Here is a 57,671-nt window from a genome sequence, read left to right as displayed (position 1 = left end):
ATTGTTATAAATTACCCTGAAAGAGGCTGCTATAAATCTCTAAAAACCGCTATGACAACGCCGAGATAACGAAGTGTGTCATTTTCTCCAATAGGGATTTTAGAGAAAGATTGATTGTCGGGAATCAGTTGTTTTTTATTAATATCAATCCGTTTTACTGTAAAAGCCGCTTTATTTATAGAAACAATCGCAATTTTATTTTGGGTTAAATCTACATCAGAACGCACGATCAAAATATCCTTTTCCAACAATGTCGGGGACATGGAATTTCCTTTGACTCTCACCAAATATGTAGAATCAGGATGCGATAAATATCTTTCGTCCAAACTCAATTTCTGTTCGATGAAATCATCTGCAGGCGAAGGAAATCCGGCTTGGATTTCATCGCGGTAATAATTTACATAAATTTTGTTTCCTTCTGTTTTGAAAGGAATAAATTCGAGTTCGTCGTCTAAAGAAAATTTTTTTTTCATTTCTTATTACAATGTTTTTCCACAAGAGTTTTTGGATTTTCTATGTCATATTGAGCATTCCATTCATCTTGGTATTCATATCCTGATTTCAAGGCTTCTTCCCAAAATTTACAAGCCATTTCTTTATCTCCTTGTCGGAAATAGGTATTGGCTTTTCCATTAATTGCATATAAATATTTAGGGTCGATAGAAAGCGTCTTATTGTAATACTGCAAAGCTTTGTCGTATTTGCCAAGCCTTTGATAGGTATTCGCTAAATTATTAAATACATTCTTATCTTCTTTTATAGAAACAGATTGGAGCAAATAGGCTTCCGATTCCTCTGTCCTTTTCTGATGATAAAGATTAAAACCAATATTTCCTAAAATCATCGGTTCTAAAAATTTGTCCTTTTTACTATATTCAAATTTATAAGCATTTTGCAATGCTTTTTCATAATATTTATATTGAATCTCTAGATTTTCTGGAGTGTACTCATCTATCATATAGCCTAATTCATGTAGAATATATGGGTTTTCGGGGTTGATTTCTTCTGCTTTTTTGAGGAATTGTTGGGCCTTTTCTGTTTGTCCTATTTTGTAATAATTTTTACATAAATTCAAATAAACCATAGAATTAGAAAGCGTATCAGAGATGACTTCCAGATATTGTTCATAACTTAAAATCGCAACTTCATAATCATCGTAAACATTTGAAGCTACCAATGCCTTTAAATAAATTACATCCTCTTTTTTATTGCTCATATTAATTAAGGAATCAAGTTTTTCAAATCCTTTTTCTTTAGAAATGCCTTTGAAATAATTATAAACTTGTTGTTCCGTTTGAGAATATAGTACTCCCGAAAAAAGAACAAAAGCAAAGCACATTAATTTAAAATCTTTCATAAAACTTCTAATAACTGGTTCCAATTGGTTGTATATTTAGGCGAGAGGCGGTCTTGTTTCATCTTCCATGTTTTTTTCAAATCCTGTGAGCCCAATTTTACTTTTTTCTCGCCCATTTTTCGGTTTAATTTATCCATGGTTTTCATCAGCTTGAAATGTCTTGCATCTTCATTTACAAAAAGATTTAACTGAAAATCTTCCTGCGGCACCAAATCTAAAACGACAACACCCGCTTTTTTGTAGCGGTAACCTTCTTGAAAAATCGATTGGAGTGCAATGTTGGCGTATTGTGACAAAGTAATATCTGAGTTTGTCGGGTAAGGCAGAGAGACGACGATTCCGTTTCTATATTGATTTTGGTCCTTTTTGTGGGTATTGGTTTTGATGAAAACCATGATGGCGTTGCAATAGGATCTTTGTTTTCTCAATTTCTCTCCACATGATGAAGAAAAAGTAGAAATTCGTTCTTTCACATCTTGAAAATCTTTCACGCTTCGCTCAAAAGTACGCGTAGTCGCGATGCTTTTTTTCTGGGAAATTTCATCCAAAGTCAAAGTTGAGGTTCCTTGCAGCTCCTGTTTTAGACGCAGGGCAACGATTGAAAACTCTCGGCGCACAAAATCATCCGGTAATTGTGTAAATTCATATGCATTATTAATTCCTTTATAAATTAATTTTTTAGAAATCTGCCGTCCAATTCCCCAGACGTCTTCAATTTTAATCCATTTCAAAGCTTTGATTCTTTTTTCTTCAGAGTCAATTACATAGCAACCGGATGTTTTCTCAGGAAATTTACGGGCGATTTTATTCGCAACTTTACTCAATGCTTTTGTCGGCGCAAACCCTACGCTGATGGGCATTCCTGTATATTTTTTAACTTTTTCGCGCATTTCAATTCCTGAAGAATAAAAATCACAATCTTCAAACCCTTTAAAATGAAGAAATGCTTCATCTATGGAATATATCTCTAAATCAGGCGTAAAAGTATTGAGGATGTTCATCACGCGGTTACTCATGCTTCCATACAAGGGATAGTTGGAGGAAAAAACATGGATATTGTTTTTTTTGAATTCTTCCTCATATTTATAAGCGGGAGCTGCCATCGGAACAAAAGGTTTTGCTTCGTCACTTCGGGAAATTACACAGCCGTCATTATTGGACAAAATTGCCACAGGCTCTCCTTCCAGCAAAGGATTGAACACCCTTTCACAAGAAGCGTAAAAATTATTACAATCTACCAAAGCATACATTTCACAAAGTTAGCTACAAGCTTTGTTAAATTGCTGAATTTATTCAATATGAAATTAAATTTTTCAGGAATGAATCAGAACTAATTCTCCTCAGCAGCTTTCTCTGCTTCTTTCCTCAGGTTTTCCTTTCTGATACGTTCTTCTTCAGGTAGGCGGCTTTCCAATCGATTTCTGATTTCAACCAGCATCGGCTCATATATATCCGGATTGAGGACGTAGTATTCATAACTCTTTTCGAAGTCTTGGATTTTCACGCTGTGTTGTTTGAGCAAATGCGCATTTATTTTAGCATAATCCAAAGGTTTACTTCCTATTTCAGCCAAGTAAGAAGATTGCTGATGAAGGTAAATGTCAATCAGAATCTCAGTCATCTTTTCTTCGCTCACGAGATTTTTGGGTTTCTCTACAATATGGCTGCAGGAAAAGAGAAAAATTACAGAAAAAAGAAAAAAGAAATTTCTCATAAGGTTCCAAATATACTTCGAATTCGCAACATAAGAATTCCAAAAACGGCTTCTCCCATTATGTTGGCACTGATTTTAGATTCGCCCGCAACGCGGTTTGTAAAGATAATCGGAACTTCAATAATTTTAAAGCCTTTCTTCCAAGATTTGTATTTCATTTCAATTTGAAATCCATACCCTTTGAATTTTATACGATTTAAATCCAATTTTTCCAAAACAATTCGTTTGTAACCTACAAATCCTGCCGTGGCATCATTTACCGGAAGTCCCGTAACAAAACGTGCATATTTCGAAGCGATGAATGAAAGCAAAACTCTTGTCATGGGCCAATTGACCACATTTACACCATGTGAATAACGTGAACCTACGGAAACGTCATTTCCGTTTTCTAAAGCTTGTAATAATTTGGGAAGGTCTTCGGGGTTGTGTGACAAGTCTGCATCCATTTCAAAAATGTACTGATAGCTTCTGTCTAAAGCCCATTTGAAACCATGTGTATAAGCTTTCCCCAATCCATCTTTTTCAATTCGGGTTTCTAAAAATAATTTTGGAAATTCTTTTTGTAATTCTCTCACTATAAAACCCGTTCCGTCAGGGGAACTGTCATCCACAATCAAAATGTGAAAGTCAGCGGGGAGTGCAAAAACTTTGCGGATTATATTTTCTACGTTTTCCAACTCGTTGTAAGTTGGGATGATGACCAAACGCTCAGACATCGGGCTTCTAAATTAAGTGGCTAATATAATCATTCCTATACTGCACTTTTGTATTTTTGCAAAGATTATGATTGTTTTAACTACAACAATTTTTACGGAACGACCAATAGAAAACCTCAATTGGGTAATTGGTGTTTTGGTTTTGACTATGCTTGTATTGGTCATCAGCAAAGTACTTTTTACCAACCATTTTTATGCAATAGGCAATTTGGAACAATTTGTAGATGTGAATGACAATCAGCAGATTTTTTCGTTGATTAATCAATTTTTATTTGCAATTTTGTTGGGAAGTCTTTGTGTTCCTTATCTGACGCAGGATTATGACTATATATTTTATCTGCCCATCACCAAAGCATTGATGGTAGGTTTGGCTTTGATTTTATTTTTTTGGCTTAAATTTTTTTTTGCTTTATTGGGTGCCTATGCCTTCAAAGTTACACACAATAACACATTTAATTTCCGGGTTTCGAGCTATTACAGATTTTATTCTGTAGCGGTTTTATGGTTATCGGTTCTGATTTTTTATTTTTCAAATTTACCCAAATTACCAATTTTTATTGCCTGCATCAGCATTCTGATAATTGTAAGAGCCTGGCAGTTCGTTTACAGAACCAAAAATCAGCAGGAACAAATTAGCAAGAATTGGTATTATAATATTTTGTATCTTTGTGCACTTGAAATTTTACCCTTATTAGTATTGTATAAATTTCTAACCATTTGGTAATTAAATGACTAAAATGAAAGTAAAATCCATCCTTGTTTCCCAACCCCAGCCTACAACTGACTCTTCTCCTTACCATGAATTGAGCAAAAGAACTAAAATCAAAGTTGATTTTCGTTCTTTTATCAAAGTTGAAGGCGTTGATGCACGCGATGTAAGGTCTCAGAAAGTTGACTTTTCTAAATATACCGCTGTCATTTTTACCAGTAGAAATGTGATTGACCATTATTTTAGATTGGCAGAAGAAATGAGATTTCAGGTGCCTGATGACATGAAATATTTTTGTCAATCAGAGGCAATAGCCTTTTATCTTCAGAAATACATCGTTTACCGAAAAAGAAAAATATACATCGGAGAAAAAGATATCAATGATTTGGCTCCTTATTTGAAAAAGCATAAAGATGAGAAGTTCTTACTTCCTTCCTCTGATGTTTTAAATCCGGATGTTCCAGAATTTTTAAATGAGATGAATCTGAACTGGGAAAGAGGAATTCTTTGCCGTACAGTTTCAAGTGATTTGTCTGATTTGACAGAAGTTAAATATGACATTTTAGTTTTCTTTACACCGTCTGGAATTAAATCTTTATTTGAAAACTTCCCGACGTTCAAACAAGACAATACACGTATTGCCGTATTTGGAAAAACAACAGTACAAGCCGCTAAGGAATTAGGTTTAAGAATAGACATAGAGGTTCCAACTCCGGAAACGCCTTCTATGACCATGGCACTTGAAAAGTACGTGAAGGAAGTCAATAAAAAATAATTTTATCTGATTTAATTGGGGTTGTAGCTGAATATTTATAAATTTAGGCGATGAAAAACCTATGGGTTTTAAAACCTAAACCTGATTCATCTTTCGTTGACTTGCTCATGAAAGAAGTCACTTTGCCGTACCCCTTGGCTACGATTTTGGCGGAGAGAGGAGTCAATACGTTTGAAAAAGCCAAAAATTTCTTTCGTCCCAGCCTTGAAAATCTTTATGATCCTTATCTGATGAAAGATATGGACAAAGCCGTGGAAAGAACTCTCAAAGCAATTGATTCCCAAGAAAACATCATGGTTTATGGCGATTATGATGTAGATGGAACCACTGCTGTTGCGATGATGTACGACTTCCTGAAATCAGTTTACGACAATGTTTCGTATTACATTCCAGACAGATACAGTGAAGGCTACGGAATTTCAAATCAGGGAATTGATTATGCGGACGACAATAATTTTTCCTTAATTATTGCATTGGATTGTGGAATTAAAGCAATTGACAAAGTTGATTATGCCAATGGAAAAAATATAGATTTTATCATTTGCGACCACCATTTGGCCGGAGAGATTTTACCGGATGCAGTTGCGGTTTTAGATCCGAAAAGGATTGATTGTAATTATCCTTTTAAAGAATTAAGTGGCTGTGGAGTTGGATTTAAATTAATTCAGGCTTTAGCCGAAAAATTAAACATCGAAAAAGAAATTGTTTTTGAATACCTTGATTTGGCGGTTGTCAGCATTGCAGCAGACATCGTCCCCATCATCGATGAAAACAGGACTTTAGCTCATTTCGGATTGGAAAAATTGAGAACCTTACCACGAATCGGATTGGCAAGTTTGGTGGGAGAAGAGCAGAGAAAACGAGCTGATATTTCTTCCATCGTATTTTCAATTGCGCCTAAAATTAATGCTACAGGAAGATTGGAACATGCTTCACAATCTGTTGAATTGTTAATTTCTCAAAATCCTGAAAAAATCAAACAATTTGCTTCGGATATTTCTACTCTTAATGATGCCCGAAAAGAAAAAGATGGCAACGTTACACTAGAAGCCATTCAACAAATCAAAGATAATCAAGAAGAAGAAAATTTCTCCACGGTAGTTTACAATCCAAACTGGCACAAAGGAGTCTTGGGGATTGTAGCATCAAGATTGACAGACAGTTATTACCGTCCTACTTTAGTTTTGACCGATGGAAATGACGAAGAAATCACGGGTTCGGCACGCTCGGTCAAAGATTTTGATTTGTATGAAATCGTAGATGGATGTTCAGATTTATTGACTAAATATGGCGGACATAAATTTGCAGCGGGGCTTTCTCTCAAAAAAGAAAATTTTCCTTTGCTCAAAGCAAGATTTGAAGAATTGGTCAAAGAAAAAATCAAACCAAATCAACGCAAACCGAGCATAGAAATCGATGCTGAAATTCAATTTTCTGAAATTGATGACCGATTCCGAAGATTGTTGAAACAATTTGCACCTTTCGGACCGGAAAATATGACGCCTTTATTTCTGACCAAAAACCTCATCGGTGGAAAAATAAAAGAAATGGGAAAAGAGGGTGAGCATTTGAGAATTTCTCTTTATGATGAATCTTCAAAGTCAGAGCTATCTGCTGTTGCATTTGGCATGGGGAATCTGAAACATGACTTTGAATACCGGAAATTCGATGCGATTTATTCCATCGAAGAAAATCACTGGAAAGGAGTTAATTATTTACAGTTGAACATCAGGGATGTTCGGTTTAGGGATTAATTCCCCTCCACTACCAAAACCATTTCGCCTTTTAAGTTTCGGGTTTCAGAAATTTTATGTAATTCCGACAAAGTTCCGCGAAGCGTTTCTTCGAATTTTTTTGTGATTTCTCTCGATAAGCTTGCTTTTCTTTCGGAGCCGAATATTTCTGCCAAATCCTTTAAAGTCCGTGTGATTTTATGAGGAGATTCGTAGAAAACCAAAGTTCGTTTTTCTTCTTTTAATTCATTTAATTTCGATTGGCGGCCTTTTTTTACCGGAAGAAAACCTACAAAAATAAATTCATTTGAAATCAATCCCGAAACCGTCAAAGCCGGAACAAAAGCCGTCGCGCCCGGTAAGGCAATTACTTCAATTCCATTTTCCACACAAGCCCGAACCAACAAAAATCCCGGATCTGAAATTCCCGGCGAACCCGCATCTGTAATCAAAGAAAAGGTTTTTCCCTCATTCAATTGTTTGATGATTTCTTCGGTTACCTGATGTTCATTGTGCGCATGATAACTGCGCATTTGTGTTGAAATTTCGTAATGTTTCAGAAGAATTCCGCTGTTGCGTGTGTCTTCAGCAAGAATTATATCAGATTCATTCAAAGTTTCAATCGCTCTGAAAGTCATGTCTTTCAGATTTCCAATCGGTGTGGGCACTAAATAAAGTATTCCGGACATCTCGCAAAATTAGTTCGAAATATTTATAATTTGTTTAAATTTAAAAAATAGTCCTTGTCATTTCGAGGTACTAGAAATCTATTAAAAAAATAGAATTAGATTCTTCCTTCGTCAGAAATCGGAGATTCGGCGAAGCCAATGACACATTTAAAAATAATTTTCAATCATAATATTTTCTACATTAGCTACTTAATTCACAACACACATGAAAAAATTTTACTTCGGAATTCTTTTTTCCTTATTTATAATTAATTCCAATCTAAACGCACAAGAAGTTCTTCCCAAAGGTTTAACCGCTGAAGAACAAGGTCTGATCACGAGTTTCCAATTCAAAGGAACGCAAATAACACCCGCTCCTGAATTGCCTGTCAGAACGGCGGCGCAATGGGAAGAGGTGGAATATGTAGTGATTCGCTGGACAAATGAATTTCAAAATATCCAAAGACAGATTGTCGCTGCTGCCATTCAGGAATGTAAGGTTTTGATTGCTACACAAAATCAAACTTCAGTTCAAAATTATTTGACTTCTAATGGAATCGATTTGACGAATGTTGAATTTTTGAATGCACCAAGCAATAGTATTTGGATTCGGGATTATGCCGGAAACACGGTTTACACGAATGATGTGGGCGAGCGCGCTTTAGTCGATTGGATTTACAACCGTCCTCGTCCACAGGATAATTTATTGCCTTCTTATCATGCAGATTATTTGGACATACCGCTTTATGTGACTGATAATTCGCCAAATGATTTGGTCAATACAGGTGGAAATTTCATGTCGGATGGAATGGGAAATGCATTTGCTTCGAAATTAATTCTGGATGAAAATGCTGCTGGAAATCCTTATGGCGTAAGCGTTAAATCGGAAGAACAAATTGATTTAATTCTAAAAAATTATATGGGAATTGATTCATATAGAAAAATGGAAACGCTGCCTTATGATGGAATTCACCATATCGATATGCACATGAAATTGCTCGATGAAGAAACGATTTTGGTGAGTCAATATCCTGAAGGCGTAGCAGATGGCCCTCAAATCGAAGAAAATATCGAATACATCACCAATACTTTTCAAACACCTTTCGGAAATGATTATGAAATTCATTGGATTCCCGCACCGCCAAGTCCGAATGGAAGCCATCCTGATAACGGCGCACCATACAGAACTTACACAAATGCGGTTATCATAAACAAAACGATTCTCGTGCCTACTTATCGACCGGAAGTAGATGCGGAAGCATTGCAGATTTGGGAAGATTTGATGCCTGGATATAAAATTGTGGGAATCGATGTGGACAATACCGAAAATTTGATTGCATTGAGCGGCGCGATTCATTGCATCACGCATACGATTGGTGTTGCTAATCCGTTGTGGATTACACATGAAAAATTAAGAAATGTGACTACCACTTCCAATATTCCTGTGGAAGCACAAATCAAACACATTTCAGGTGTGGAAGAAGCGAAGGTTTTTTGGAAAGAATCAGATGAAACTGTATTTCAGGAAGCAACGATGACCAATACTTCAGGAGATATATGGACGACAAATCTTACTATTCCGACTGATGCGGAAGAAATCAATTATTACATCTGGGCTGAAGCGAATTCAGGGAAATCAATTTCAAGACCGTTGCCTGCGCCGGAAGGCTTTTGGACGTTCAATGTGACACAAATGTCAACGGAAGAATTTGCGGCAAATAACATCCAGGGTCCTTATCCAAATCCTGCAAAAGACAAAGTTCATTTCAATTTGAAAAACATTTCGGGACAAGTAAATGTTTCGATTTACAATGTTTTGGGGGAGAATTTATTTAATCAAAAGATAGACAATGGAAATGGTCAGATTACTTTGAATTTGAATTCGTCTTGGAGCGGAATTTATCTGGTAATTTTTGAAGGAGAATTTGGGAAAGTGACGAAGAAGTTGGTGGTGAAGTAGGTTATTTTATAATAATTGTAAAACAGTAAAATGGAATGTCTTTTAATTGGAGGAGCACAATCAGTAGGAAAAAGTGAGACGATTTATCTTCTTACAAATAATCTTATTAATCTAGGATACCAAGTTGTTGCAGGATCTTATCCAGCAACTTTTTCAGATTTTCGAATTGTTTTGGAAGGATTAAATCGTTATGGCAGAAATGTTCGAATAATTATTAATTCACCTACCGATACTGTAGATATTATTAATGATTTTAAGAATTTCTTTGATAGCAACGGGAATTATGACATTTTTATTTCATCAGTAAGAGATGGAGGTTTTTGGCCACGCAGAGAATTTTTTAAAATAATGAACATTGCTGTCCCAAAAGATTTTATTTTAGAAATTCCACTTGGAAAAATTACTCGCCGAGGGTCTAATCGACCTACTGCTATTAATTGGCATCAGCGTCAAAGTTTAAATCTCGTAAATTATATACTAACCAACAATCCGTTTAATTTATAAATAATTTAATCTTCTTATTTAATCTTCTCCGACATCTCCAGCATTCGATTAATCGATTTCAAAGCTTTCACGCGTAATTCTTCGTCGATATGGATTTCGGGTAATTCATATTTCATACAGAGATAAAGTTTTTCCATCGTGTTGCGTTTCATGTAAAAACATTCGCTGCAGTTACAGCTTTCGTCCTGTGTCAGCGCCGGAATGAGTTTTTTATTGGGCGCTAATTTCTGCATTTCGTGGATGATTCCTTCTTCGGTTGCGATGATGAATTCTTGCGATTCGTCTTCCACCACAAAATCCAACAAACGTGAAGTAGAACCGATGAAATGCGCCATTCGCAAAACAGGCTCTTCCGATTCCGGATGCGCAATCAGTTTCGCATTTGGATTTTCAGCCATTTGCTGTGCTATTCTTTCGAGCGAAAATGCTTCGTGCACCATACAAGCACCGTCCCACAAAATCATCTGGCGTCCGGTTACCTGATTCAAATATCTTCCTAAATTTTTATCGGGCGCAAAAATTATTTTTTGCTCAGGCGGCAAAGCATTGATGATGTGTTCCGCATTGGAAGAAGTCACGATGATGTCACTTTCCGCCTTTACACCGGCGTCACAATTTATATAACTCACGACAATCGAACCCGGATATTGTGCACGAAATGCGCGTAAACCTTCTCCCGTACAGGAATCCGCCAAAGAACATCCGGCCAAAACATCCGGCAAAACCACTTTTTTGGTGGGATTGAGGATTTTTGCAGCTTCTGCCATAAAATGAACTCCACAAAAAACAATCATATCTGCATTGGTTTTCGCCGCCGCACGTGCCAACTGTAAACTGTCTCCCAAAAAATCGGAAATATCCTGAATGTCTCCGGTCTGATAATAATGCGCCAAAATGACGGCATTTTTTTCTTTGCGAAGTCGATTGATTTCCACAATTAAATCCATTCCTTTCGGAATTTCCATGTCCATGTATCCTTTAATGGGAAGCGTTGCCGCTGCTTTTTCTAATGTTTGCATTTTTAATTCTTATGGGTAATTGGTTGTTGGTTCTGATTTCTGCAATTTTTATTCCGAATGTTTTGGATTAATTCTAAATGAAATCCCAATCATTATTGAATTCCCAATTTCTTCTTCAAATCATTTGACAAGGCATCTTTATGAACTAAAAAACAAATAGATTTCATACGCATGTAAGCTGCAGACATATAAATGTCTCCGCCATTTGCAAGATTGGTTCCCCAAGAGTTTTTTACGTCGAAATATTGGTTTCCGATTTGGTCTTTCAAAATTCCGGTGATTTGCATCAAATGGTCGTCAACGGTTGTATAGTTTTCAAAATTCTTTTGGCGGTCTTCTGCAGTTGCCCATTTTTCCGGTAATAAAACTTTGAAGTAATCTTCTTTTTGTCCTTCCAAAGGAAGAATGGCCATTCCATTTTTTGCGCTGAAAGTCGGTTCGCTCACGTCTGTACTGAATGAAATGGTAAATCCTTTATGCAATGCGTCAGCCATCAACTGCATGTATTCGTCCAAAGGTAAATTGTAAAATGAGCCGTTGGAGAAATTATCAGGAATACTCAAAACAAAAGGTTTGTAATAGGGAACATTTGTAAAAGATGAAAATGAAACGTAATCGTCAGGATTGATTTTTAGGTGAGCTGCAAACTGCTGAGGCGTGTATTGTTTCCCTTCATAAGTAAATGATTGGGGTTCTTTTCCCATATATTTTTCGAGAGTGGTGTCGAATTCCTGCATCCAGTTTTCTTTGAGGAAAGCATTGGGATATTTGACAATGTTTTCTACATATCCGGTCAATTGGTTGACCATGACGGAATGGTCATAACTGCTGATGTCACCCACAAATCCAGTATAATTTTCAAAAGGAACTATTCCGTCTGTTCGTACTGCGTTGATCACATCATGTGCCAATCCTCCTTCGGAAAATTGCGCTTTTCCCTGACGGTAAACGTAGTTATATGCTTTTTTTGGATAGGTATTCTTAACGATGTACATTTCTGAAAGATCAATGGACTTTCCGTTGATACGTTTTACTTCTGATTCGAGGAAGGAAACGGTGGAGAAACTCCAGCAGGTTCCGGTTTGTCCCTGGTCGGTGACTTGCGTGTGGTCGTTGTTGACTAATGGTGTAAATTGGTACTCGCCTATTTTTTGTGCGAAAGAAAATGCAGATAATAAGACACCTGCTATGATGGTTAATTTTCTCATGTTGAAATTAAATTTAAAAATTAAGTAAAATTACATTAATTCCAAAAAGAAAAACGAATTTACTCTATGAAAACGAAATTCTGCGCGAGGGATAGTAGTGAAAACCCCACAGCGAGGAACGAGCGAGGAGTTGTAGCGGATAGCCCGACCGCGGGCATGCCTCACCAAAGGCAGGAACGGGGCGCGCCCATTCAATAATTAAGCTGATGAATTGGATATTGGCTGAAACCATAAGTTGGACGTGGATTTGTGTGTGGATTGCGCATTGTATATATTTGCTGACTGGTTAAAATCAGTAAAAAAATCAATGAAAGTATTCAAATTTGGGGGGGCGTCCGTGAAAGACGCAAACAGCGTAAAAAATCTTGCAGAAGTTTTAAAAACAGCAGGTTACAAAAACACATTTTTGGTGATTTCCGCCATGGGAAAAACCACTAACGCTTTGGAAGAGGTCGTAAAGTTATATTTTGAAAAGGCTGACTTTACTTCTAAAGTAATTTCAATTCAACAACAACACATCGCAATTGCGGAAGAATTGTTTGAGAATTCTGAAGAAATAAAGAAGGAGATCTATATTTTTTTCGAAGATTTGAATGCTTTTTTGAGACGAAATAAATCACCGAATTATGATTTTGTTTATGATCAGGTGGTTTGTTGCGGCGAATTAATTTCTACAAAAATTGTAAGCGCCTATTTAAATTCAATCGAGGTAAAAAACACTTGGTTGGATGTGCGCGATTTTATCAAAACCGATGATACGTACCGTGAAGGAAAAGTCAACTGGGAATTGACCGAAGAGAATTTTTCCAGATTGCAAAAGAATGAATTTTATGTAACGCAAGGATTTTTGGGTTCGGATGCGAATTTCTTTACGACAACTTTGGGAAGAGAAGGTTCGGATTACACGGCGGCAATCATCGCTTATTGTTTAAATGCAGAAGGAATGACCATCTGGAAAGATGTGCCTGGTGTTTTGAATGCAGATCCGCGTTATTTCAAAGACACACAATTGCTGAATAAAATCTCTTACGAAGAAGCAATCGAATTGGCTTATTACGGCGCGTCCGTAATCCATCCGAAAACGATGCAGCCACTTCGTTCAAAAGAGATTCCGTTTTATGTAAAATCATTCATCAATCCAAAGGAAAACGGAACCCAAATCGGGAAAGGGCAATTACTAGAACCTTTCATTCCATGTTTTATAATCAAGAAAGAACAGCATTTGATTACGCTGACAACGCTTGATTTTTCATTTATAACTGAAGATAAAATCAGTGCGATCTTTAATCTTTTGCATGATTTGAAAATCAAGGTAAATATGATGCAGAATTCTGCCATTACTCTTTCTCTTTGTGTGGAAGATAAATACACTCAGCTGGATTTGTTTCTGGAGGAAATTAAAAATTTGTATAAGGTTGATTTGGAAAAAAATGTATCTTTATACACATTGCGACATTTTGATGAGAAATCTGAAGCAACCATTCATTCCGGCCAGGAATTGCTCAGACAAATCATCAAAAATACGCTGCAAATTATAGTGAAAGAATAATGGCGTTAGTAAGCACCAAAGATATATACAACGTTTCGGGACTCAAGAAATTGGGGATTTTAGGTTTGCCAATTGCATGGGGTTTTAAAAACATAAGCGGATTGGAAAAGCTAAATGATCTCTACAAAAGAGGTCTGGGGAAAGAAGCGCCCGAATTTCTTCAATATCTTTTGGATGATTTGGAAATAAATTACGAATTGCACGAGGAAGACGTAAAACGCATCCCGAAAGAAGGTCCGTTTGTCATCGTTTCCAATCATCCGCTCGGTGCGCTGGACGGGATTTTGATGATGCACATCATCAGCAAAGTTCGCCCCGATTTCAAAGTGATGGGCAATTTTCTGCTACACAGAATAAAACCATTGGAACCGATGGTCATTCCCGTAAATCCCTTTGAATCAAGAAAAGAAGCTTACAATAGCAGCAGTGGAATGAGAGCTGCATTGAAACATATCAAAGCAGGTGGCTGCTTAGGAATATTTCCTGCGGGAGAAGTTTCTGCGAAAGATGAAGAAGGAAATATCGTTGACCGCGAATGGCAGGAATCGGCAATGAAACTCATAAAAAAGCTGGAAGTTCCCGTGATTCCGATGTATTTTCGAGCGAGAAACAGTCCGTTTTTTTACAGAATGGCAAAGCTTCATCCCAATTTACAAACGGCTTTGCTGCCATCTGAAATGGCGAGGCCACGCGTAAAACCGATTCAGATAAGGATTGGGAAACCCATTTTAGCGAAGCATCAGCAGGATTTTGAAGACATAATTTCTTTTACAGAATTCATGCGCAAAAAAACTTATTCGCTTTCTACTTATTACACCCAAAAAAAATCGTCTTTGATGGATACGCTGAAAATTCCTTCAACAATTGCCATCAATACAACCAATAAAAAACCCAAACCGATCGTTCCGGAAACATCTCCGTTATTGATTTTGGAAGAAATAAATGCGCTTCGCAAAGTCGAAGATGCATTGCTTTTTACCAATAATAATTACGAATGTTATTTCAGCAAAGCGCAGGAAATTCCAAATATTTTGCGTGAGATAGGGCGTTTACGCGAATTGACTTTTCGGGAAATCGGCGAAGGAACCAATCAGGAAATCGACCTCGACCGCTATGATGTTCATTACCACCATTTATTTTTATGGGACAATGAAGCCGGACGACTTGTGGGTGCATACCGCATGGCACTTGGAAAAGAGGTTTACGAACAGTTTGGAATTGATGGATTTTACATCAATGAATTGTTTCATTTCGAACCGGAAATTCATCCGTTTTTCAAAAAATGCATCGAGATGGGACGCGCATTTGTAGTTTCAGATTACCAGCAAAAACCCATGCCTTTGTTCCTTTTGTGGCGAGGAATCGTTCATTTGACTCTTAGAAATCCGGAACAGAAATATATCATTGGGAGTGTCAGCATCAGCAATCAATTTTCTGAATTTTCAAAATCTTTGATGATTGAATTTATGAAGTCGCATTACTACGACCCTTATGTGGCTCAGTATGTACGTGCTAAAAATGAATTCAAATTGAAATTAAAAGACGAAGACAAAGAATTTTTCTTTGATGAAGCGGAAGCGGATTTGAACAAATTTGACAAATTGATTGATGAACTGGAACCTAACGTTTTGCGTCTTCCGGTTTTAATTAAAAAATACATCAAACAAAATGCACGTTTGATAGGATTTAATGTAGATCCGAAATTCAACGATGCGATTGATGGATTGATGTATATCAGAATCAGCGATTTACCCGAAAACACCGTGAAACCTGTTTTGGAAGAATTGCAGGCTGAGCTCAATAAAAAACTTGGACATTGATTTCATTTCACAAACCATTAAGAAGTTAAGTTCATTAAGATTTTAACCTAAATTTTGCTTTTCAAATTCTTTTGAGGAATCATTTTTGAATTAACTTTAATCCGAACAAATTAAAATTTTCAAATATGAAACGTAAAGCTACAGCCGTTTGGAACGGAACCGTAAAAGATGGAAGCGGAAATCTAACCACAGCAAGCACCACATTAAACAAGACACAATATTCATTCAACAGTCGTTTTGCGGAAGGCGTTGGGACTAATCCTGAAGAATTATTAGCCGCTGCACATGCAGGTTGTTTCACGATGAAATTGAGTGCAGATTTGACTGAAGCCGGCTTCAATCCTGATGAATTGGTGACGGATGCGACTGTAACTTTAGGCGATGGGAAAATCACAAAATCAGAATTAGTCTTGAGAGCCAGCGTCCCGGGAATTTCTGAATTTCAATTTCAGGAAATTGCCCAAAGCGCAAAAGAAAATTGTCCTGTTAGCAAAGCATTTAGCTTTGAAATTACATTGGAAGCGCAGTTACAGTAAGAAATGAGATTTAACTTTGACAAAGTTCAGGACTTTGTCAAAGTTATTTTATCAAAACAATTTCCTCTTTTTAGGTCTGGTATTTTCATTGGAAAATTCCAACATGTAAACGACGGCACAGCCTGCTACATAAGCCCAAATATCATTCATATCAAACGTTGTCCCCATAACTGTTGAAACTAACTTATTGTCTTGTAAACCTAGTTTTTCTACCAAATTAAATGCTTGGGAAATTTCAATCAAAATTGCAAAAATCCCTATGCAAATGATGGTTTTAGCTTTATCGAAGTTGAGAAAGGTTTGAATGAAACAGTAAATCAGAATTACGACTAAAACATCACCAATGCTTCCTCTGATGGTTGGATTCTTCACGAAAAGTGCAATAATGATTTCAACAATCAAAATCGCCAGGAAAATCAAACCGTATTTTTTATCGAATCGAAACATTCTCAAAGGTAGTTAAACCTGATAAAAAATAGAATAGAATATGGAAAATAGACTGTTAATGAAGTAATTTAATCAAAAGTTCCGGCTCGTTAGTTGTAATGAAATCGGCTTCTTGTTCGATAAGCCAATTCATATCGGCCTCTTCGTTGACCGTCCACGCATTGATAGTCATCCCTAAATCATGTGCCTCTTCAATCCAATTTGGATTTTTTTGATAAACTGAATAATGGTAATCGAGCCCGTTGTAGCCAGCTGTTTTTGCTTGTTCAGGGGTTTTGTCACCTTCCAGATAGGCAACGTTTGCATCAGGATTTAATTCTGCAATCAGCTTTCCCGCTTCAAAATCAAATGTGATGTAATCGACCTGATGTTCGAGCTTTAGTTTTTTTACCCATTCAACTGATTTACGTGCGGCTTCCAAGGTCATTTCCGGTTGTTTTGATTTTTTGACTTCCAAAACCAAACGCATTTGTGGAAGTTTTTTTCCGGCTTTTAAATATTCTTCCAACGTCGGGATTTTCTCGCCATTGGGAAGTTTGTGCTTTCTCAATTCTTTGAGGTTCGTTTCAGAAATAATTAATCCATCTACATCATCATCGTGGTGGACGATAATTTCTCCGTCTTTGGTAATGCGCACGTCAAACTCACTCGCAAAACAACCAATTCGTGCGGCTTCCTCCAATGCAGCGATTGAATTCTCAGGAAGATTTTGTGCTTTGAATGCTCCGCGATGGGCAATTACTTTGGTTTGCGAAAATGCAAGAACTGATAAGGTCATCAACAAAAGATTTAAAACGAATTTCATTTCTACAAAGATAAATTTACTACAAATTAAACTTCAAAAAATTTATAAAGTGGTAAGGTGAGCGTTAATTTTAACTAAAAAATCCTCTTGATTTCGCAAGAGGATTTAAGAGTACAAAAAGTATGAGGATTCACTTCAAAGTTTTCAAGATTTATTTCTTAATCAATTTTGTTGTGAATTTCTTTAAGAAAAAAGACTGCTTTTGAGGGCAGTCTTTGATAATATTTTTGATTATAAAGGTGTTATGCTATAAGTTAAGTTTGTAAAATCAACACTTACCAAATAATTACCTGCCGTTACCGGAATATCTGCGCCATTTTCAGATTCTAAGGTTCCGTCAGCGCCTGTGTCTCCGTAAGACAATGCCCAAGCGTTGTTAAACCTGAATTTGATATTTCCATTGGTAAATTCAACTTCTGCATCCCAAGTATTTGTCGCTCCATTGTACTGGAGCTGCACATCAGGTCCGTTCCATCCGTTAGGTGTTGCGTCACCGACAATGCCCCATGAATATTCTTCAAATTCATAAGTCAAAGCGTTCATGTCCACATTAAATTTATAGGTTCCGGCAGTCATAGGAATATCATCTCCGTTAGACACTAAAGTTCCAGCTGCTCCACCGTAATTCTCATCCCATGAATTGTCTTTTCTTATTTTTATATCGCCGTCTGTAAGTGTCGCATAAGCTACATATTTGCCATCATCAATTCCATTTAAATCTGTCTTCCAGAAAGGAACATCGGGTCCCTCCCATCCATTCGGCACAGCTGACCCTACCATACCCCAAGGGGTGCTTAAATCTATCAATGGCTCATAAGGTGTTACATTTAAAGAAATTGGTTCTGAATAGATAAAACCAGAAGAACCAGCAACTCCTAAGTAAGCTTTTACACGAATAAACAAATTACCTTCTACATCAAAAGGTAGTCCAGAGGAAAGTGAAACTGCATTCAGTCTGCCCACAGTCAAACTTGTAGATGTTCCCGTTAAAGCAGTTATAACATTTGTAGTCTCTGAGAAATCTTCCGATGAAGAAGCCTGAACATCATACTTAACAGGGCTATTCACTCCAAAATCAGCTTCTTCCCACTCCATTGTGAAAGCTTCGTTTCCTGCATTTTCTTGCAATAATTCATACGAGGATCCTTCTGAAGGAGATGTAATGGACGGTTTTAGGGCATCATTAAGATTTGTTTTTGTAAAATCATCATCTGAACAAGATGTAATCAATCCTGAGATAAAGATGAAACTCAATATATAATTAAATATTTTCATAACAATTAATGTTTAATGATTAATAACCAGGATTTTGAGTCAGATTTGGATTTGCTGCCAAGTCTGAAACAGGAATTGGAAACAAATTATATCTGGCATCAGTTGAAGTACCTTGAGGATTTTGTCCTTTCCAAGGCCATAAATAACTTCCGCCTGTAAATTGACCAAAACGAATTAAATCGGTTCTACGGGTTGCTTCCCAGTACAACTCTCTTCCTCTTTCGTCCAAGATGAACTGATCGTTGATTTGTCCGGCAGAAACGGTTGCTGCATTGGCACGCGTTCTTAACATATTTACATAAGTCGCATCTGCACCTCCTGTTTTCAGTTTCGCTTCTGTCCACATTAAATAAACATCTCCTAATCTGAACAACGGATAATCTACGCTTGACTGGAATGTGTTGTTTTCACCATTAGCTCCTGGTGTACCATCTGAATCAATATTTTTAAATTTAAATACACCATAGCCCTGTTTGTACTGACCAATTTCGTTGATTTCTAAAGTTTGTCCATCGGTAAAGAAAATCCCATTTCCTGCTGAATAAGCTTTTCCTCTTGTATCGTTTACGTTATTTACGTTTCCGTCTGGAGCAAAAAGATAAACCAGGTTTTTGGTTGTGCGTATTCCTCCCCATCCACCACCTGGCACACCTAATTCTGCCGGACTTGCATCTCCACCTATAGAAGCATTGATGATGAAAGTTGTGCCTCCATCGGTTTGCGTGTAGTTAGCATCATAAGGAATCGCAAATATTATTTCATTTTTTGCCTCTCCAACATGATTATCAGAACGGAATAAATTCTCATAATTATTTGCCAATGAATATCCGGCATTCATAATTTTCTCACAATAGACAACTGTTTCAGCATATTTTGGCTGACCGATGTAAACTTCTGCGTTCAGGTACATTTTTGCGAGCAAAGCCCAGACACCTCCTTTGTCAACACGTCCGTAAGGGGCAGAACGTGCATCAAGCATTTCTGATTCGATCGCCAACAATTCAGATTCTACAAATTCAAATAATTGCGTACGGGTATATTGTGGCGGATAAAAACTTCCGACGGGGTCATTTTCAGTTTTGAATGGAACATTTCCAAATAAATCCAAAGCATGGTAATAACCTAATGCTCTCAACCAACGTGCTTCTGCACGGTATTGATAAACAACCGCTCTTTGTTCTGGAGTTAATCCGATGGCATCCAAACGACCATCATGAGAGTCTCTCAGAAACTGATTTGCCAATTCTACTTCGTATAAAAAACGGCTGTAACCGGCGTTTACGAATTCACTTGAACTCGACCAGGTTTGGAAATTGAAAGTCTGAAGCGTTCCGTCATTCCAAGCGATTTTGGTTTCATCGGTTGGCAATTGCTGCATCTGCCAGTAAGCACGCAGGTATTGTCCAAAGCCTTCATTAATTCCACCTAAATCTCCCTGACCTGTTCCGCCTTGCTGTCCAGACAAAGCCAGACCTGCATATACTTTTGCGATACCTGATGTGTAATCATCAAAGCTTTGGTATGCATTTTCCCCGATGATTTCGTCCGGGTCTTCCACCGCTACGTCCAGATCATCGATACATGAATAAGTAAAGATCAAACCTGAAAGCAATAAAAACAATATGGGTTTTATATTTTTCATTTTAAATTGATTTAAATAATTAAAAGTTTACGTTTACACCCAATGAGAAAATTCTCGGACGAGGATAGAAATTATTATCGATTCCCATTGTAGCCTGTCTTGGGTCTGCATTTGTCTGAATGATTTCAGGATCTAAACCATCATAATCTGTAATTACAAATACATTCTGAACTGTTCCGTTGAAACGAATATCAGTTTTTCCAAAAACTTTATGGAAAGTATAACCTAAAGTCAAGTAATCCATTCTAAGGAAAGATGCATTTTGAACATAGTAATCAGAGAAATATTCATTGGTAATAAATCCAGTATCTAAAGCATCAGATTGTACGTTTGAAAGGAAGCCGTTTGTTCCGATCAGCCCCGCATAAGTTCCGATGTCAGAAGCAACGTTGTTATAGTTATAGTTTCCTAAACTTGCTCTCATAGAGAATCCAAAATCCCAATTTTTATAAGTCAGATTTGAATTTAATCCTAAAGTCCAGTCAGGACGTCCGGAGTGGAAAGCTCTTAAATCTTCTTCATTGATGATTCCATCACCATTTCTATCTACATAAGCCCCCTGAATTGGAGAACCGTTTTGATCATAAACTTGCTCATAAACATAGAAAGACCCGGCCGGAGCACCTACCATAATTACCTGAACGTTGTTTCCTATACCTCCTGAAATTCCTCCGGTGGTATAAAAATCCTGATTGCCCCCACCTGAAATGCTGGTTACTACGTTTTCGTTATAAGTTGCATTTGCATTCAAAGTCCAGGTCAAATCTGTTGTGCGTATGATATCTCCGCCTAAAGCTAATTCAACCCCTTGATTTTCCATCGAACCGATGTTAGTCGTAATTTGATTATTTAAGTTTGGAAGCGGTGCTGCAACTGTCTGCAACATGTCGTCTGTGATTTTTTTGTAAAAATCAACTGACCCCCACATTCTGTTATTAAAGAACCCAAAATCTAAACCGATGTTCCAGGTGGTTTGTTCTTCCCATTTCAAATAAGGATCATAAATGTTAGGACGAAGAATCGGCACAAAATTATCATTACCCATCGGATAATAAGCATATTGGTTGGTTGAAGACATATAAATCGGAAGGTAAGGATATGGATTTCCTCCTAAATTCTCTTGACCAGTTATACCCCAACCCAATCTCAATTTCAAATTGGAAACGGTTTTTGAATCTTTAAGGAAATTTTCATCTGCGACATTCCAAGCGGCAGCCAATGATGGAAACCATCCCCAACGTGTGTCTTTAGAAAAACGTGATGAGCCATCTCTTCTTATTGTTGCTGTCAGTAAATATTTTTCGTTGAATGTGTAATTTAATCTACCAAAGAAGCCAATCAATACACGAGTGTTGATGTCATAATAAGTTTCAGGGTTTTCTTTTGTTCTTCTAAAATTTTGATTAATTTCATAATTGTCATAATCAAAACTTTGGTAAGAGTAACCTGCAGTTACATCAATTTTACTTTTTATAGAAGGAATTTCTTTATTATAATTCAAATAGAAATCGAACAAATTATTTCTTCTGATTTGTTTATAATCTTTGTTAATTCCACCAGCTGCATAACTCAAAGCAGCAGAATCTGAAACTAAGTTTTTACCATTTGAATCAGAATAATCATATCCTAAATTCAAAGTTGCTGTCAAATCTTCAAATCCATGAACTTTGTAATCGAATTTGATATTACCAACACTTCTTCTTACGTAAGCTAAATCTTGTTTCATCATTAGCATAGCTAATGGGTTACGATTGGAATTTACATTTGGGACCCCATTCAACAACCATTCCCAATAGCCTCCAAATCTATCACTGTCAGCATAAACCGACTGAGTAGGATCCATACGGATTGCATTTCCAATCGCTCCTGCATCAGCAAATCTGTTTTCTTCGTACGAACCCCTTGCGTTAATGTCAATTGTCAAGTGATTGTCAAATAAACTTGGCGTTAAGCTAATTGAAGCCGTAGTTCTTTCGAAATTACCTGTTTTCAAAATCCCGTCTTGATTGGTGTAGCCCAATGAAATTCGGAAAGGTAAATTGTCTGTAATCATTCCTGTAATACCTAAATTATTATCGTATCCTAAGGCAGTTTTGAAAATTTCATCCTGCCAGTTGGTATTTGAATTTCCTAAAAGTGCCTGAACACTTTCAGAACCTCTCTGCATGACAGCATTTCTGAATTCATCTGCAGAAAGAACATCTACCTGATTCATTCTTTCAGAAACTGAAACGGTACTGTTGAAGTTAATTCCTAATTTTTTTCCTTTTTTACCTCTTTTTGTTGTAATGATAATTACACCGTTAGAAGCGCGCGCACCATAGATTGCAGTAGCTGATGCGTCTTTTAAAACACTGATGGATTCTATATCACTAGGATTAATATAGTTCAACGGGTTGGAAGAACCTGCTACAGTCGTGCCATTGTCCATAGGAACACCATCAACTACAAATAAAGGATCGCTGGACGCGTTTATTGAAGAGCCTCCACGAATTCTAATTTGAGACCCTGTGCCGGGCGCTCCTCCAGCTGTATTGATTTGCAATCCGGCTACTTTACCTGTCAACAATTGCTCAGGTGCAGTATTTAAACCTTGGTTGAAATCTTTTTCCGTTACCGCAACCATCGAACCTGTTGCATCTTTATGCGTTGTAGTTCCATAACCGATTACAACCACATCGTCTAGCTGATAAGTTGAACCTGTACGCATCACAACATTTACCGATGATTCATTGTTGTAATTTACAATTACATCATCGTATCCATCTAATGAAAATACGAGCCTGTCTCCTTTATGTGCCTGAATGGTAAAATTTCCATCCATGTCGGCAAAAGTTTCTTCCAACGTGCTTTCATTTGTAACCGTTACATCAGATAAAGAAAATCCTGTTCCCTGCTCTGATATTACACCATTCACTGTAGTTTGTGCAGCGAGCCAGATTGGCACAACCAGCATACAAACCATCATTAATTTTTTAAATATTTTCATACCTCAGATATTTGTAAAAAATTGTTATATTTTTACTTCTCGGTGTTAAAATTATGTAAATAGATTTTACATTAGTGTATAAAAGACACTACGAAAAGTCACGAAAACGTTTTCGTGTTGATAAGTTTTAAGATTTCTTTAATAAATCGAATTATTTCTTAACTACAGCTATACTAATTAAATAAAATCCGCTTTGAGAAAAAATGTTACACTAAAACAAATCGCTAAAGAATTAAATGTGTCAGTTTCTACCGTATCAAAAGCCCTTCGGGACAACGAAGAAATCGGGCTGGAAACCCGGGAAAAAATTCAGGCATTTGCCAAAATGTACAATTACAAACCCAACAGTATCGCACTGAGTCTCAGAAACAAATCTTCTCAAACCATCGCCATTATCATTCCGCAAATTGTCAATCATTTCTTTACCAAAGTAATCCAAGGAATTGAAAGTGTTGCCAATGAACGTAATTATAACGTCATCATCGCAGTTTCTAATGATTCTTTTTCCAAAGAGGTCATCAACATGCAGACACTTGTCAATGGAAGCATTGACGGATTTATCCTTTCGGTTGCCAAGGAAACGCTCAAACTCAAAGATTACCATCATTTTACAGAAACGATTTCACAAGGCGTTCCTATCGTATTGTTTGACAGACAAGTAGATGAAATCAACTGTGACAAAGTAATCATAGATGACGAAAAAGGTGCTCAAAAAGCGACTGAAAAACTGATTGAAACAGGCTGCAAAAAGATTGTTTTTGTTACTACGGAAGATTTCGTTTCAGTAGGAAATCTGAGGAAGAAAGGCTACCGAAATGCTTTGGAAAAAAATAATTTAAGCGTAGATGAAACACTCATTATCAAAGTAAAAGATGTATTAAAATCCGACGAAATCGAATCATTTATTTTTAATGAATTGGAAAAATTGACGCAGTATCATCCGGATATTGACGGATTAATAGGCGTGAATGAGTTTTATACCATCACGGCTGCCAATTTCTTCAAGAAAAAAGAAATTAAAATTCCTGATGAAGTTTCCATCATTGCTTTCTCAGATGGGGTTTTACCTAAATATTCTTATCCGAGTCTTACAGCGGTAAGCCAGCACGGCGACAAAATCGGTGAAACGGCAGCGCGTCTTTTAATCGACAAACTCGAAGGAATCACACAAGAAGATTACCACCAAACCATTGTCATTGAAACGGATTTGATTGAACGTGATTCAACAAAGTAAAATAAAAGTTAAAATAACATTCTTACAGGTTAGCAATCAATTTATCTTTTATATTTGCCAAATCGAAACTTATATTTTTACTTCTCACCCTTTTATAAGTTTTGATAAGCTGCGCGCTTATCGTATTGTTAAACAATAAATTACGATAATGAAAAAGCGTAAATTAGGATTTCTCGAAATTTGGAATCTCAGTTTTGGGTATCTTGGTGTACAAATGGGATTTGCCCTTCAAAATGCAAATGCCAGCCGGATTCTAAGCAATTTTGGTGCAGACATTCATCAGTTATCATGGTTTTGGATTGTAGCTCCTTTGATGGGACTGATTGTGCAACCCATAATCGGACATTACTCTGATAATACCTGGTCAAAATTCGGACGAAGAAAACCTTATTTTCTCTTGGGAGCATTACTAGCTTCCATTGGATTGATTTTGATGCCGCAAGCCGATGCGTTTACTGCAATTCTTCCTGCACTCTGGATGGGGGCGGGATTCCTGATGATTATGGATGCCTCCTTTAACATTGCGATGGAACCGATGCGCGCATTTGTGGCAGATATGCTGCCGTCAGACCAGCGGACTTTGGGCTATTCATTGCAAACCGTTTTGATTGGATTGGGCGCTGTGATTGGTTCTTGGCTGCCTTATGTTTTGAGCAATTGGTTCAATGTTCCAAATGAGGCTGCCGTTGGTGAAGTTCCTTTGCATTTGATTTTGTCATTTTGCATTGGCGCGATTGCAATTATTGTAACGGTCTTAATTACAATATTTACCAATAAAGAATATTCGCCGCAAGAATTAGAAGCATTTGACAAAGCAGAGGGAAAACTTTCGGTAGTAGAAGAAAAAACAAATCTTACCCAAATTTTCAAAGATTTTGGACAAATGCCAAAAACTATGAAACAGCTCGGGGTAGTTCAATTTTTTACTTGGTTTGCCCTGTTCGGCATGTGGGTTTTTTCTACGCCGGCGATTGCACACCACGTGTATGGTTTGCCTTTAAATGACAGCCATTCGGCAACTTACCAAAAAGCCGGAGACTGGGTCGGAATCATATTTGGCGTTTACAATGCGGTTTCGGCTGCATATGCATTTTTCCTGCCGGCAATTGCCAAAAGATTAGGAAGAAAAAGAACGCATACAATTTCATTAATCGCAGGAGGTTTGGGATTGATTTCTATTTATTTCATTCATAATCCAAATTATTTAATCATCTCCATGATTGGTGTTGGAATTGCTTGGGCCAGTATTTTATCAATGCCTTACGCGATTTTGGCAGGTTCAATTCCTGCAAGAAAAATGGGTGTTTATATGGGGATTTTCAATTTCTTCATTTGTATGCCACAGATTGTAAATGCAATCATCGGCGGTCCCATTGTGAAATATTTCTACGGTGGAAATCCGATTTATGCCTTAATGACAAGCGGGATTGCGTTAATTATTGCGGCTCTTTTTGTGGCTAGGGTAAATGATGTGGATGAACCTGTTAAAACCAATTAAATGATTACAACTTATATATTTGACCTTGACGGTGTAATTGTCGATACCGCGAAATACCATTATCTCGCGTGGAAAAAATTAGCAGATGAATTAGAGATTGATTTCACGCATGAACACAATGAATTGTTGAAAGGCGTAAGCCGGGTTCGTTCGCTGGAAATCATTTTGAAATTAGGGAAAAAAGAAATTTTAACTTCAGATTTTGAACGTTTTTTAATTCAGAAAAATGAAGATTATTTGAAATACATCGACAAAATGGATGCTTCTGAAATCCTGCCTGATGTTTTGGGGAAATTAAAATTTATCAAATCAATCAACGGAAAAATTGTCCTCGGCTCTGCAAGTAAAAATGCAAAACCGATTTTGCAAAAAGTTGGATTGATTGAATTTTTCGATGCAATTGTAGATGGAAATGACGTTTCTAAAGCCAAACCCGATCCTGAAGTTTTCCTCATTGGCGCACAAAAAGTAAACGTAAATCCGCTCGAATGCGTCGTTTTTGAAGATGCAGTTGCCGGAATTCAAGCTGCAAATATTGCAGGGATGTTGAGCATCGGAATCGGTGACAAAGCAACTTTGAATGAAGCTGATTATATTTTTACAGATTTCACTCAAATCACAAACGAGTTTTTACAAAATTTAGAAAATAATTAAAAGAATATAGAACGTCTATTTTCTACAATATAAAATAAAATGAATCAAAATTATATCATACCGGACGAATGGTCAATCATCGAAGAAGGATTTGACAGAGAACGCGTTATGTCGTCTGAAAGTCTTTTCAGCATTGGAAACGGAGCAATGGGACAACGTGCCAATTTTGAAGAAACCTATACCGGAGAAACTTTTCAGGGAAGCTACATCGCGGGCGTTTATTATCCCGACAAAACCAAAGTAGGCTGGTGGAAAAATGGTTATCCTGAATATTTTGCCAAAGTTTTAAATGCTCCGAATTGGATTGGAATTGACGTTGAAATCAATGGTGAAATTCTGGATTTGAGTCAAATTGAAATTTCCAATTTCCGCCGTGAACTCAATATGAAAGAAGGCTGGCTCGGAAGAAATTTCAATGCAAAACTAAAAAATGGTATCGAAATCGAAGTAAATATCATTCGTTTTCTTTCTTTGGATTTGGATGAATTGGGAGCAATTAAATATGAAATTAAGCCCATTAATAACTCAGCCAAAATAATTTTTAAACCTTATGTACATTCGGGTGTGACGAACCGCGATGCGAATTGGGAAGAAACTTTTTGGGAACCAATTATTTCAGGAATTGAGCAAGGATTTGCATTCGTTCAGGCAAGAACTTTCAAAACAGGTTTCAACGTTGTGACGTTCATGGAAAATACTGTTTTTATAAATGATGAAAAGCAAGAAATTATTTCCTCTGAAAATTCACAAACTGAAACCAAAATTCAGTTTAAACATGAAGTCGAAGTCAATCCAAATGAAACTACTTCTTTGGTGAAATTTGGCGGATATACGGTTTCAACGAATCATTCAGAAAATGAATTGGTCAACGCAGCCAAAAATGTTTTGGTTCAAGCCAATGAATTAGGATTCGAAAAATTATTCCAAAATCAAAAAGAAGCTTGGGCGAAAATCTGGGAAATGGCAGATATTTCGATTGAAGGCGACGTAAAAGCACAGCAAGGAATTCGTTTTAATATTTTCCAGTTAAACCAAACTTATTTAGGAAAAGATGCTAGGTTAAACATTGGCCCTAAAGGATTTACAGGCGAAAAATACGGAGGGTCAACATATTGGGATACAGAAGCTTATTGTTTGCCTTTTTACATGGCGACGAAAAATCAGGAAGTTGCAAGAAATCTTTTGGCTTACCGATACAACCATTTGGAAAAAGCTATTGAAAACGGTCAGAAATTAGGCTTTAAAAATGGTGCGGCTTTGTATCCGATGGTGACGATGAACGGAGAAGAATGCCACAATGAATGGGAAATTACTTTCGAAGAAATCCACCGAAACGGAGCGATTGCTTTTGCGATTTTCAATTATGTTCGTTTCACAGGCGATTTCAGTTATGTGCCGGAAAAAGGCTTGGAAGTTTTGATTGGAATTGCTAGATTTTGGCACCAACGCGCGAATTTCTCCAAAGATAAAAATCAATTCGTAATTCTCGGCGTTACGGGGCCTAACGAGTATGAAAATAATATTAATAATAATTTCTATACTAATTATTTAGCAAAATGGTGTATAGATTATACGGTTGAATTAATTGAGAAAATTGAAAATGAATTCCATTCAGATTTCAATCAAATTTTTGACAAAACTAATTTGTCAAAATCTGAAATTTCAGAATGGAAAAATGTAGCGGACAATATGTATTTTCCGTATTCGGAAGAGCATGGCGTTTACTTACAACAAGATGGATTTTTGGACAAAGATTTGACGCCCGTTGCGAAATTGGACAAAGCCGAACGTCCACTTAACCAGAAATGGTCTTGGGACAGGATTTTGCGTTCGCCTTACATCAAACAAGCTGATACGTTGCAAGGATTTTATTTCTTCGAAGATAATTTTACTTATGAAGAATTGGAAAAACATTTCAATTTTTACGAGCCATTAACTGTTCATGAATCTTCGCTTTCCCCTTGCGTACACAGCATTCAGGCTGCGAAATTGGGCAGAATGGAACAAGCATACGAATTTTATCTACGCACTTCCCGATTGGATTTGGATGATTATAACAAAGAAGTTGAAGAAGGTTTGCACATCACTTCCATGGCTGGAACCTGGATGAGTATCGTCGAAGGTTTTGGCGGAATGCGTGTAAAGGGTGACCAATTGCATTTCACTCCACAGATTCCAAAAGAATGGAAATCTTATTCATTTAATGTAAATTTCAGGAATAAAATACTGAAAGTGAATGTTTCACACGAGGGAACTGAATTTAATCTCGAAGGAAATGAAAATCTGGAAGTAATTGTAAATGGAAAATCAACCGAAGTTAAACCACTTATTAAAACAATTTAAAATGATAAATAAAATTCTGAATTTAAGTTTAATTCTATTAGTTACCTTTTCATTTGGCCAGCAGCTGAAATCTCCCAATGGAAATTTCACGATGGAATTTGCTTTATCAAATGATGGAACGCCAACTTACCAATTGATTTACAAAGGAAAACAAGTCATCAAAACCAGTAAATTGGGTTTTGAATTAAAATCCAAAAACATGGATTTGGAATTTGACTCCCAGAAAAGTGTGGAAGCTGAAAAAGCAAAAGCACTTACAAACCTTCAATCCGGATTTAAAATTAGCGATGTGAAAAATGCGACTTTTGATGAAAGCTGGAGACCGGTTTGGGGTGAAGTTTCCCAAATCAGAAATCACTATAACGAAATGGCGGTAACGCTTCATCATGAAAAAACGGACAGAAAAATTGTCATTCGTTTCCGTTTATTTGATGATGGATTAGGATTCAGATATGAATTTCCTGAACAGAAAAACCTGACTTATTTTGTCATAAAAGAAGAAAAAACACAGTTTGCGATGACTGGTGACCACACAGCTTGGTGGCTTCCGGGTGATTACGATACGCAGGAATATGATTACACCGAATCAAAATTGTCAGAAATAAGAGGGTTATTTGACACGGCTGTAACTAGCAATGCATCTCAGAAACAGTTCTCAAAAACCGGTGTGCAAACAGCTCTAATGATGAAATCTACGGACGGAATTTATATAAATTTACACGAAGCCGCCTTGATTAATTATTCATGTTTAAGTCTAGAATTGGATGATAAAAATCTAATTTTCAACGCACACCTTACACCCGATGCTTTAGGTGACAAAGGTTACATTCAGGCACCAACGACTACGCCTTGGAGAACGATTATTGTAAGCGATGATGCACGTGATATTTTGGCTTCGAAAATGACTTATAACTTAAATGAACCTTCAAAAATCGATGATACTTCATGGATCAAACCTGTGAAATATGTAGGTGTTTGGTGGGAAATGATCACAGGAAAAAGCCATTGGGCTTACACAACTGATTTTTCAACGGTTCAATTAGGTGTAACTGATTATTCGAAAGCGAAGCAAAGTCCTATTCACGGAGCTAATAATAAACACGTAAGAGACTATATTGATTTCGCTGCAAAACATGGTTTTCATGCGGTTTTAGTTGAAGGTTGGAATGAAGGATGGGAAGACTGGTTTGGAAATCACAAAGATTATGTATTTGATTTTGTAACGCCTTATCCGGATTTTGATGTAAAAGATTTAAATGCTTATGCGAAATCTAAAGGTGTTGAATTAATTATGCACCACGAAACTTCGAGTTCTGTTCGTAATTATGAGCGTCACATGGACAAAGCTTACCAATTTATGAAAGACAATGGATACAACGCTGTAAAAAGCGGTTACGTGGGTGACATCGTTCCTTTGGGTGATTTTCATTACAGCCAAAATACAGTAAATCATTATCAATTTGCTATTGAAAAAGCAGCCGAATATCAAATCATGGTTAATGCGCACGAAGCAGTTCGCCCGACAGGTGTGGCACGTACTTGGCCGAATTTAATAGGAAATGAATCTGCGCGCGGAACTGAATTTCAGGCATTTGGCGGCTCAAAACCAAATCACACTACCATTTTACCTTTTACAAGATTAATCGGCGGACCGATGGATTACACGCCGGGCATTTTTGAAATGCACATCGAAAAAGTAAATCCCGATAATAAATCACACGGAAACTTCACTATTGCAAACCAGTTAGGATTGTATTTGACGATGTACAGCCCTTTGCAGATGGCAGCGGATTTGATTGAAAATTACGATCGTTTTCCGGATGCTTTTCAATTTATCAAAGACGTTCCGGTCGATTGGCAGGACAGCAAATATCTGGAAGCTGAGCCTGGGAAATATTTGACTGTTGCAAGAAAAGATAAAAACTCAAGCAATTGGTTTGTAGGAAATTCAAATGGTGTAGACAAACGTTCAACTAAAATTAAATTAGACTTTTTGGACAAAGGGAAAAAATACGAAGCAACTATTTACGCAGATGCTAAAGATGCGCATTACAAAACCAATCCGCAGGCTTATGTAATCTCAAAACAAACTGTAACTTCTAAGTCTGAATTGAATTTAAATTCAGCTCCGGGAGGTGGATTTGCGATTAGTATAATTGAAAAAAAATAAAATGAAGAAATTAAATACAATCATCCTTTTATTAATCCTAAACATTTCATTCGCCCAAGTTCAAAAAATCGAACCTGAATTTTGGTGGAGCGGAATGAAAAGCACGGAACTTCAGTTATTAGTTTACGGAAAAAACATATCTGATTTAAAACCTGAAATTTCCGGAGACATTCAAATCAAAGAAGTTCAGAAAGTAGAAAATCCGAATTATTTATTTGTAACCATTGATACTAAAGGAATTCAGCCGGGAAAAGTAAAATTGAATTTCAAAAAAGGTAAAAAAATTACTCAATCATTTGATTATGAATTCAAATCAAGAGAAAATAATTCTGCTGACAGGAAAGGATTCGACAGTTCCGACGTGTTTTATTTATTGATGCCAGACCGTTTTTCAAATGGAAAGACACGGAATGATTTTCCTTATGATTCTTCAGAGGGGGTTGATAGAAATAATCCCAATGGCCGTCATGGTGGGGACATTCAAGGAATTATCAATAACTTAGATTATCTCAATGAATTGGGAGTTACCACGATTTGGAGCACACCAATGTTTGAGGATAACGAACCTGTTTATTCCTATCATGGTTATGCGCAAAGTGATTATTATCAAATTGACCCAAGATATGGAACCAATGAGGATTACAAACGTTTAGCGAATGAACTTCACAAACGTGAAATGAAACTAGTGAAAGATTATGTAACCAATCATTGGGGTTCCAAACATTGGATTATCAAAGATTTACCTTCAAAAGACTGGATTCATTATTGGGAAAATGGAGAAAACGGATTCCAAAGAAGCAATTACAGAATGACCACACAATTCGATGGAAATGCTGCTAAAATTGACGCTGAAGGTTGCATGGATGGATGGTTTGATACCACCATGCCGGACATGAATCAGAAAAATCCTTTGGTTCTAAATTACATGGTTCAAAATGCGATTTGGTGGATTGAATATGCAAATTTGGATGGATTGCGCGTCGATACTTATTCGTACAATGACAAAGAAGGAATTGCGGAGTGGACAAAACGAATTATGAATGAATATCCAAATTTCAACATAGTTGGCGAAATCTGGATGCATGACCAAGCACAAATGGCTTATTGGCAGAAAGACAGTAAGATTGGCGCGATTCAAGGATTCAATTCTCATTTGCCCTCTGTTATGGATTTTACTTTACACGATGCAATCGGGACTATTTTCAAAGAAGAACCCAGCTGGGACAAAGGAATGATCAAAGTTTATGAAAATTTCACGAATGACTTTTTGTATCCGGACATCGACAACATCATGGTTTTTGCTGAAAATCATGACACAAGCCGTTTCAATGAAATTTATCCGAACATCGAAGATTACAAATTGGCTTTGAGTTTGATCATGACCGTTCGCGGAATTCCTCAGATTTATTACGGTTCTGAAATCGGAATGAAAGGCGACAAGAGCAAAGGCGATGGCGACATCAGACGTGATTTTCCGGGCGGATGGCAAGGCGATAAAAATAATGCTTTCACCGAATCCGGAAGAACGACTGAACAAAAAGCATATTTCGATTTTACCAAAAAATTATTGAATTGGAGAAAAGGAAATTCTGCCATTCACAAAGGAAAAACCTTGCACTATGTTCCTCAAGAAAATGTTTATGTTTATTTCAGACATGATGAAAATCAACGTGTGATGATAGTTTTGAATAATAACCAAAAAGCGCAAAAATTAGATTTAAAAAGATTTTCGGAAGGAATTCAAAATCATAAATCAGGAAAAGACATCCTTTCTGACAAAGAATTTAATTTGAATAATGAATTGGAAATCAAAGGGAAAACGGCTTTAATTATAGAATTGAAATAACTTCTCATTTCGAACGAAATGACATTAACAAAAGAAAATGAAAAAATTAATCATAACAACGTTCAGTCTTGTTTTATTGACAGCAGCTTGTAAAAAAGAAAAAACGGTAGAAGTTGACCAATTGGCGATGAAAGAATATGCGCCGGAAGAAATGGAAAACGCTGTGATTTATGAAGCAAATATCCGTCAATATTCGCCCGAAGGAACTTTCGAAGCGTTGACCAAAGACATTCCTGAATTGAAAAAACTGGGTGTAAAAGTACTTTGGGTAATGCCGATCCAGCCGATTTCGATGAAAAACCGAAAAACGACGGACGGCAGAAATGTAGAGGACATCACCGACCCGGAAGAGAGAAAAAAGCATTTGGGAAGTTACTATTCAATCGCTGATTATACCGCTGTTCATCAGGATTATGGAACAATTGATGATTTCAAAAAATTGGTAGAAACGGCACATGAAAACGGAATGTATGTGATCATGGATTGGGTAGCGAACCACACCGGTTTTGACCACAAATGGGTTACGGAACATCCCGAATATTACCACAAAAATGCAAAAGGAGAAGTGACCGACCCGCTGAATCCAGAGACGGGAGAAAGCTGGGGCTGGACAGACGTCGCCCATTTGAATTACGAAGAAAAAGCATTGTTTGATGCGATGGCAAATGAAATGCTTTTTTGGCTGAAAGAAACCAATATAGACGGTTTCAGATGCGATGTGGCAGATAATGTAAAGGTTGAATTCTGGGAATACGTTTATCCGAAATTGAAGGAAGTGAAACCGGTATTTATGCTGGCGGAATCGGAAAAAGATTTCTTATTAAAAAGTGCGTTCGACATGGGTTACGGTTGGGAAGTTCATCATATTTTTAATGAAATTGCCAATGGTAAAAAATCGGTTAAAGATTTTGATGCATACATGAAAAAGAAAGATTCGGTTTACCAGAAAGAAGATTTCTTTATGAATTTCACTTCCAATCATGATGAAAATTCTTGGAACGGAACGGAATATGAAAGAATGGGTGATGCGGTGGAGACCTTTGCTGCATTGACTTATGTGATGCCGGGAATGCCTTTGATTTACAATGGTCAGGAATATGACATGAACAAGCGTTTGAAGTTCTTTGAGAAAGATACCATAATGCACAACAAAGGAAAAATGTTTCCTATTTACGAGAAATTGGGGAAATTAAAGAATGAAAATCCTGCGTTGAATGGTGGTCCGAAAAGTGCTTCTTATGAAAGAATTCAAACTTCAGATGACACAAATATCTTGGCATTTAAACGTCAAAAAGAGGGTAAAAAAGTTTATTTCGTAGGGAATTTTTCTAAAATGGAAAAGAAATTTAAACTTCCGTTGGAAGGCAGTTTTGAAAATTATATGCAAGGCGGAAAAGTTTCTTTGGCTAAAGAACAAGAAATTTCGTTGAAACCCTGGGAATATTGGATTCTGATTCAGTAGAAATTTAATTTAATAAAAAACAAAACCCTCGAGAGCATTATGGCTTTCTAGGGTTTTATTTTTAAAGTTGTTTGTAATTATATAAAATTGGGGATCCTGAACTATTCCCTGTTGATACAATGCTTTCTGACACGAATTCTTGCGAATCATATGTGTTTTCAAACGAAAAAATCAAACCATGAAAAGCAATTGTTTTGACTGGTTTTTTAGATAAAACTCCGGCATAAATAGAATTTATACTAAAATAGCTGGCGATTGTCATATAGGTAGAAACATGGTTGGAATTGGTCATGGCACCCTTTCTTGAGTCTTCATAAAAATAACTTATCATATTGGTTTCATCGTCTTCGTGAACATAATGATAAACTTTATTGAGGTCTTCATTTTCATTTAAGATTATGGTTATTTCGTCTTGATTGTCATTTTTGAAGAAATAAGAACGATCGGCCTGATTCCACTCCATCTGTATGTTGTAATCATTGATGGTAAAGGATGAAATTCGGTTGTTTTCGTAAGTAAATCTATACAAAAGATCTGGTCCGTCGTTGCTGATGTACTGCATGGTTTCTATCTGATCTCCTGAATAGGCAAACAAGTATAACATGATGCCGCCGAGATTGACAGATTCCACTTTTTTGTCGGGTGTATAAGTCAGTTTGATTGAAAGATCTTGCCCTGTGATTTCGTTTAAATATTTTTGATTTTCGGGGATTTCGGGTGTTCCTGCATTTTCATCGTCACTTTTACACGAAAAGATGAAGACGGAAATTAAACTTAGAATTAAAATTTTTGTTTTCATTTTGAATGAACTTAAAGTTGGATGTATTCGTAAATGAGTTTTATCGGTTCATTAGACAAAAAAGGCGAAATTGCGATTGAATTTTTCAGAAAATTATCTTGGTCAAATTCGTTTTCTTGCAAAACATAAACTTGGCCTCCAAATACTTCTTGAAACGGAACACTACAAAGATTAAAAGATGAAAAAAAAGCATAATAATAAATCGGAGATGCAACTATCGTGGACAAACTAATGTCATTAGTATTGTGAAGCGGTCCATATTTACCATCTTCATAGAAAAGATTTATTGCAATGTCATTTTCTCCCTGCTCGTGTTCGATAACTTTTTTCAGCGTTTGATTTGAGTTTAGATAAATTGTATAGCTATCATATTCGTCTTCCACGAAATGGTAATAATTCTCCTGCGCATTGTACTCCACGGGACGCATAACACCATCCGAACCTGTGTAGGAATTCATCTTCCCATTTCCGTCGTAAGTATAGGAAAAGGATGCCGAACCTTCACCAGGTATTCCCAAGTGCATGTTTTGGACTTTACCTATTTCATTATATTCATATCGAAAAATAAAACCTCCAATCGTCATTCTCGCAATGGTTTTATTTTCATTATAATTGATTACAACCAACAATTCTCCTTGCTCATCGGTGATTTTGCTTAAATACCTTTGGTCAACTGGAATCGGTGGCGCGGAAGATCTACTGTCATCGTCTCCTGAACAAGAGATCAACATGATTCCAAATAAAAATAAAACGGCTAAATAGATACTTTTCTTCATAAAATTAATTTTCAAGTTGGGTATAAGTAAATGCAAAATTTAAACTGTCTTCTTGACCCAAACTGAGAAAAGTTGATTTTACAAATCCTTGATTATCAAAAGTATTTTCTGCAGCAATATTACCTTGAGTAACAGATATAGTTTTCACAGGTTTTTTAGTAATTGGAATCCCCAATATCTCCCAAAATGAACCCATGATCATGCTGAGATGTACATTGACAGCGTTGGAATTGCTCATCGTTCCCATCTTAGTATTGTCATAAATGAAGTAGTGGCTGCTTAAAATTTCATCATTTACATTGTCATAAACGACTCTTTTTTTGATATCACCGTTGTCATATAGTTCTATTGTAAATTCTTCCTGATATTCGTTTTGATAGAGATAGTAATTTCCCGCTGCATTGTAGGTTACATTCGTCACTTCATCACCAAGCGAAAACGAAGAAATTTTCCCATTCTCGTAATCAAAAATGTATTCGGATGCAGTTCCTCCGGAGATTGCCGTTATGGATTTTATATTTCCCTGTTCATAAGCAAAATTGAGAAGCGCAAAATTTGGAATCGTTAACTCATTGACAGTTTTGTCAGGGTTGTAAGTGAATTGCATAATATCTTCGGTGCCCATTTTTACAGTTTCCAATAGTTTTTCTTCCGCGGGAATTTGCGCTTCAGGATCAGAAACCGAATCATCATCTCCCGAACAAGAAACAAACAGTAATGAAGCAATAAAAGATAAATAAAACAGAACTTTCATAAAATGAATTTCCTGTAAAATTCCCTTAGAAATCTGTAAGATTAACCTCTCATTTCACGAACTGCGAACTTGGGTTTTTGAATGGCGTTAAAATTAATCGTTGAAGTCCTTAATGATTTCTAAAACCTTTTCCATCGTTTGTTGCGGCGTCAGATTACCATTTTCTACCACTATGGCATCATCGGCTTTTCTAAGTGGAGAAATTTCACGCGTAGAATCCATCAAATCACGTTCAGAAATATTTTTGAAAACCTCATCATAAGTCGCCGGATGTTCGGTTTTGAGCAATTCTTCGTATCGGCGCATTGCTCGTTCTTCAGCAGAAGCTTTCAGATAAATTTTCAAATCTGCATCAGGGAAAACTGTAGTTCCGATGTCGCGTCCGTCCATCACGATTCTTTTGTGTTCGCCCAATTTTCGCTGCAAATCAACCGCCAAAATCCGTACTTCAGGAATTTTCGCAATCAAGCTCACCTTCGACGAAACTTCCATTTCACGGATTTTAGCTTCCACATTTTCTCCATTCAGGTAAATTTCATTTTTACCATTTTGGTGATTCAGCTCAAAGTGAATATCTATGAATTGCAATTGAGGAACCAACTCCATCTCTAGCACTTTTCCGTCATAAAACATTCCGTTTTCGATAGCATAAAGCGTAATTGCACGGTACATTGCACCGCTGTCAATGTGTATATATCCGAGTTCTTTGGCAAGCAACTTCGCCAGTGTACTTTTTCCTGTTGATGAAAATCCGTCGATTGCTATTACTAAATCACCCATCTGACAAATTTAGAAATTAGAAGTTAGAAATTAGAGAAGTAATATTAAAAATTTTTAAACTTGAGCGTCCGGGCGGGCTATCCACTTCAACTCCTCGCTCGTACCTCACTGTGGGGTTTCCGTTACTATCCCTGACGCAAGTTTGTTATCCCAAAATGATTTTCACAAAAATTGATGCAGAACCCCTTGGTTTCTCCTCTTAATATCAAATCTGAAGCAAGGCCATCATCTGAAAAATAAGTGAATTTCGAATCTCACAAAACTAATTTCTAGATTTAATAATAAGGATTGCTTCTCCAGTAATTATTTCCCTGAACCAATCTGTCCAAATTGACAATCAACCCAAAATGATTGGTGTTAGAGCCTTTGTAATAATTCGCATGACCAAACTCAAAGCGGAAGGCATTGACTCTAATTCCAAATCCATAAGTCAATCCCGCAAAAGTCCTTGCGTCTTCCAATCGAAGTTCATTTCCGCGTTTGAAATTATACCCTAACCTGATATTGAAACCTCTGTCCGGAAACAATTCTGCCCCGACAGAAACGTGGTCGATTATTTTCCTCATGTTGCCAACTTCCTGTCCATTTTTGTCATAAGGCATCGAAATATCAAACTTCTGCAAATCATGCAAAGTCATGCTCAGTTCAATCGGAACATGCTCCAAACGATGAGAAATCCCTAAATTGATCTGAACTGGCATTTTTTCTTTTTTGCCAGAATAAGTCTGCAATTGCGCTCCTACATTTCTGATAGCAAGTGAAACATTTGTATTGTAATCTATGTCATGAAAAACCGCCCCAAAATCCGCTGCAATTGCCGAAGATGAATAACTTTCTATGCGTGAATTGATGTATTTTAAATTCGCTCCAACCGTGAAAAAATCACTCAGATTGTGTGCATAACCGATGGTCAATGCTGCATCTTTCGCAGAAAAATCTCCGGTTGCATTGTCATTTTCATCATACCCTCGGAAATCTCCGTAATCTACATATTGACCATGCACTGAAACGAAATTATATTCATCGAGCGCATAAACAGCTGATAACGTTCCGAAATTCACATCAGCCAGATAATTGATGTAATTAAATGCTACCTGCCCATGTTGTCTTTCATTCATCATCGCCGGATTCCAATAAGACATATTGGGGTCGGCATCCCAAGCAGAGTTTGCATTTCCTCCCAAAGCAGCTTGTCTTGCCGAAGTGGTAATGTTCACGAATTCATATACCCTTGTCCCATCCTGCGCACTCGCAGTCGTGGCAACAAAAAGTAAAATAGCAAAAATCCGTTTCAACATTCAGCAAAAGTAATAATTATGTATGTAACGGAATTGTTGATTTTTTCTTGTGCAAATCAAAAAAGGAATTTAGCGCGACATTCATTGTCTTTGAATTGAATTACATTTGAAAAAACATTACACCATGTCAAAACAAGATTCTCTGCTCCGACACAAAATCATCATCCAAAAACTTCGCAGTCAAGCTTCTAGTTTTGGAGAAATTCAAAACAAACTCCAGTCTGAAACGGATTTACTGGATGTCGATAATCTGGTTACGTCACTTAGAACTTTTCAGCGCGATTTGTTGGATATTGCTTCTTTTTATGGAATTGAAATAAAATACAATCGTTCAAAAAAGGTATATTTCATCGAAAATGATTCAGAAGACGAATACAACGAACGGATGTTTGAAGCATTGGATGTTTTTCAAGCATTGAATGTGAACCAATCTTTTTCTGCATATATCCAGTTCGACACACGCAAACCCAAAGGAACGGAGCACTTGAGCGGCATTTTGTATGCGATTCAAAATAAATTTCAAATTCAGTTCCGTTACCAGAAATTTTGGGAAACAGAAGAGGAAATCCGATCTGTCGAACCGTATCTGCTCAAGGAATTTCGCAAGCGCTGGTATGTTTTTGCGTATGATCTGAAACACAAAGAATTCCGCACGTTTGGTTTGGATCGTTTGTCGGCATTGAATATTTCTTCCAATAAATTTCAATTTCCACAGAAAATTAATTTGAAAGAGTATTTCAAAGATTGTTTCGGAATTGTCGGCCCAAACGAAGGCGAGGTTCAGGACATTTTACTGAAATTTACAAGCCATCAGGGAAATTACATCAAAACGATGCCGCTGCACGAATCGCAGCAAATCGTCAAAGAAACGCCTGAAGAAACTTTGGTCAAACTCCGTTTGATTCCAACATATGATTTTCTGATGGAAATTCTTTATTATGGCGAATTTGTCCAAGTTTTAGAGCCCAAACATCTGGCAGATGAAATCAAACACAAGTTTCAAAGGGCAGTAATTTTATATCAATCTTAAATTTAATTAGTCAATTATAAGACAAACTAAATTCTTAATTTAAATTTGGTGTTTTAAAGAAAAAGAATAAATGACAATCAATCTCTACCTCTACGACCTCCGCCCGACTCCTGAAGGATTTGAAAGAGTCTATGATTACGAAGAATTCGTTGCATTTATTTTAAAAAATGGATTGTCTGAATTCACCGTTCATAGTCAAAATCCCGCTGGAAAAGAAAACATAGAAACGCTATTGAACAACTTGAAGAAATTTCAATCCTAATGCAAGACACATTCACAGCCATAGATTTTGAAACGGCACAAGGTTACCGATGGAGCATTTGCCAAGTAGGATTGGTTCGTGTAGAAAACGGAATCATTACCGACAAACACTCTATTTTGGTACAACCGCCAGATAATTATTATTGGTACAAAAACACAGAAATTCACGGAATTTCGTCACGACATACCGCCAATTCTCCCAATTTTGAAGAAGTTTGGAATCAGATAGAACCTTACATTAAACATCAAAACGTAGTTGCGCACAACGCTTTCGGGTTTGACTTTCCATGTCTGAAACAAACTTTGGAATGGTACGGATTGCCGATGCCGGAATTTGACGGACATTGTACCTATAAGATTTTTCGTCAACGCCTGAATCTCCTTTGTCAGCACTATCAAATTCCGCTCAATCACCACGATGCGCTCAGTGACGCATTGGCTTGTGCTGAACTTTATAAAATTCATTTGCAAAATTCCTAATCACCTGCAAAAATTTTAAAATCTACAATCCAAAAACGTATTTTTGGATTATGAAACTATATCCCATAGAAACCGGAAACTTCAAGCTCGACGGTGGCGCCATGTTCGGCGTAGTACCCAAATCCATTTGGCAGAAAACCAATCCCGCCGACAACCAAAACAAAATCGAACTCGCCATGCGCACTTTGCTCATCGAAGATGGCAATAGACTCATCCTCATCGATTGCGGCATCGGCAACAAACAATCCGATAAATTCTTTGGTTATTATGATCTTTGGAGCGAATATGATTTGACCACATCCCTTGCCCAATACGGCTTCACAAAAGATGACATTACCGATGTATTTTTAACGCATCTCCATTTCGATCATTGTGGCGGAGCCGTTCAGTGGAATTCTGACCGAAGCGGATATGAACCCACTTTCAAAAACGCAAAATACTGGAGCAACGCCCAACATTGGGACTGGGCAACAAAACCCAATCCCCGTGAAAAAGCATCCTTCCTCACCGAAAACATTTTACCACTTCATGCCTCCGGACAATTAAATTTCATTGACCTTCCTTCTTCAGGAAATTTATTGACAGATTCTTCATTAGGATTCGACATCCTTTTCGTAGATGGGCACACCGACAAACAAATGTTGCCAATTATCAAATACAAAAACAAAAAAATTGTCTTTGTCGCTGATCTTGTCGCCACTGTCGGACACATTCCGCTAGTTTATGTAATGGGCTACGACACCCGACCGCTTTTGACCGTGCAGGAAAAAGGAGATTTCCTCCAAAAATCTGTCGAAGAAGAATTCATCTTCTTTTTTGAACACGATCCTTACCATGAATTAGCAACCGTGATGCAAACAGAGAAAGGCATTCAGCTCGATTCTACCTATTCATTTTCAGAAGTATTTGGCAAATAAAAAATTCCAAACCTACCAGTCAAAATTTTCTATCTTTGTACGTTGCAAATAAATGTAGAATATGAGTTGTGGAAGTTGTGGAACAAGCAGTACTGGATTACCGAAAGGATGTAATAACAACGGAGCCTGCGGCGTAGATTCAGGATGTGGAAAATTACCGGTTTTTGACTGGCTTTCCAACATGCGTCTACCCAACGGGCAATTGGCTTTCAATTGCGTCGAAGTCCGATTCAAAAACGATAGAAAACAATACTATAAAAACACCAATCAGTTGACGCTCGGCGTAGGTGACGTCGTTGCTGTCGAAGCGCAGTCAGGACACGACATCGGAGTCGTTACACTGACAGGTGAATTGGTTAGAATCCAAATGAAAAAAAGACGCCTGACGGAAGATTCCGAAGACGTTAGAAAAATTTATAGAAAAGCCAACGAAAAAGACCTCGAAACTTGGCAGGGCGTTCAGGCAAAGGAAAAAGAAACCATGATGAAAGCCCGCAGAATTGCGGTAAACCTTGGTTTGGAAATGAAAATTTCCGATGTCGAATACCAAGGTGATGGTAACAAAGTTATTTTCTATTATACAGCAGAAGGTCGTGTTGATTTTCGTGTATTGATCAAAGAATTTGCTTCTTCATTTGGTGTAAGAATCGAAATGAAACAAATCGGTTATCGTCAGGAAGCTGCAAAAGTAGGAGGAATTGGTTCGTGCGGACGCGAATTGTGCTGTTCAACATGGTTGACAGATTTCCGTTCAGTGAATACCACCGCTGCGCGTTACCAGCAATTGTCCATTAATCCTCAAAAATTGGCAGGACAATGTGGCAAACTGAAATGTTGTTTGAATTACGAATTGGATTCTTACCTCGATGCCTTGGATCATTTTCCTTCGATGGAATCAACTTTTGAAACCGAAAAAGGAACAGCTGTTTGTGTGAAAATTGATGTTTTCAAAAAGGAAATGTGGTTTACAAATGAAACTCGTGGAATGAATTGGCACAAATTCAGTGTGGAGCAAGTTCAGGAGTTCATTGCATTGAGCAAAACCGGGGTGAAACTGGAACCTTTGGAAGATTTGGCAAAAGAATTGGTGGAGGTTAAAAAAGAATATGTCGATGTGATTGAAGAAAATTCGCTCGAACGTTTCGAAAAGAAAAACCGTCCGCGCAATAGAAATTTCAACAAAAAACCAAACAATCCTAATTTGAATCCAAATCAAAAAAGGGAAAATTCAGCTCAGAAACCAAAAAATCCAAATCAGCGTACGAATCCGAATGCTAATCAAAATCCGAATCAAAAAAGAGAAGGAAAACCAAATGAGCCTAGGAATTCAGCGCCGAATCCAAACCAGAAAAAAGAACCGAGAAATAACGATAAACGAAAACCAAACCAAAATCCAAATCAGAAAAGGGATTCAAAACCGAATGAGCCTAAAAATGCGAATCCTAATCCGAACGCAAATGTGAATCCAAATCAACAAAATAAAACGAATCGTCCTAAAAATAATAATTCAAAAAATAGAAACAAACGTGGCCCACAGAATAACAATGAAAAAGATTAATCTTTACAGTGTTTTATTGACTGCGATGCTTTTGTTTACGCAGTGTGAATCTCCTCATTTTTACCAGGAACAAAAATCTGTTGGGGAAAAATGGAATAAAGATTCGGCTATTACGTTTAATTTTGAAATAAAGGATACCACCGAAGCGTTCAATCTATCGTTTCTTTCAAGAAATACAAATGAATATCCGTACAGTAATTTCTACATTTTCACGAAATTAATTGACCCGAAAGGACAGGAATTTACTGATACTTTACAGTATTATTTGGCAATGCCCGATGGCGAATGGGTCGGAAAGGGAAAAAATTTGAAAGAATTGTATTTGGTTTACAGAGAAAATGTCGCTTTGAAAGACACCGGAAATTACAAACTTTCAGTTTGGCACGGAATGCGCGATGAGAATTTAATTGGAATTGAAGATATAAGTTTAATTGTGGACAAAAACAAAAAAGCACAATGAGCACACCAAACAAGCCGGTAAAATCTACCGCAAAAAAAACAAAAAAGCCATTTTCTCTTCGTAGAATTATGGTTTATACCTGGGGATTATTTTTAATTGGATTAATTTGCGTTTTCCTTTTGTTCTGGGGAACTTCTAAAGGTTTATTGGGAGAAATGCCTGATGTCGCCGCGTTAGAAAATCCGGACATTTATGTTTCATCAGAAATATATTCATCAGATGGTGTCTTATTAGACCGATTTGAAACCGAAAAACGAATTCCTGTAACTTACAAAGATTTGCCGCAGCATTTGGTAGATGCTTTGTTGGCGCGAGAAGACATCCGTTACCGGGAACATTCAGGTATTGATGCAAGAAGTACGGTGAGAGCCGTTTCTTCTGCTGGAGAATCCGGAGGTGCGAGTACAATTACGCAGCAGTTAGCAAAACAGTTATTTACGGGAAATCGCTCTCTGAATAAAGTTGAACGAGTTATTCAAAAAATTAAAGAATGGGTTTTAGCGGTTGAATTGGAAAAACGCTACACCAAAGATGAAATTGTTGCGATGTATTTCAATAAATTCGATTTTGTTTACAATGCAAATGGAATTGAATTGGCTTCAAAAGTTTATTTCAATACCACAACAAGTAAATTAACGGTTGACCAATCAGCCATGTTGGTTGCAATGCTTAAAAATCCGGTGCGCTACAATCCGTTGAGAAATCCTAACGATGCGATGCACGAAAGAAATGTCGTTATCAACCAAATGGTAAAATACAATCTTCTTGACAAAAGTACTGCGGAAGCAGCCAAAGCAAAACCACTTGGAATCGACAAACAAGAAATCAACACCATCAGCGAATCTTATTCAGCTTATTACAAACAAGCTTTGCGCAGAGAAATTCAGACTTACTTGGACAGTTTAGGAAAGCAGAACGGAAAGAAATACAACCTCTACAAAGACGGATTGAAAATTTATGTTACGCTTGATTCGCGTATGCAGAAATTGGCAGAAGACGCAGTGGCAAAACATTTGACAACGATTCAGAAAACTTTTTTTGAAGAGCAAAAAAATAATAAGCTTGCTCCTTTCTACGGCGTTCCTCCAGATAAGAGACAACGAATTTTCGAAAGAGCAATGCGCAACACAGATTATTATAAATTATTGAAAGCCAAAGAAATGCCTGAAAAGGAAATTTTGGCTGAATTTAATAAACCGCGTGACTCGGTAAAAATATTCACTTGGGATGGTGTTAAATATCAGAAAAATATGTCCCTCATGGATTCCATCAAATACCACAAACACATCCTTCAATCAGGAATGATGGCAATGGATCCCAAAGATGGAACCATCAAAGTTTGGGTAGGTGGTATAAATTGGGATTATTTCAAATTTGACCATGTGAAACAGGCGCGTCGTCAGGTTGGCTCGACCTTCAAACCTTTTGTGTTTGTAACGGCAATCAACCAGATGAATTATACGCCTTGCCATACCGTTTCCAACGAATATTTCAAAGTCGGAAACTGGGCCCCTAAAAATGCAAACGGAAAATACGGAGGTTCTCAGGATTTGAGAACGGCACTTGCATTTTCTACAAATATCGTAGCAGCTCGTTTGATTGTGCAGACAGGAGTAGAACCAGTGGTACAATTGGCGAGAGAATTAGGGGTAGAGAGTCCGATTCCAAATGATTATACAATTTCATTGGGTTCTGCAGATTTGACAGTGTATGAAATGGTGGGCGCGATGAGTGCATTTGCCAACCATGGAATTTATATCAAACCTGAATTAATTGTAAAAATTGAAGATAAAACTGGAAGGGTAATCAAAGATTTCCGACCGGAAGCAAGAGAAGTTGTCAATGAATACGTTGCCTATGCGATGATTGATCTGATGAAAGGTGTAACCGACCGAGGCTCTGGTAGCTGGGTGCGTTCCAAATATGGAATTACCAGCGAAATCGCTTCCAAAACAGGAACCACCAACGACCAGTCTGACGGATGGTTCATCGGCATGACGCCTAATTTGGTGACTGGCGTTTGGGTAGGAGCAGAAGATCGTTTTGCACATTTCCAGGGAATCGCGCGTGGACAAGGAGCTGCGACCGCTTTGCCGATTTGGTCTTATTTCATGCAGGGCGTTTACAAAAACGGAAAACAGTATGGAATTTCACTAGATGATAAATTTGAAAAACCTTCAGACATCGACCAGAAATGGGATTGTTCATCACTTACCGGATTCCATACTTATGGCAGCATGGGCGGAACTTTTGATTATGACTATTCAGGAGCTACCGAATATGTTGATCCTCTCCAGAATGTCAACAATAATTCCGGAGGAAATGATTCCATTAATTTTAATCAGTAGAAATAATTAATTCACACCATAAAAAATCCCGAAGACAACATCTTCGGGATTTCATTTTATGATAAATAATATTTTCTAGAATTAGAACTGATATGCCATTCCGATTCCATTTCCGTTAACATTTAATTTGAGTTGAGTTGTTGGTTCTTCAATCACCCCATTTTCCAGTTCAATACCTTTATTAATGTTTTTAATATATCCGCTCCATAAAGGAATGCTCGTTAAAGTAATCCCTGCTCCTACACCGGCAATGATCCATCCTGTTTGTCTGTCTTTCTTATCTCTGTTTTCAAAACCACTATAGCCATATTTTTTTTTAGTATCTTTTACCGAAAGCGCATAGCCGATCCCAAATCCTATCCCGAAACTTCCTGTATAGGTTAAGATTGAAGCAAACGTTTTGTTCGTTCTTGCACGTCTGATCCTGTCAATCGCCTCTTGATTGGTAAATACTTCTTTGTATTGATTCAATTTAAATCCTTCTCCATTTTTTATAAAGAAATTTTTGGTGTCACTTCCTAGCGAAACCTTTCCTGATTGAGTTTCTTCTACCTGTGCAAAAGCCAAAGCAGGAATTAACAATAGCGTAAAAGCTAATTTTTTCATGATTGATTATTTAATTTTTGTATTGATTTTACAGTAATTCCTCATCCACCAAATTTGGCAAAGTCACTTTCAGCAAAGGTTCGTCTTCCATGGCACGTTTGATGGCAAATATCGCTTCATCGTTTCTTGCCCAGCTCCTACGTGCAATTCCATTATTTACATCCCAATGAAGCATCGATTTCAATCGATTTTCAGCATCTGAAGTTCCGTCCAACAGCATCCCAAATCCGCCATTGATCACTTCTCCCCAACCGACACCGCCGCCATTGTGAATCGAAACCCAGGTCGCACCGCGGAAACTATCTCCAATCACATTATGAATCGCCATATCAGCCGTGAATTTTGAACCATCGTAAATATTGGAAGTCTCTCTAAACGGTGAATCCGTCCCGGAAACATCATGATGGTCACGCCCTAAAACAACCGCACCTATCTCTCCTTTATTGATGGCATCATTAAATGCTTTTGCAATTTTAATTCTTCCTTCTGCATCGGCATACAAAATTCTCGCTTGCGAACCCACAACCAATTTATTTTCCTGTGCGCCTTTTATCCAAGTGATATTATCCTGCATTTGCTGACGGATTTCATCAGGAGAATTTTTCATAATTTCCTCCAAAACCTGACAGGCAATTTCATCTGTTTTCTGTAAATCTTCCGGTTTTCCACTCGTACAAACCCATCGGAAAGGTCCAAATCCATAATCGAAACACATCGGTCCCATAATGTCCTGAACGTAGCTCGGATATTTAAAATCAATTCCGTTTTCCGCCATCACATCTGCTCCGGCACGGCTTGCTTCCAATAAAAACGCATTTCCATAATCAAAGAAATAGGTTCCTTTTGCAGTATGTTTATTGACAGCCGCAGCATGACGACGCAAAGTTTCCTGTACTTTTTCTTTGAACAATTCAGGATTTTCTGCCATTAATTGATTCGATTCTTCAAAACTCAATCCGGTCGGATAATAACCACCCGCCCAAGGATTGTGCAGCGAAGTTTGGTCTGAACCCAATTCTACATAAATATTTTCCTCATCAAATTTCTCCCAAACATCCACCACATTTCCATCATAAGCGATGGAAACAACTTCTTTATTTTCTTTGGCTTCGCGGACTCTTGCACACAATTCATCCAAATCAGTAATTACTTCGTCCACCCATCCTTGTTCATGTCTTTTGTAAGTCGCTGCCGGATTTACCTCTGCCGTAACAGAAACCACACCTGCGATGTTTCCGGCTTTTGGCTGCGCTCCTGACATTCCCCCCAATCCTGCTGTGACAAAAAGTTTTCCTGCTGTTCCATTGGAATCAATCTTTCTTGAACCATTTAAAACAGTGATTGTAGTTCCATGTACAATTCCTTGCGGGCCTATGTACATATAGCTTCCTGCGGTCATTTGCCCGTATTGTGTCACGCCCAGCGCATTGAATTTTTCCCAATCATCCGGTTTTGAATAATTAGGAATCATCATTCCATTTGTAACAACAACTCTAGGCGCATTTTTATGCGAAGGAAACAATCCAAGCGGATGCCCGGAATACATTACCAAAGTTTGTTCCTCCGTCATTTCTGACAGGTATTTCATCGTCAAAAGATATTGAGCCCAATTGGAGAAAACCGCTCCGTTCCCGCCGTAAGTGATTAATTCTTCCGGATGTTGCGCCACAGCCGGATCCAGATTGTTCTGAATCATCAACTGAATTGCTTTTGCCTGTTGGCATTTTCCGGGATATTCATCTATCGGACGTGCGTACATTTCATAATCGGGACGAAGGCGGTACATGTAAATTCGACCGTATTTTTCCAATTCTTGTTTAAATTCTTGAATTAATTCTGCATGAAATTTCGGTTCGAAATAACGCAAAGCATTTTTCAAAGCCAATATTTTTTCTTCTTCAGAAAGGATTTCTTTCCGTTTCGGAGCATGGCTAAATTTATCATTGAGCGGTTTCAATGACGGTAAAGTATCGGAAATTCCTTGTTGTATTTGTTGTTGAAATGTCATGTTTTTGGTTTTAATCTTAAAAATGGTTTTTCAAAATAATCGTATGATAGTTTGCTACAGAGCAACGAGCAGAATAAAGTTATACAAAAAAACAAAAACGCAGGCAATGCATTGGTGAGCTCCCAATTGATTTTTCTGAATATCTGTACAAAAAGATTAATCACAATCGTATGGTACAAATAAAATCCATAAGTGTACACCCCAAGTTTGCTGAATATATTCTGGTCTGAAATTTTGAACCGGTTTTCCTCCGGTAGGATGAGCACCAGCAGGATCGAAAAAGCGAAACCCAATACTGTAGGCATCCATACCCCATAATCCATGTTTGACAAAACGCTGACCAAAATCAGAACAAAAGCGGCAAACAATAGTTTCACCGGGTAACCGATCTTTGCATTGAAATTATAGATAATTGCTTGCCGGTTCACCAGAAGATAAGCAGGAATTGCCCCAAATGCAAACAGGTCAATCGTGGAAAAAACATCCAATGCCGGAATTCCTAAATTTGTATAAATTATCCTGACAATCAGCCCCAGCAATAAACTTCCTGTTATAAAGGGCAGTACAAATCTTTTCCGGATAAAATAAAAGACCAATCCCCAAATTATGTAGAAATGTTCTTCTATACACAGTGACCACATCACACGCAAAGGAGAAACATTTGGGAAGGAATCCGTGAGCATCATCTGGTAATTTTCCAGAAACAAAAGTGACATTACCCAATTGGGTTCATAACCCTCATCTGAACTGGGAAGTTTGAGAATGTATTCCAGAATCAGCGGTGTTAAAAATGCAAAACCGATCATTAGGTAAAATAATGGCCATATCCGTAAAATCCTTCGTGTGAAAAAACGCTTCAGCTTTACGCCTCCTGTTTCAGTTTTCTCGTGAAGGAGTATATAGCTGATCAAAAAACCGCTTAAAACAAAAAAAAACTGAACCCCAATTCCGCCACCTGCTTTCAGGTAACTGAACCAAGCAAAAGAAGTAATAGGCAGGTGTGAAAGAAATACTTTCAGACACGCGAAAAATCTAAGCGCATCAAATGTATGGAAATGCCTGCGACTCATTACTATAAATTTACGGCAAAAGTCCTTTTCTGAATCATTTTGATTAGTAAATTCATATCTTCCCCTATCAATCTATCATCTTCCAGTTTCGGAACTTCCGTTCTTACCAAATCAAATACATTTTCGATGACAGCACTTGATTTTAATGGTCGTCTGAATTCCAATCCCTGACAAGCATACATTAATTCAATCGCAAGAATTTTCTCCAAATTCCCCAATACCTGATTGAACTTTCTTCCCGAAATACTTCCCATCGAAACATGGTCTTCCTGACCCAAAGAAGTCGGAATGCTATCCGCCGAAGCCGGAAAACAAAGCGTTTTATTCTCCGTGCAAAGCGCTGCAGAAGTATATTGTGGAATCATAAATCCTGAATTTAATCCTGATTTTTCAGTCAGTAAACGCGGCAATCCATGTTTCCCTTCCAACAATAAATACTGTCTTCTGTCTGAAATATTCCCCAGTTCTGAAGCCGCCAAAGTCGCATAATCCAAAACCATCGCGAGCGGTTGACCATGGAAATTCCCTCCGCTTATCGCAGTTTTCTCATCCAAAACAATTGGATTATCCGTTACCGAATTCAATTCAATTTCCGCCATTTCCCGCAGATGATTCCACGCATTTCGCGACGCACCATGCACTTGCGGCATACAGCGAAGCGAATAAGGATCCTGAACCCTCGGGAAATCTTGGTTGTCAATGATTTCCGAACCTTCCAAAAGCTGACGGATTCTTTGCGCCACCAATTTCGTTCCCTCATACGGACGAACCTCATGCAATTCCTGCATAAACGGTGATTTCAATCCCGAATAAGCCTCTAAACTCATCGCTCCGATTACATCTGCCAAATCCAGCAAATATTTCATTTTATCCAAACCAATCAAAGCATGAGACAAGATAAACTGAGTTCCATTAATCAATCCTAAACCTTCTTTCGCTTGCAAATCCACAGGCTGCAAACCATGTTCCGCCAAAACTTCTCTCGCCGGCACAGGCTTCCCGTCTTTCCAAACTTTTCCTTCTCCCATCAATGGCAAAAACAAATGCGAAAGCGGCGCCAAATCACCCGAAGCACCGACAGAACCTTGTTCCGGAACTACCGGAATGATGTCTTTTTCGATGAACAATAAAATCCGGTCAAAAGTCTCCGGCGAAATTCCCGAAAATCCTTTAGCCAAAGCATGTGCTTTGGTTATGAGCATGAGTTTAGACAAATCTTTTGAGATCGGATTTCCAACGCCCACAGCATGACTTATCAGTAAATTCTCCTGTAATTTTTTAGTTTCCTCTTTAGAAATTTTGGTATCACAAAGCGGCCCGAAACCTGTATTGATACCGTAAACCGTCATATTTGAATTGATGATGGCATCTACATTCTCCTTTGAACGAATAAGCTGCGCACGGCTTTGTTCCGAAACTTCAGCTTTGATTTCTTTATTTAAAATTTTGATTGAATCCTCTGTTGTAAAATGGTCAACACCATAGATTTTATTACCCATCATCTGTTTATTTTGCGACCCAAATATACAAATTTGAGTTAGAGGGTAATGTATTTCAACACTTCTTTATATGGTACAAAAACCTACCGTATTTGTACAATAATCTAAATCCTATTCGGTAAATTTGCCTGATTAATTTTATTTGAAGATGTCAGACAACAACATACACGATGAAATAGGTGACGAACACTTTTCATCACACCACGATACACCCATGCGCAGTGACGCTTTCGAACTTTCACCCGAAGAAAAAATCGCAAAGATCGAAGAACACTTTACCACCATCATGCACACCTTGGGTCTCGACCTTACAGATGATAGTTTGAAAGGCACACCCAAACGCGTTGCAAAAATGTTCGTAAACGAAACTTTCGGAGGGCTTCATCCCGACAGGAAGCCTAAAATGTCTACTTTCGAAAACAAATACAAATACAACCAAATGCTCGTTGAGAAAGACATCACCGTTTACTCAACCTGCGAACATCACTTCCTTCCAATAGTCGGAAAAGCACACGTAGGCTACATTTCCAACGGAAAAGTAATCGGTCTTTCCAAAATGAACCGAATTGTAGATTACTTCGCAAAACGACCACAAGTTCAGGAAAGATTGACCATGCAAATCGTAAAAGCAATGCAGGATGCTTTGGGAACAGAAGATGTTGCCTGTGTCATCGATGCCAAACACCTTTGCGTAAACTCACGCGGAATCCGTGACATCGACAGCAGCACCGTAACGGCAGAGTTAGGAGGCATCTTCAAAACAGACCCGACAACCAGAAGAGAATTCTTGCACTACATTGGTGTACACACCAAGTTTAATGTTTAAAAGAGTATTACGATAAATACAAAATGAAATATCTTTTTCTTTTAATCACGCTTTGTTGTTTTGGGATTGGACAATCTCAGGAAAGTAATATTTATAGCAAGTTTAAAACTGGTAAATTTTCGTATGAAGGTAATTCTGGTAAGGTTGAAATTATTAGAACTGAAAAGAAAAATATAGAGATATTCAATAATGGAAAATCGAAATTAATTAATGAAATTAAATGGATTAATGATTCTACTTATATCCTTACACATAAAAAATCTATTAATGCTTCAGGTTGTTTAGATAAAGGTGATTGGGTTAAATCTACTATAATAAAGGTTGATGGTAATAGCTATACCATTAAAGCAATTTCTAATAAATGTGGAGAAGGTCAGACTGTTATTCATAAGACAGAATAATCTCTAATTTTAAATTAAAAAAATGACAAAAGAACACAACCTCAAAATGCACAATTCCCTCAGCGGAGAAAAAGAAATCTTCGTTCCCATCAACAAAGATAAAATTGGAATGTACGTGTGTGGACCGACGGTTTATAGCAACGTTCACTTGGGCAACGTGAGGACTTTTATGTCGTTTGATTTCATTTACAGATATTTAATTCATTTAGGATACAAAGTCCGTTATGTCAGAAATATCACTGATGCTGGACATTTGACAGAAGACGGCGATCCAAGCGATGACCGCTTCATCAAACAATCACGTTTGGAACGTTTGGAACCGATGGAAATCGTTCAAAAGTACACCATCGATTTCCATAAAGTATTGCAGCAAGTCAACAATTTACCTCCGAATGTAGAACCGACAGCCACAGGTCACATCGTGGAGCAGATCCAGATTTCCCAAGATTTAATCGAAAAAGGATTGGCTTATGAAGTAAACGGTTCGGTTTATTTTGATGTAAAAAAATTCAATGAAGAAGGCGGGAATTACGGTGAATTAAGCAACCGCAACATCGAAGAATTGATGTCAAACACACGTGATTTGGACGGACAATCCGAAAAGAGAAATCCGCAGGATTTCGCGCTTTGGAAAAAAGCTTTGCCTGAGCACATAATGCGTTGGAATTCGCCATGGGGCGATGGTTTCCCGGGATGGCACCTAGAATGTACCGTTATGAGCACCAAATACCTAGGTGAACAATTTGACATTCACGGCGGTGGAATGGATTTGAAATTTCCGCACCACGAATGCGAAATCGCGCAGGCAAAAGGCGCTTACGGAAAATCTCCAGTGAAATACTGGCTGCATGCAAATATGTTGACTTTAAACGGTCAGAAAATGTCAAAATCTACCGGAAACACGATTCTTCCTGATGAATTATTTTCCGGAAACAACGATTTTTTCGAGAAAGGATTCTCGCCGATGGTCATCCGTTTTTTTATGATGCAGGCGCATTACAGAAGCATTTTAGATTTGTCAAATGATGCAGTTGTGGCAAGTGAAAAAGGATTTAACCGTTTGATGGATGCAATCAAAACTTTGGAAAATCTAGAAACATCAGACACTTCAACTTTTGACGTAAATAACTGGATAATTGAATGTTATGCTGCATTGGATGATGATTTCAATTCGCCGATTTTAATTTCTTATTTGTTTGATGCGGTGAGGATTATCAATGGCGTGAAAGCCGGAACTGAAAAACTGACTTCAGAAGATTTAGATAAATTAAAAACTTCAATTCATGCTTTCGTATTTGATGTTCTAGGTTTAAAAGCAGAAGAAGAAAATGAAGGAAATTTGTCCAAATTAGACGGGACCGTTCAGTTGTTGATCAAAATGAGAAATCAGGCAAGAGCCGAAAAAAACTGGGGGATGTCTGACCAAATTCGTGATGAATTGGCCGAAATCGGAATCCAGCTCAAAGACGGAAAAGACGGGACGGATTATAGTTTGTGATTTTTTTAGCTACCGCAACCGCCGCATCCGCCTCCACAAGAGGAACCACAGGAAGAGCCACAATTTGAACCGCAGCCAGCACTTCCTCCGCCGTCATTTTGAAATCTTGTAGGTAAAATTGGCAAAAAGGCCGCAGCTAAAACGGCTGGACCCATTAAATAATAGTTCCATTTCCAGCCTTTGTTATCGATTTTTAGAGGAAGGACTTCATCTTTGTAATAAGATAAAATCGTTTCACCAAATAGTTGTTGAGCTAATCTAGATAAGTGATATGCAACATAAATTAACAACACAAATGTCAGTCCTATGATGTATAATATAGGTTTTTCTCTTGCAATTCCGATAGCCAAACGCACAAAAGCTAATAATAGATAAAATGAAAGAACTATAAAATTTAAATAAAACAACTGATGAAACCTACTTGATTTTTGAACATATTTCACAAAAGCATCCATTGAATTATTGATGTTATTAAAGATTGGTTTTGAACTTAATAATGAAATAAGATTCTGAAAATCAATATCTTTTTCTTTTAAAATAGAAGTAACTTGAAAATACTTTTTATTGTCTGTTTTACGGTCTTTCAGTAAGCTAACTTTTTTATCCTTATCAATTTTAATTATTCCATCTTCAACGAGTTCATGAAGCGTTGCATAGATAGAAAAAGGAAGCTTTCGCGTCTTTAAATACATTAATTCGTCAGGTTCCAAATCAAAGAAAAAAGAATTTGCATCAAATCCATTCATTAAATCTTTGAGTTTATGTCGATTATAAATTTCCAATGAAACAAAAAGAATTATCCCAATTGTAATCATTCCAATCAGAAAAGGTTTGCTCTGAATTTGAATATAAATGGGCTTTAGCAAATAATAAAGCGGAAAAAACAAAGCAATTAAAATGAATATTGTTGCCAATAATTTCATTCTCAATTTGATGCATGCTTTTTTCAAATTTAGCCCTTGAAACATATCCGATTTATCCCAAATATTTCTAGGTTGTTCCCCGAAAACTTTATTGTAAAGAACTTGAGTATCTTCTTTTGCTTGCTTAAATTTTTGAAGCTCTCCCTTATGATGTGTGGATGGAATGTGCTGAATCTGTTTTCCTAATAACTCGCAGAATTCCTGATAGGATTTGGTAAAAACCAAATGCTCGTGCCAAACTTGGTCCACAATTTCAGAAGGAGAAACCATAGAATCTGAAGTAGCAGCCAAATACATAAATTTTTTGTATTCAAGAATAGCTTGATGAGTAAAGGCTTCTGTCCAAAAATTTTCTTTCGCTAACCGAGTTGAAAAATTGAATTCACTCAAGGGGACATCAAAATCAAAATCCTCAATAGCATTCCATAATTTTTGATTCATTCCAAAAGGTTTAAACTGAATTAATTCTTCCTATTAATAATATAATAAACCGGAATTCCAATCAGGATGATAAGCACGCCCGGCCAAGTATAAGCCGTTTTATAAATCAGCAATCCTATGCAAATAGTTAATGCCAAAAGGATATATAATGCAGGCAAAACCGGATAACCAAAGGCTTTGTACGTTCTTGGCAACTCCGGACGTTTTTTGCGGAGAATGAAAATTCCGGCAATCGTCAAGATGTAAAAAATCAGAACCGCCATTACTACAAAATCGAGCAAATCGCCGTATCGACCGCTCAAACAAAGAATCGACGCCCAAATACACTGAATCCACAGTCCCCAAGCCGGAACTTCAAATTTGTTCAATCCGGCTGCTTTTTTGAAAAATACACCATCGTTTGCCATCGCATGGTAAACACGTGCGCCGGCGAGGATCAATCCATTGTTGCATCCAAAAGTAGAAATCATAATCATCGCGGCGATGATTATGGCACCTCCAGAACCAAATATTTTCAAAGCCGAAGCTACGGCAACCCTGTCCTGTGGCGCAGTTGCAATTTCTTCCATCGAAAGCGTTGCTACGTACATCAGGTTCATCAAAACATAAATCACCGTCACAATCATTGTCCCGAAAAATAAACTCAGTCCGATATTTCGTTGAGGATTTTTCATTTCTCCGGCGATGAAAGTCACATTGTTCCAGGCATCACTTGAAAACAAAGATCCAACCATCGCTGAAATTACTCCGGCGATGACCGCAGCGTAAGCGACATTTATCATTTGGGATGTATCCGGATTCCATTGCACCGTTTCCCAGGCTCCTGCCCAATTAGCATCCCAAATTTCGGTGTTGAATGAAACAAAAAGTCCGGCAACTATTAACCCTCCCAAAGAAAGAATTTTGACAATCGTCAAAGTCGTTTGGATGAATTTTCCGTTTTCTACACCTCTGGAATTCAGCCAAGTGAGAAAAATAATGGATATAATTGCCAATAATTGCGCTGAGCTAAAATTGAATTCACTGATTGAAAAAAGTACATTGTCTTCACTGAAAAACGGAAAAATGTAAGCAGTAAATTTTGCAAAAGCAACGCCCACAGCGGCAATCGTTCCGGTTTGGATGATCGTAAACAATCCCCAACCGTAGAGAAAAGCTATCAATTTTCCATAAGCCTCACGCAGATAAACGTATTGTCCGCCCGCTTTTGGGAAAATAGCCGAAAGTTCGCCGTAACTCAATGCAGCAATCAGGGTAATAACACCCGTCAGAACCCAAACAAAAATCAACCAGCCTGCGCTGCCAACATTTCGAGCTATATCTGAACTGACGATGAATATCCCGGACCCAATCATGGAGCCTGCTACGATCATCGTTCCGTCGAGGAGCGATAATTCGCGTTTCATTTCGTGGTTTGAATTATCGTTCATGGTTTTTGTTTTAAGTTTAATGTTTAATATCTTTCGAATTTCGCTTACCGGTCGCGGCCCGCCGCACAACTGTTGTTGTGCTCGTTGTCTAATTATTCAGTATGTATTTTTGCGGTGTTTTCTTGTCAATCCGTTTGATAACTTCTTTTGCTTCAAGGTCAAGCTTTACCCATTCCAAATGCCAGTTCAGCGAACCCTCAAACTTGATTTTCTTGTCATTTAATTCCTGTGTTATCGCTTTTGAAATGTCGGTAAAAGTTCCTTCCGTTTTGTTAATCAGAAATTTTGTTATTTGCTCTTTCAGCAATTCGTATTTGTCTTTGCTTATACTGACTGCTTTCTTTCCCTGCGGATGTTGAAGCTGAATTTTCTGTTCCATTTCGTAAACTTTTTAATATCGTTATGAGCAGTTCTCTTTATCATTTCGTTAATTTATATCCTAAGGAACTTCCAAGAAATTTTGCTGCATTGGCGATTGCAAAAATTAAAAAGAAATCAGACCATTTCACGCCCGCTGCCGTTATGATGATGATATCCAACAATACATAAACAAGTGGAAAAAGAATCGCTAATTTGAATGAATTTGGATAATTCTTTTTATTCCAAAATCTTGCAACGAGAAAGAAAATGATAAATCCGAAAATACCTGAAATATACGGTGCAGTGCATTCGGCATGTGCTTCATAAAAACTTTCTGCCTGTCCTGGATTGATGAGGTAAGAATACAATGCCACTTCAAGGAATGAAATGATAACTAAAGTTATCATAGTCAGTACTGCCAAGCCGATTAATTTTAAAACGATATACTTTTTCATTGTTTACTTTTCAAGGATAGTTTTCAGATTGCTCAAACTTTCGTCCATATCTTTTGCGAA

52 protein-coding genes (1 of these 52 only partly in view) are annotated in these 57,671 nt (G+C 37.4%); 25 read left to right on the top strand and 27 right to left on the bottom strand.

Annotated elements, in window-relative coordinates:
* Positions 1-29 precede the first annotated feature (29 nt).
* The 5 genes from B8977_RS12890 to B8977_RS12870 form a co-directional block, all read right to left on the bottom strand.
* Positions 30-473 (bottom strand): LexA family protein, encoded by a 444-nt coding sequence (locus tag B8977_RS12890; protein WP_084018168.1) that lies wholly within the window; start codon positions 471-473, stop codon positions 30-32.
* Positions 470-1,357, bottom strand: a complete 888-nt coding sequence (locus B8977_RS12885) for a tetratricopeptide repeat protein (protein ID WP_084018166.1) — start codon at positions 1,355-1,357, stop codon at positions 470-472. Before B8977_RS12885 ends, B8977_RS12890 begins: the two co-directional genes overlap by 4 nt.
* Entirely contained in the window at positions 1,354-2,607 is a 1,254-nt protein-coding gene (locus tag B8977_RS12880) for a Y-family DNA polymerase (protein ID WP_084018164.1), read from the bottom strand. Before B8977_RS12880 ends, B8977_RS12885 begins: the two co-directional genes overlap by 4 nt.
* Before the next feature lie 80 nt (positions 2,608-2,687).
* The gene (locus tag B8977_RS12875; RefSeq protein ID WP_084018162.1) at positions 2,688-3,071 is read right to left on the bottom strand and encodes a DUF4296 domain-containing protein; all 384 of its coding nucleotides are present in this window, start codon (positions 3,069-3,071) and stop codon (positions 2,688-2,690) included.
* A complete protein-coding gene (locus tag B8977_RS12870) occupies positions 3,068-3,787 on the bottom strand; it encodes a polyprenol monophosphomannose synthase (RefSeq protein WP_084018160.1) in 720 nt (239 codons plus the stop codon). Before B8977_RS12870 ends, B8977_RS12875 begins: the two co-directional genes overlap by 4 nt.
* A 67-nt stretch (positions 3,788-3,854) precedes the next feature.
* Here B8977_RS12870 and B8977_RS12865 point away from each other — a divergent pair, with 67 nt between their 5' ends.
* From B8977_RS12865 to recJ, 3 genes are read left to right on the top strand one after another with little or no spacing between them, the layout of a single operon-like run.
* Positions 3,855-4,511, top strand: a complete 657-nt coding sequence (locus B8977_RS12865) for a DUF4271 domain-containing protein (protein ID WP_084018158.1) — start codon at positions 3,855-3,857, stop codon at positions 4,509-4,511.
* Positions 4,512-4,524: 13 nt separating this feature from the next.
* Complete coding sequence (locus B8977_RS12860; RefSeq protein WP_084018156.1) at positions 4,525-5,271, top strand: uroporphyrinogen-III synthase; 747 nt, start codon at positions 4,525-4,527, stop codon at positions 5,269-5,271.
* A gap of 50 nt (positions 5,272-5,321) precedes the next feature.
* The gene (gene recJ, locus B8977_RS12855) at positions 5,322-7,025 is read left to right on the top strand and encodes a single-stranded-DNA-specific exonuclease RecJ (protein ID WP_084018154.1); all 1,704 of its coding nucleotides are present in this window, start codon (positions 5,322-5,324) and stop codon (positions 7,023-7,025) included.
* Here the strand turns inward: recJ and rsmI are convergent.
* Positions 7,022-7,693 carry a 16S rRNA (cytidine(1402)-2'-O)-methyltransferase gene (rsmI, locus tag B8977_RS12850; RefSeq protein WP_084018152.1) on the bottom strand — a complete coding sequence of 224 codons (672 nt, stop codon included), beginning with the start codon at positions 7,691-7,693 and terminating at the stop codon, positions 7,022-7,024. The genes recJ and rsmI overlap by 4 nt on opposite strands.
* A 205-nt stretch (positions 7,694-7,898) precedes the next feature.
* On the opposite strand from rsmI, the gene B8977_RS12845 reads away from it, so the two are divergent.
* Both B8977_RS12845 and B8977_RS12840 read left to right on the top strand, forming a co-directional pair.
* Positions 7,899-9,632: an agmatine deiminase family protein gene (locus tag B8977_RS12845; protein WP_084018150.1), complete on the top strand. Its 1,734-nt coding sequence runs from the start codon at positions 7,899-7,901 to the stop codon at positions 9,630-9,632.
* A gap of 30 nt (positions 9,633-9,662) precedes the next feature.
* Positions 9,663-10,136: a hypothetical protein gene (locus tag B8977_RS12840; protein ID WP_084018148.1), complete on the top strand. Its 474-nt coding sequence runs from the start codon at positions 9,663-9,665 to the stop codon at positions 10,134-10,136.
* Between the two features lie 14 nt (positions 10,137-10,150).
* Here the strand turns inward: B8977_RS12840 and nadA are convergent, their stop codons facing one another.
* Both nadA and B8977_RS12830 read right to left on the bottom strand, forming a co-directional pair.
* Positions 10,151-11,155 carry a quinolinate synthase NadA gene (nadA, locus tag B8977_RS12835; protein WP_084018146.1) on the bottom strand — a complete coding sequence of 335 codons (1,005 nt, stop codon included), beginning with the start codon at positions 11,153-11,155 and terminating at the stop codon, positions 10,151-10,153.
* A 92-nt stretch (positions 11,156-11,247) separates the two neighbouring features.
* Positions 11,248-12,363, bottom strand: coding sequence for a C1 family peptidase (locus B8977_RS12830; RefSeq protein ID WP_084018144.1), 1,116 nt, complete (start codon positions 12,361-12,363; stop codon positions 11,248-11,250).
* A 307-nt stretch (positions 12,364-12,670) separates the two neighbouring features.
* Here B8977_RS12830 and B8977_RS12825 point away from each other — a divergent pair, with 307 nt between their 5' ends.
* From B8977_RS12825 to B8977_RS12815, 3 genes are all read left to right on the top strand, one after another.
* The gene (locus B8977_RS12825) at positions 12,671-13,912 is read left to right on the top strand and encodes an aspartate kinase (protein WP_084018142.1); all 1,242 of its coding nucleotides are present in this window, start codon (positions 12,671-12,673) and stop codon (positions 13,910-13,912) included.
* A complete protein-coding gene (locus B8977_RS12820; protein WP_084018140.1) occupies positions 13,912-15,732 on the top strand; it encodes a lysophospholipid acyltransferase family protein in 1,821 nt (606 codons plus the stop codon). The genes B8977_RS12825 and B8977_RS12820 overlap by 1 nt, the downstream gene beginning before the upstream one ends.
* 125 nt (positions 15,733-15,857) lie before the next feature.
* On the top strand, positions 15,858-16,268 hold the full coding sequence (locus B8977_RS12815; protein ID WP_084018138.1) for an OsmC family protein: 411 nt from the start codon (positions 15,858-15,860) through the stop codon (positions 16,266-16,268).
* A 51-nt stretch (positions 16,269-16,319) separates the two neighbouring features.
* On the opposite strand, the gene B8977_RS12810 is transcribed toward B8977_RS12815, so the two are convergent.
* From B8977_RS12810 to B8977_RS12790, 5 genes are all read right to left on the bottom strand, one after another.
* Positions 16,320-16,715 carry a ribosomal maturation YjgA family protein gene (locus B8977_RS12810; RefSeq protein ID WP_084018136.1) on the bottom strand — a complete coding sequence of 132 codons (396 nt, stop codon included), beginning with the start codon at positions 16,713-16,715 and terminating at the stop codon, positions 16,320-16,322.
* 55 nt (positions 16,716-16,770) lie between these two features.
* Positions 16,771-17,520 (bottom strand): glycerophosphodiester phosphodiesterase, encoded by a 750-nt coding sequence (locus tag B8977_RS12805; RefSeq protein WP_084018134.1) that lies wholly within the window; start codon positions 17,518-17,520, stop codon positions 16,771-16,773.
* 231 nt (positions 17,521-17,751) lie between these two features.
* Entirely contained in the window at positions 17,752-18,795 is a 1,044-nt protein-coding gene (locus B8977_RS12800; protein ID WP_084018132.1) for a SusE domain-containing protein, read from the bottom strand.
* A gap of 19 nt (positions 18,796-18,814) precedes the next feature.
* The gene (locus B8977_RS12795; RefSeq protein ID WP_084018130.1) at positions 18,815-20,437 is read right to left on the bottom strand and encodes a RagB/SusD family nutrient uptake outer membrane protein; all 1,623 of its coding nucleotides are present in this window, start codon (positions 20,435-20,437) and stop codon (positions 18,815-18,817) included.
* A gap of 19 nt (positions 20,438-20,456) precedes the next feature.
* Complete coding sequence (locus tag B8977_RS12790) at positions 20,457-23,426, bottom strand: SusC/RagA family TonB-linked outer membrane protein (RefSeq protein WP_084018128.1); 2,970 nt, start codon at positions 23,424-23,426, stop codon at positions 20,457-20,459.
* A 193-nt stretch (positions 23,427-23,619) separates the two neighbouring features.
* Here B8977_RS12790 and B8977_RS12785 point away from each other — a divergent pair, with 193 nt between their 5' ends.
* The 7 genes from B8977_RS12785 (at position 23,620) to B8977_RS12755 (ending at position 34,633) form a co-directional block, all read left to right on the top strand.
* Positions 23,620-24,660: a LacI family DNA-binding transcriptional regulator gene (locus B8977_RS12785; protein ID WP_084018126.1), complete on the top strand. Its 1,041-nt coding sequence runs from the start codon at positions 23,620-23,622 to the stop codon at positions 24,658-24,660.
* Between the two features lie 148 nt (positions 24,661-24,808).
* Complete coding sequence (locus B8977_RS12780; protein WP_084018124.1) at positions 24,809-26,158, top strand: MFS transporter; 1,350 nt, start codon at positions 24,809-24,811, stop codon at positions 26,156-26,158.
* A complete protein-coding gene (pgmB, locus tag B8977_RS12775; protein ID WP_084018122.1) occupies positions 26,159-26,812 on the top strand; it encodes a beta-phosphoglucomutase in 654 nt (217 codons plus the stop codon).
* Between the two features lie 39 nt (positions 26,813-26,851).
* Positions 26,852-29,155 carry a glycoside hydrolase family 65 protein gene (locus B8977_RS12770; RefSeq protein WP_084018120.1) on the top strand — a complete coding sequence of 768 codons (2,304 nt, stop codon included), beginning with the start codon at positions 26,852-26,854 and terminating at the stop codon, positions 29,153-29,155.
* 1 nt (position 29,156) lies between these two features.
* Complete coding sequence (locus tag B8977_RS12765) at positions 29,157-31,325, top strand: glycoside hydrolase family 97 protein (protein ID WP_084018257.1); 2,169 nt, start codon at positions 29,157-29,159, stop codon at positions 31,323-31,325.
* 1 nt (position 31,326) lies between these two features.
* Positions 31,327-33,171 (top strand): glycoside hydrolase family 13 protein, encoded by a 1,845-nt coding sequence (locus B8977_RS12760; protein WP_084018260.1) that lies wholly within the window; start codon positions 31,327-31,329, stop codon positions 33,169-33,171.
* A 37-nt stretch (positions 33,172-33,208) separates the two neighbouring features.
* Positions 33,209-34,633, top strand: a complete 1,425-nt coding sequence (locus B8977_RS12755; protein WP_084018118.1) for an alpha-amylase family glycosyl hydrolase — start codon at positions 33,209-33,211, stop codon at positions 34,631-34,633.
* Positions 34,634-34,694: 61 nt separating this feature from the next.
* Here the strand turns inward: B8977_RS12755 and B8977_RS12750 are convergent, their stop codons facing one another.
* The 5 genes from B8977_RS12750 to porQ form a co-directional block, all read right to left on the bottom strand.
* Positions 34,695-35,432, bottom strand: a complete 738-nt coding sequence (locus tag B8977_RS12750) for a hypothetical protein (RefSeq protein WP_084018116.1) — start codon at positions 35,430-35,432, stop codon at positions 34,695-34,697.
* 11 nt (positions 35,433-35,443) lie between these two features.
* On the bottom strand, positions 35,444-36,208 hold the full coding sequence (locus tag B8977_RS12745; protein WP_143736517.1) for a hypothetical protein: 765 nt from the start codon (positions 36,206-36,208) through the stop codon (positions 35,444-35,446).
* A 4-nt stretch (positions 36,209-36,212) separates the two neighbouring features.
* On the bottom strand, positions 36,213-36,962 hold the full coding sequence (locus B8977_RS12740; RefSeq protein WP_084018112.1) for a hypothetical protein: 750 nt from the start codon (positions 36,960-36,962) through the stop codon (positions 36,213-36,215).
* Positions 36,963-37,055: 93 nt separating this feature from the next.
* A complete protein-coding gene (gene cmk / locus B8977_RS12735; RefSeq protein ID WP_084018110.1) occupies positions 37,056-37,742 on the bottom strand; it encodes a (d)CMP kinase in 687 nt (228 codons plus the stop codon).
* 275 nt (positions 37,743-38,017) lie between these two features.
* Complete coding sequence (porQ, locus tag B8977_RS12730) at positions 38,018-39,040, bottom strand: type IX secretion system protein PorQ (RefSeq protein WP_084018108.1); 1,023 nt, start codon at positions 39,038-39,040, stop codon at positions 38,018-38,020.
* A gap of 124 nt (positions 39,041-39,164) precedes the next feature.
* Between porQ and B8977_RS12725 the strand changes: the two genes are divergently transcribed.
* The 7 genes from B8977_RS12725 to B8977_RS12695 all read left to right on the top strand — a co-directional run bounded on the left by B8977_RS12725 (position 39,165) and on the right by B8977_RS12695 (position 46,094).
* Positions 39,165-40,070, top strand: coding sequence for a helix-turn-helix transcriptional regulator (locus tag B8977_RS12725; RefSeq protein WP_084018106.1), 906 nt, complete (start codon positions 39,165-39,167; stop codon positions 40,068-40,070).
* Between the two features lie 76 nt (positions 40,071-40,146).
* Positions 40,147-40,332 (top strand): hypothetical protein, encoded by a 186-nt coding sequence (locus B8977_RS12720; protein ID WP_084018254.1) that lies wholly within the window; start codon positions 40,147-40,149, stop codon positions 40,330-40,332.
* On the top strand, positions 40,332-40,811 hold the full coding sequence (locus B8977_RS12715; RefSeq protein ID WP_084018104.1) for a 3'-5' exonuclease: 480 nt from the start codon (positions 40,332-40,334) through the stop codon (positions 40,809-40,811). Before B8977_RS12720 ends, B8977_RS12715 begins: the two co-directional genes overlap by 1 nt.
* Before the next feature lie 50 nt (positions 40,812-40,861).
* A complete protein-coding gene (locus B8977_RS12710; protein WP_084018102.1) occupies positions 40,862-41,728 on the top strand; it encodes an MBL fold metallo-hydrolase in 867 nt (288 codons plus the stop codon).
* Positions 41,729-41,789: 61 nt separating this feature from the next.
* Positions 41,790-43,286 carry a PSP1 domain-containing protein gene (locus B8977_RS12705; protein WP_084018100.1) on the top strand — a complete coding sequence of 499 codons (1,497 nt, stop codon included), beginning with the start codon at positions 41,790-41,792 and terminating at the stop codon, positions 43,284-43,286.
* Positions 43,273-43,746: a gliding motility lipoprotein GldH gene (locus tag B8977_RS12700; RefSeq protein ID WP_084018098.1), complete on the top strand. Its 474-nt coding sequence runs from the start codon at positions 43,273-43,275 to the stop codon at positions 43,744-43,746. Before B8977_RS12705 ends, B8977_RS12700 begins: the two co-directional genes overlap by 14 nt.
* Positions 43,743-46,094 carry a penicillin-binding protein 1A gene (locus B8977_RS12695; RefSeq protein WP_084018097.1) on the top strand — a complete coding sequence of 784 codons (2,352 nt, stop codon included), beginning with the start codon at positions 43,743-43,745 and terminating at the stop codon, positions 46,092-46,094. The genes B8977_RS12700 and B8977_RS12695 overlap by 4 nt, the downstream gene beginning before the upstream one ends.
* Before the next feature lie 81 nt (positions 46,095-46,175).
* On the opposite strand, the gene B8977_RS12690 is transcribed toward B8977_RS12695, so the two are convergent.
* From B8977_RS12690 to hutH, 4 genes are read right to left on the bottom strand one after another with little or no spacing between them, the layout of a single operon-like run.
* Positions 46,176-46,700: a hypothetical protein gene (locus B8977_RS12690; protein WP_084018096.1), complete on the bottom strand. Its 525-nt coding sequence runs from the start codon at positions 46,698-46,700 to the stop codon at positions 46,176-46,178.
* A gap of 28 nt (positions 46,701-46,728) precedes the next feature.
* The gene (locus B8977_RS12685; protein ID WP_084018095.1) at positions 46,729-48,708 is read right to left on the bottom strand and encodes a urocanate hydratase; all 1,980 of its coding nucleotides are present in this window, start codon (positions 48,706-48,708) and stop codon (positions 46,729-46,731) included.
* Positions 48,705-49,778, bottom strand: a complete 1,074-nt coding sequence (locus tag B8977_RS12680) for an acyltransferase family protein (RefSeq protein WP_084018094.1) — start codon at positions 49,776-49,778, stop codon at positions 48,705-48,707. The genes B8977_RS12685 and B8977_RS12680 overlap by 4 nt, the downstream gene beginning before the upstream one ends.
* Before the next feature lie 2 nt (positions 49,779-49,780).
* Positions 49,781-51,280 carry a histidine ammonia-lyase gene (gene hutH, locus B8977_RS12675; protein WP_394334476.1) on the bottom strand — a complete coding sequence of 500 codons (1,500 nt, stop codon included), beginning with the start codon at positions 51,278-51,280 and terminating at the stop codon, positions 49,781-49,783.
* Positions 51,281-51,425: 145 nt separating this feature from the next.
* Between hutH and folE the strand changes: the two genes are divergently transcribed.
* Genes folE through cysS form a run of 3 tightly spaced genes read left to right on the top strand, consistent with a single transcriptional unit; the run spans position 51,426 to position 54,002 of the window.
* Positions 51,426-52,103 (top strand): GTP cyclohydrolase I FolE, encoded by a 678-nt coding sequence (gene folE, locus B8977_RS12670; protein ID WP_084018092.1) that lies wholly within the window; start codon positions 51,426-51,428, stop codon positions 52,101-52,103.
* Between the two features lie 23 nt (positions 52,104-52,126).
* On the top strand, positions 52,127-52,504 hold the full coding sequence (locus tag B8977_RS12665) for a hypothetical protein (protein ID WP_084018091.1): 378 nt from the start codon (positions 52,127-52,129) through the stop codon (positions 52,502-52,504).
* 22 nt (positions 52,505-52,526) lie between these two features.
* Complete coding sequence (gene cysS / locus B8977_RS12660; protein ID WP_084018090.1) at positions 52,527-54,002, top strand: cysteine--tRNA ligase; 1,476 nt, start codon at positions 52,527-52,529, stop codon at positions 54,000-54,002.
* Between the two features lie 5 nt (positions 54,003-54,007).
* Here the strand turns inward: cysS and B8977_RS12655 are convergent, their stop codons facing one another.
* From B8977_RS12655 to B8977_RS12635, 5 genes are all read right to left on the bottom strand, one after another.
* The gene (locus B8977_RS12655) at positions 54,008-55,366 is read right to left on the bottom strand and encodes a hypothetical protein (RefSeq protein WP_084018089.1); all 1,359 of its coding nucleotides are present in this window, start codon (positions 55,364-55,366) and stop codon (positions 54,008-54,010) included.
* A 20-nt stretch (positions 55,367-55,386) separates the two neighbouring features.
* Complete coding sequence (locus tag B8977_RS12650) at positions 55,387-56,796, bottom strand: APC family permease (protein ID WP_084018088.1); 1,410 nt, start codon at positions 56,794-56,796, stop codon at positions 55,387-55,389.
* Positions 56,797-56,884: 88 nt separating this feature from the next.
* Positions 56,885-57,175, bottom strand: a complete 291-nt coding sequence (locus B8977_RS12645; RefSeq protein ID WP_084018087.1) for a DUF6958 family protein — start codon at positions 57,173-57,175, stop codon at positions 56,885-56,887.
* 40 nt (positions 57,176-57,215) lie between these two features.
* Positions 57,216-57,611, bottom strand: coding sequence for a hypothetical protein (locus B8977_RS12640; protein ID WP_084018086.1), 396 nt, complete (start codon positions 57,609-57,611; stop codon positions 57,216-57,218).
* Between the two features lie 3 nt (positions 57,612-57,614).
* Positions 57,615-57,671, bottom strand: the final stretch of a protein-coding gene (locus B8977_RS12635) for an SRPBCC family protein (RefSeq protein ID WP_084018085.1). It continues 474 nt past the right edge of the window; only the last 57 of its 531 coding nucleotides appear in the window; its start codon lies beyond the right edge, outside the window; its stop codon occupies positions 57,615-57,617.

This window comes from Moheibacter sediminis, from assembly GCF_900176425.1.
GTDB lineage: Bacteria > Bacteroidota > Bacteroidia > Flavobacteriales > Weeksellaceae > Moheibacter > Moheibacter sediminis.
The sequence above is the reverse complement of the archived record's forward strand: the minus strand, read 5'-3'. Positions and strand labels throughout refer to the sequence as shown.

Coding starts and splice junctions, on each gene's coding strand:
- B8977_RS12840 (WP_084018148.1), top strand. CDS start 9,663: ATGGAATGTCTTTTAATTGGAGGAGCACAATCAGTAGGAAAAAGTGAG.
- recJ (WP_084018154.1), top strand. CDS start 5,322: ATGAAAAACCTATGGGTTTTAAAACCTAAACCTGATTCATCTTTCGTT.
- B8977_RS12740 (WP_084018112.1), bottom strand. CDS start 36,962: ATGAAAGTTCTGTTTTATTTATCTTTTATTGCTTCATTACTGTTTGTT.
- B8977_RS12780 (WP_084018124.1), top strand. CDS start 24,809: ATGAAAAAGCGTAAATTAGGATTTCTCGAAATTTGGAATCTCAGTTTT.
- hutH (WP_394334476.1), bottom strand. CDS start 51,280: ATGATGGGTAATAAAATCTATGGTGTTGACCATTTTACAACAGAGGAT.
- nadA (WP_084018146.1), bottom strand. CDS start 11,155: ATGCAAACATTAGAAAAAGCAGCGGCAACGCTTCCCATTAAAGGATAC.
- B8977_RS12830 (WP_084018144.1), bottom strand. CDS start 12,363: ATGAGAAAATTAACCATCATAGCAGGTGTCTTATTATCTGCATTTTCT.
- B8977_RS12815 (WP_084018138.1), top strand. CDS start 15,858: ATGAAACGTAAAGCTACAGCCGTTTGGAACGGAACCGTAAAAGATGGA.
- B8977_RS12680 (WP_084018094.1), bottom strand. CDS start 49,778: ATGAGTCGCAGGCATTTCCATACATTTGATGCGCTTAGATTTTTCGCG.
- B8977_RS12715 (WP_084018104.1), top strand. CDS start 40,332: ATGCAAGACACATTCACAGCCATAGATTTTGAAACGGCACAAGGTTAC.
- rsmI (WP_084018152.1), bottom strand. CDS start 7,693: ATGTCCGGAATACTTTATTTAGTGCCCACACCGATTGGAAATCTGAAA.
- B8977_RS12685 (WP_084018095.1), bottom strand. CDS start 48,708: ATGACATTTCAACAACAAATACAACAAGGAATTTCCGATACTTTACCG.
- B8977_RS12845 (WP_084018150.1), top strand. CDS start 7,899: ATGAAAAAATTTTACTTCGGAATTCTTTTTTCCTTATTTATAATTAAT.
- folE (WP_084018092.1), top strand. CDS start 51,426: ATGTCAGACAACAACATACACGATGAAATAGGTGACGAACACTTTTCA.
- B8977_RS12810 (WP_084018136.1), bottom strand. CDS start 16,715: ATGTTTCGATTCGATAAAAAATACGGTTTGATTTTCCTGGCGATTTTG.
- B8977_RS12865 (WP_084018158.1), top strand. CDS start 3,855: ATGATTGTTTTAACTACAACAATTTTTACGGAACGACCAATAGAAAAC.
- B8977_RS12870 (WP_084018160.1), bottom strand. CDS start 3,787: ATGTCTGAGCGTTTGGTCATCATCCCAACTTACAACGAGTTGGAAAAC.
- pgmB (WP_084018122.1), top strand. CDS start 26,159: ATGATTACAACTTATATATTTGACCTTGACGGTGTAATTGTCGATACC.
- B8977_RS12695 (WP_084018097.1), top strand. CDS start 43,743: ATGAGCACACCAAACAAGCCGGTAAAATCTACCGCAAAAAAAACAAAA.
- B8977_RS12650 (WP_084018088.1), bottom strand. CDS start 56,796: ATGAACGATAATTCAAACCACGAAATGAAACGCGAATTATCGCTCCTC.
- B8977_RS12725 (WP_084018106.1), top strand. CDS start 39,165: ATGTCAAAACAAGATTCTCTGCTCCGACACAAAATCATCATCCAAAAA.
- B8977_RS12890 (WP_084018168.1), bottom strand. CDS start 473: ATGAAAAAAAAATTTTCTTTAGACGACGAACTCGAATTTATTCCTTTC.
- B8977_RS12755 (WP_084018118.1), top strand. CDS start 33,209: ATGAAAAAATTAATCATAACAACGTTCAGTCTTGTTTTATTGACAGCA.
- B8977_RS12690 (WP_084018096.1), bottom strand. CDS start 46,700: ATGAAAAAATTAGCTTTTACGCTATTGTTAATTCCTGCTTTGGCTTTT.
- B8977_RS12665 (WP_084018091.1), top strand. CDS start 52,127: ATGAAATATCTTTTTCTTTTAATCACGCTTTGTTGTTTTGGGATTGGA.
- B8977_RS12770 (WP_084018120.1), top strand. CDS start 26,852: ATGAATCAAAATTATATCATACCGGACGAATGGTCAATCATCGAAGAA.
- B8977_RS12880 (WP_084018164.1), bottom strand. CDS start 2,607: ATGTATGCTTTGGTAGATTGTAATAATTTTTACGCTTCTTGTGAAAGG.
- porQ (WP_084018108.1), bottom strand. CDS start 39,040: ATGTTGAAACGGATTTTTGCTATTTTACTTTTTGTTGCCACGACTGCG.
- B8977_RS12805 (WP_084018134.1), bottom strand. CDS start 17,520: ATGAAATTCGTTTTAAATCTTTTGTTGATGACCTTATCAGTTCTTGCA.
- cmk (WP_084018110.1), bottom strand. CDS start 37,742: ATGGGTGATTTAGTAATAGCAATCGACGGATTTTCATCAACAGGAAAA.
- B8977_RS12700 (WP_084018098.1), top strand. CDS start 43,273: ATGAAAAAGATTAATCTTTACAGTGTTTTATTGACTGCGATGCTTTTG.
- B8977_RS12745 (WP_143736517.1), bottom strand. CDS start 36,208: ATGAAGAAAAGTATCTATTTAGCCGTTTTATTTTTATTTGGAATCATG.
- cysS (WP_084018090.1), top strand. CDS start 52,527: ATGACAAAAGAACACAACCTCAAAATGCACAATTCCCTCAGCGGAGAA.
- B8977_RS12820 (WP_084018140.1), top strand. CDS start 13,912: ATGGCGTTAGTAAGCACCAAAGATATATACAACGTTTCGGGACTCAAG.
- B8977_RS12875 (WP_084018162.1), bottom strand. CDS start 3,071: ATGAGAAATTTCTTTTTTCTTTTTTCTGTAATTTTTCTCTTTTCCTGC.
- B8977_RS12750 (WP_084018116.1), bottom strand. CDS start 35,432: ATGAAAACAAAAATTTTAATTCTAAGTTTAATTTCCGTCTTCATCTTT.
- B8977_RS12640 (WP_084018086.1), bottom strand. CDS start 57,611: ATGAAAAAGTATATCGTTTTAAAATTAATCGGCTTGGCAGTACTGACT.
- B8977_RS12885 (WP_084018166.1), bottom strand. CDS start 1,357: ATGAAAGATTTTAAATTAATGTGCTTTGCTTTTGTTCTTTTTTCGGGA.
- B8977_RS12705 (WP_084018100.1), top strand. CDS start 41,790: ATGAGTTGTGGAAGTTGTGGAACAAGCAGTACTGGATTACCGAAAGGA.
- B8977_RS12800 (WP_084018132.1), bottom strand. CDS start 18,795: ATGAAAATATTTAATTATATATTGAGTTTCATCTTTATCTCAGGATTG.
- B8977_RS12765 (WP_084018257.1), top strand. CDS start 29,157: ATGATAAATAAAATTCTGAATTTAAGTTTAATTCTATTAGTTACCTTT.
- B8977_RS12790 (WP_084018128.1), bottom strand. CDS start 23,426: ATGAAAATATTTAAAAAATTAATGATGGTTTGTATGCTGGTTGTGCCA.
- B8977_RS12795 (WP_084018130.1), bottom strand. CDS start 20,437: ATGAAAAATATAAAACCCATATTGTTTTTATTGCTTTCAGGTTTGATC.
- B8977_RS12825 (WP_084018142.1), top strand. CDS start 12,671: ATGAAAGTATTCAAATTTGGGGGGGCGTCCGTGAAAGACGCAAACAGC.
- B8977_RS12645 (WP_084018087.1), bottom strand. CDS start 57,175: ATGGAACAGAAAATTCAGCTTCAACATCCGCAGGGAAAGAAAGCAGTC.
- B8977_RS12710 (WP_084018102.1), top strand. CDS start 40,862: ATGAAACTATATCCCATAGAAACCGGAAACTTCAAGCTCGACGGTGGC.
- B8977_RS12760 (WP_084018260.1), top strand. CDS start 31,327: ATGAAGAAATTAAATACAATCATCCTTTTATTAATCCTAAACATTTCA.
- B8977_RS12860 (WP_084018156.1), top strand. CDS start 4,525: ATGAAAGTAAAATCCATCCTTGTTTCCCAACCCCAGCCTACAACTGAC.
- B8977_RS12655 (WP_084018089.1), bottom strand. CDS start 55,366: ATGAATCAAAAATTATGGAATGCTATTGAGGATTTTGATTTTGATGTC.